The following is a 49,051-nucleotide window of genomic DNA, read 5'->3' on the forward strand; positions in this document are numbered from 1 at the left end:
ATTCGGGGGATTTTCCCTGCCCTTCAACAACCCTCTCTTTGCAAAAGAAACAACGGTTGAAGGTCAGGGAAAATCCCCCGAGACTGACGACACTTAATGCCTGGAGGTCACCCCCTTTTATAAAGGGGAAGGAACCCAAATCAATACATATCCTCGCAACCAATCGGCGCACCATCCGGAATGGGTAATGCACCGGGCATAGACAATGCTTCGGGCATTTTTCCGGTATCCTTCAACTGGTCCAACAGGAAAAGATAATGACCACTACGCGTGATACCTGCTTCCACCCTTTTACTTAGCCACCCGCGCACATCCTGCATAGCCAGCATAGCGGTAGCCCTAACCTTGGCCGATGCGTTCTGGTTTTGCGACAGCTTCACCAGGTGCACCAATACCTGGTAGCTCACCGCCTCCTGAATCAAGCCATGATAACCGGTTGCCTCGGGTGCAAAAAGAGAAGCACCGAGAATACCCATAATAACCCGGTACAGCGATGGCTGCTGCGGGTTTAGGGCATGCTGCTGCTCCAGGCGTGCGGCCCTTTCGGGATGCAGCAGGAAGCCCAGGGTAAAAGAAGCCGAAGTTTCAGCAGGCGCTACCGGATCAAAGGTGAGCCCGGTATAACCGCGGAAGGTTTCCCGCTCGTTTTTGTCATAACCAAAAGGCCTGGGCGGTATTAGGGAAAGCAGGTTTTGAGGCAAAGCCAGGAATTCAGGCTTCAGGGTGGCAATACAGGCATCAAGGGCACGCAGCTGCTCTTTGGCAGGAACTACTGCCAAGGGTGTTTGCCCATCACCCCGCAATGCATAGCTATACCGAACGCCGCCCACCACTTTGGCAGCCGCTTCCACCTGGTAGCGGTGGAGCAGGTACATGGGCACCAGCACTTCCTCGAGGGTAGCCATAGGCGCACCAACAGGAATTTTGCGATCCGAGAAACCGGCAAGCACTTTATTGCGCACCTGCATGATCCGTGTTAGTTCATCCACAGCATTGGCACCATTATCCCAGAGGTGGGTAGCCGGGTGTGCACTGCCCGCAGGCCTTGCATCCTGGTCGGTAAGGAAACTGAGCCCTTGTTTGCGAAACTGCTGTACCAGGGTTTCCAGCTCCTTGCGCTCATCGGCACCCTTTGTAAAGGGTTTATAGGCCATGGTAATGGCCGCTTTGTCCCAGGTGCCAATACCCTCCGCATAAGCATCCGAAAGGTCGATATTACCCTTGCTATCCAGTTTTACATAAGGATGCGGGTAGTCCATCACCGATGCACGCTTTTCACTACTGGCAACATAGTTGTGCGGCAAACCAAGGGTATGCCCCACCTCGTGTGCGGCCAGCTGGCGCATACGGGCCATACACATTTGCATGATCTGAGGCGACAGTGGCTTGCCATCTTCAAAATCGGCCAGGAGACCCTGTGCAATCAGGAAGTCCTGGCGCACCCGCAACGATCCCAGGGTCACCTTTCCCTTGATGATCTCGCCGGTACGCGGGTCGGTGATGCCGCCGCCATAGCTCCAGCCTCGCGTAGAGCGGTGCACCCATTGCACCAGGTTGTAGCGGATGTCCATCGGGTCGGCATCAGGTGGCAGCAGCTTTACCTGGAAAGCATCTTTGAAACCGGCTGCTGTAAAAGCATCATTCCACCAGGCAGTGCCTTCCATCAGCGCAGTGCGTATGGGCTCCGGCGTACCGGGGTCGATGTAATAAACAATGGGTTTTACCGCCTCGCTCACCGCTGCCGAAGTATCTTTTTTCTCCAGCCGGTGCCGGCGCATGTAGCGCTTTTCAATAGGTTGATCTACCGGTGTAGCATAGTCGAAATAAGAGATGCTGCCCACACCCGTGCGGGGATCAAATACACGGGGCGTATAGTTGTTGTCGGGCAGTTGCACAAAGGAGAAGTGCTGGCGCAAAGTGACAAAACCCGGCGTAGGCACCACCTGCCGCAGGTAGGCACCGGCATTTTCGCCCACCAGGGTGGTGGTCACTTCCACTTCGGTATTCTGCGGGAAATTCCTTGTTTGGGGCAGGTAAAAAGCACTGCGGCTTGCATCCAACCGGTAGCTGCCCTGGCGGGTACGGGCAATATCCTGTGCGGCACCCACCGCATCCTGCTGTAGAAAGAATGGCGTTGCATCAATCAGCACCTTGCCGTCTTCTTCACCCATCACTTCAAAGCCCCACAACACGGACCGGGCAAAGGACTGGGCGACAGCCTTGCGTTCGTTCTCGTCCTTACTTAAAGCCCGGTAATCGAGGTTATTCTCCACCAACAACACCTTGTTGCCGGAGCGCTCAAATTGCACCACATGCGATGGACCCAGTTTACCACGATCCAATCCAATATCATTGGAACCCACACCGGCGGCAAGGGAAGCATAGTACAGAAACTCGGTCTCCAGTTTATCCACCACCATCAGCATGCGGCCTTTCCTGGCATCCCAGTACAACGGGAAATAACCCGGCATCAGTTGCATACCATTTACAGAAGCATTGATGCCCGTTTGCACCGACTCGGCAGCAACGGGTTTTGCCTGCGCAAAAGAACCCGCTGCACACAAGCATGCAGCAGAAAACAAAAAGAGTCTTTTGATTACCATATTTATAAGCGCATTAAAGAAGGGGAATATTCCGCCAGTCCGAAACCCTGGTTACCTGAACAAAGGATGGAAAGCAGCGTTGCAGCACAGCTGAAAAGTAAGCCATTTTACACAAGCGACCTCTTCAGCATTGTCAGAACAGCAAGATGCACAAAACTTAAATCTTTGGTCAAAAAAAATTTAAGATTAAAATACATATACTAAATCATCACATGAATGCTTGCCAGGTAAAGGCGCTCATAAGTATCAGTTTTTACTTGTCTTTCAAGGTAAACACTTTTGATAAGGAGAATAATTATTTAAACACTAGGATCTAAATACGAATATTTACTATTATATAAAAATGAATAATACATGAAAACAAAACAGTCAAATCAATTAAAACATTGATTTCCAGCTATTACTTAATTGCCTACTTTTCCCACCAAAATAAATACTCGTAAAAACATTTAACATTATTTTCATTAACATATCTTAACCCTGAAATCTGCGAACAAACCAAATCAGGCTATTTTGAACCTTTTTACCCGTCGTCATTTCCTCACCCAAATCGGCAGTTTTGCAGGCGCCACCTACCCCGCAATGATGGCCCTTGGCTTACTTAAAAGCGCCCCTGTCCATACTATGGACTGGCAGGGCAGCGGCCAGGGCAAAAAGATCATTATCCTGGGCGCGGGGCTCACCGGGATGGCTGCCGCTTACGAACTGGCCAAACTGGGTTACCAGTGTACCATCCTCGAGGCCCGCGACCGGTCTGGGGGCAGGCTATTTACTGCCAGGAATGGTGCTACAACCGAAGAAACCGATAATGGAAAATCCACTGCCGTCTTTTCAGAAGGGCTGTATTTCAACGCCGGCCCTTCGCGCATACCGCACCACCACCAGCTCACCCTGCATTATTGCAAGGAACTGGGCATCCCACTGGAAGTATACAACAACATCAACGAAGCCAGTTATTACTTCAGTGAAGGCAAGGGAAAACTGGCCAACCAGAAAATAAGAAAGCGCGAGATACACAATGATATGCGCGGCTATATGAGCGAACTGCTCTTCAAGGCCATCGACAGCAAACAACTGGATACCACACTGAGCAAGGAAGACGCGGAAAAATTTTTAGAATACATCCGTGCGGAAGGCGGGCTCAATATCGACAACCTGTATAAAGGCACGGCACGCCGCGGTTATAGCGAGCTGCCTGGCTCCGGCACTAAGACCGGTAATTATGCAGCCCCGCATCCCCTTGCCGATATGATCGGCTCGGGTTTGGCCAACCCCGAATTTTTCAATGTTGCCGAATACGCCATCGAGTTGCAAATGACCATGCTGCAGGCAGTTGGCGGCAACGACCGCATTGCAACAGAACTGGGAAAAAAGGTGGGCCGCAATATCCGGTACAGGACGGAAGTGACCAGCATCAAAAACGGCAGCGAAGGCGTAACCATTACGTACACCGACAATGCCGGCCAGCACCAGTTGCAGGGCGACTACTGTATATGCACCATCCCGCTGACCGTTCTTAGCGATATAGACCACAACTTCTCCTCACCGGTGAGCAGGGCCATCGACAAAACGGCCTATATACAGTGCGGTAAAATAGGCATGCAGTTTCGCAGGCGTTTTTGGGAAGAAGACGAGATGATCTATGGCGGCATCACACATACCAACAACCTGTTGTACCAGATCTTTTATCCCTCCAATGATTACCTGGGCAAGAAGGGCATGCTGATCGGTTATTACAACTTCAACGACCGGGCAAAACAGGTAGGCGATATGTCGTATGCCGAAAGAGAAAAGCTGGCTTATGAAAAAGGCATGCTGGTGCACCCGCAGTATGAAAAAGAATACGAACAGAAAGCCTTTTCGGTAAGCTGGCACAAAACAAAATTTTCGATGGGTGGCTGGGCCATCTACTCGGACGAAGAACGCAAATCCTTATACAGCCACCTGTTGCAGCCCGAGAAGCAGGTGTACTTCGCAGGCGAGCACCTGAGTTATCTCAATGGCTGGATGGCCGGTGCTTTCGAGTCGGCACGCAGCGTAGTAACCGCACTCCATGCCCGTGTAAGCGATCAAAGAATAGCTTATCCCAAGGTAAGCTGACCTCCAGATGAATGCCGGTTGCAAGCAAGCACTTGCGAGCAACCTGTTGTTAACCTTTGAAACACCCTGTTTACACCCGTACCCTTTCCTAACGCGTTGCCTTGCCACCCAAGAATTTGAATAGTACAAACCAATAACGATGGCAACACTACACCGAAGAACCCTGCTTAAAAAAGCCGCCCTTTTTACCGGGGGCTACACCCTGCTACCCGGCCTGGTACAAACCGCCGCGGCAGCTTCCGTTCCTTTTGTACAGGATCCCATAAACCTGCTTTCGGACAAGGCGGCAATTGAAACCACACCCCCCGGCATCATTGCCCGGCTGCTGGCCAACGAAAACCCTTTCGGCCCTTCCGACAAAGCCAAGAAAGCCCTGCACGAAGCCATCTCCCTCAGCTACCAGTACCCCATTGAAGCCATCCGCAGCCTGGAGCAAAAGATCCAAACATTTGAGGGTTTGCAAAAAGACCAGGTACTGCTTTCCGCCGGCTCCTCTCCCCTGCTGCTGGCGGCAGCGCTTGCCTATGGCAAGGGCACCATTGTATCGGCAAGTCCTACTTACGAAGACCTGCTGCAAAAAGCCGAAGAGCTGGGCACCAAGGTGGTGCGGGTACCGCTTACTGCCGACTACCAGTACGACCTGGATGCCATGGAAAAAGCCATCGACCAAGACACTTCGCTGGTGTATATCTGCAACCCCAACAATCCTACGGCTACCGTAACCGATGCAGCCCGCCTGAAAGCTTTTTGCGAAAGGGTATCCAAAAAGACCACCGTATTTGTTGACGAAGCTTATATCGACTACCTCGACAATCCCAAGGCCGTATCACTGATGGAAGGACTGCGGCAGGGACAAAACATTATTATTGCCCGCACCTTTTCCAAGCTCTATGGCTTTGCTGGCCTCCGGGTGGGATATGTAGCAGGCCTGCCCGCAACCATTGCCCGCCTGGAGAAATATGCTGCCGGCCCCATGAGCATATCAGCCACTTCGCTGGGTGCCGCACTGGCCGCCTACCAGGACCAGGAGTTCCTGCAGGATGCCCGCACCAAAACCGTTGCCTCCCGCAGTTTTCTTTACGAAACCCTGAAAGCCGAAGGCTATAGCTGGCTGCCTTCTGCTGCCAACTTCGTGATGTTCCCCATCAGCATGGAAGGGCGCAAGTTTGCCACCGAAATGATGAAGCGGGGCGTAGGCATCCGCACCTGGAAATTCAATAGCAAGGACTGGTGCCGCGTAAGCATCGGCACCATGGAAGAAATGCAGGCCTTTGCCAAAGCATTCAAGGAGCTGGCCTAAACCATCACACCCTCACTGCAAAACACTTCACATGCGTAAACACACACTGGCAGCGGCCTTCCTGCTATTATCCCTATACCACGCCAATGCACAGGCACCCCGCGGCATCAGCATCGACGAGTACCAGAAAGCAAAAGCTTTCAAAGTTGCCGACCTGGACAACGATACTTATGTAAAGTTTGACAACACCTATGTGCTGGACCGCTACGAAGGCAAAAAGCCTTACTTCATTACAGGCGATGATGGCAATAAAAAAAGGGTGGACCTCTACGCCCTAAGCGCCAAAAAAGACGGCAGCAACCTGGGCACCGTGATCTTTTACACCAACGAAAAAGGCAAACAGTATGCAGCATGCCTGCCCAACAATTTTGCCGATGGCAAAGTATGGGAGCAGTACTTTACCGACATACATGCCATTGACAAGGAAGAGCCCAACTTCGTTCTCAAACTTTCGTATGTCCTTTCCCGTGAATTCAGTTTCCAGGCGTATAAATCCACGCTGAAAGGCGGCGAGGCCGACCGCGCCGAAGCGGCTACCTATGGCAATGATATCTGCTTCCCAGGCGACGAGGAAGTGCTGATGGCCAATGGCAGCAAAAAGCAACTGGCTTCCATTGTTGCCGGCGACCAGGTGATAACCGTTGATCCTGCTACTGGCACACAAAAAGCGGTTACCGTAAAACAGCTCATCACCCATGAAGCCAGGAATTATGCCGTAACACAGCTCACCCTGGTGCGTACCCAACAGGCAAGCAAGGAGCAGGGGCACGAAGTTCACATGAGCATCCGCAAAGTGGAAGCCACACCCAACCACCCCATTACCACACCCGAAGGCAACAGCAGCTTTGGCGCCCTGCGCGAAGGGCAGCAGGTATGGTGCCTCAACAAAGAAACCAACAAGTACGAGCCCTACCAGGTATGGCAGAAAAATGAAACCGTTCAGGGTACGCAACAGGTGTATAATATGGACGCCGAAGGCGGCAGCACTTTTGTAATTGACGGCGTAATGGTACTGCAAAAGCAACCCCAGAAATAAATAGGAAAACATAAGTTGTGCGTTTGGGCTGCAACCAAAACCACAACCAACTGGCTATAAGATGTAGCGTTTAATCTCCCCCGTATCCCTATCGAAAACAATGTCGGCCGGCAACCGGCAATATCGTTCCAACTTGCTCGGAGCCGGCAGGCATTTTTTTCCCAAACACTTTTTAAACCCTTCCCATTACTGCTGCATTTCCGCGGCTGGTTACCCTTTTGCCCTTACCCAAAACCAGCAAGCCTGCCTTTACCGGCAGTAGTCCCTTTATGCCCATATCCTTTGTAAAACCGCCTCCTCAACATTGCAAGCCATAGCTACGAGCCCATATTTTTTTGCAAACCAAATACACAGATATGACACGAAAACCATGGCTGCTATCCACTGCATTGCTGTTACTGATGGCACCCGCCTTTGCACAGCAAAACACGCAGGCTGTGCACACCGCAAGCATCCGCACCGCTGTACCCAAAGCACTCATTAAGGGCAAGGTGCAAACCAGTGCTGGTGCACCGCTGGCAGGTGTCAGTATCATGCTGAAACAAAGCAAGGCCGGAACCATTACAGACAAGGACGGCAGCTTCAGCATCGAAGCCGAACCCGGCGAAACCATCCTCGTGAACGCCATCGGGTATGAAGGCAAGGCCCTGGCGGCACAGGCCGGCACCGAACTGCTGATAAAGCTGGTGAATGCTTACTCCGAAATGTCGGAAATCGTGATGGTGGGCTCCCGTGGCAATGCCCGCGTGAAAACCGAATCGCCGGTGCCCGTGGATGTGATCCAGCTCAATTCTATCAGCCAGAACACCGGCCGTCCAGACCTCACCTCGCAACTCAATATCAGCGTACCTTCTTTTAACTACAACAAGCAAAGCGGCGCCGACGGCGCCGATGCCATTGATTTTGCCAGCCTGCGCGGCCTTGGTTTCGATCATACCCTGGTGCTGGTAAACGGTAAAAGGCGGCACCTCTCCGCCTTTGTAAACCAGGGCGGCACGCGGGGTCGTGGCAACTCGGGTACCGACCTCAATGCCATCCCGGAAGCAGCCATCGAACGGGTAGAAATCCTGCGGGATGGCGCCTCCGCGCAATATGGCTCCGATGCCATTGCGGGTGTGATCAATATTATTTTGAAAAAAGATATAAAGCACCTCAACGTAGTAACCGGCGGCAGTGCTTTTTATGACCCCAAATACAATAGCCTGAACGCAGCCGACCCCTCGCAGTTTTATACGGGCAAATGGCTGGATGGACAAACGGGCCAGTTGGGTGTGAGCTATGGATTACCGCTTGGTAAGAAAAACGGGTTCATCAACTTTTCGGGCAACTTCTATGCACATGGCAAAACCTTCCGTGCCCTGCCCGACACCAACCTCACCACCAATGCCAAGGCCCTGCCGGTAAACAGCTGGCGCCGCGCTTTTGGCGATGGCTCCGTTGAATCGGGTGGCGGTATGGTAAATGCCGAACTGCCACTGACCGGCAGCACCACGTTTTACTTTTTTGGCGGCTACAATTACAAGCGCTCCAATGTATATGCCTGGACGCGCAACTTCTCCTCGGCGGCAGCCCGCTTTCCCACCGATGACCAGGGCAACCTGGTATTTGTTCCCGGCATCATGCGCACTACATCCGACGGTGAAACTTTCTTCAACCCACAGGAAAACGTTGATATCAACGATGCCTCCTTTGCCATGGGCTTCAGGGGTGCTTTTAAAAAAGGATTGCTCCAGGGCTACAACTGGGACCTGAGTAATGTAACCGGCCGCAACGACTTTCATTTCTTTGGCCACAAAACCTTCAATGCTTCCCTGCCGCAGCCTTTGCAAACTACCAAGAACGATTTTGACGATGGCGGCTTCAACTTTTTGCAAAACACCGCCAACCTCGACCTGAACCGCTTTTACAATACCGTTGCCCAGGGACTCACCGTATCCATGGGTGCCGAGTTCCGGTACGAGCAGTATAAGCTTTATGCAGGCGAGCCCGACTCCTATCGTTTTGGCGGCGCCTATTATGTATCGGGTGGCGATACCATCAACAAGCGTTCGGGCTCGCAGGGCTACCCCGGCTACCAGCCCGGCGATGAAGCCAATGCCCACCGCACTACGGTTGGTGGTTATATCAACCTGGCTCTCGACCTCACTTCCAAATGGCTGCTGGATGGTGCGGCCCGCTTTGAGAATTATTCCGATTTTGGATTTGTAAACACCTATAAACTGGCATCGCGCTACAAGGTGGCTGATGGCTTTAATATCCGCGGCTCGGTGAGTACGGGCTTCAGGGCGCCATCGCTCCAGCAGATCAATTTCAGCAACACCAACACCACCATCGTAAACCTGCCCGGACTGGGCCCTACCCTGCGCTACACCAAGCTTAGCCCCAACAACTCGGTGATCACACAGGCAGCGGGTATTCCCAAGCTGAAACAGGAAGAGTCGGTGAATACCAGTTTGGGCTTTACCCTCAAGCCGGCACGTAACTTCACCCTTACCCTCGACGGCTACCTGGTGAAAGTGAAAAACAGGGTGGTGATCACCGGCAACTTTGATGAGTCCATACCGGCACTGGCACCTTTCCTGACAGCGTACAACGTGAGTGCGGTGAACTTCTTTTCCAACGCCGTGAGCACCACCAATAAGGGTGTGGATGTGGTAGCCGATTACACCAAAAAATGGGGCGGCAAAAGCCTGAAGTTCCTGTTGGCAGGCAACCTGCAAAGCATCAAGATCAACAAGATCAATATCCCTTCGGCACTCAACGACACCTATGCCCACCAGCAAAACTTTTACAGCACCCGTGAGCAGGCTTTCCTGATGGCGTCGGCGCCAAAGAGCAAGGTTTCCTTTTCGCTGGAGTACAACCCGGGCAAGTTTACCCTGGGCAGCCGGGTAACTTATTTCGGCAAACTCACCACCAAGGGCTTTGGCTATGCCAGCCTTCCCGGTGCGGCACCCGGTGGCCCCGGCGGCGCAGGCATTTCCGACCAGGGACAGGGCTGGGATCCCTACGTGATGACGGATGATGGCAAGTCGGTAGTACCCGAAGATTTCATTTTTAACGGCAAGGCCACTACCGATATCTATGGCACTTACCACATCAGCAAAAACCTGAAATGGTTTGTGGGTGTAGACAACCTGTTCAACGTACATCCCAACATTTCGGTAACACCCGGTGCCAGCCGCAGCTCCTGGGGCGACAGCGAATCGGGTGGCCCTTTTGATGCCGTGCAAATGGGCTTTAATGGCTTGCGGCTCTTTACCAAACTGGCACTGAGCTTATAACCTGTATTTCATAAATAACAAAAGCCGGAACGAGGTTCCGGCTTTTGTTATTTATGCTTACTGCTGGCATGATTGCTTGTCGATTTATACCAATTTCAATTTGGTAATGCTATAAAATAGAAACGTGTCATGCCGAATTACCTAATTGAAAATAGTATTATATAGCAGCCATCCAATTTCTGAAACTGAAAAAATCTTAGGCAAGGAAGGTTTCCAGGTCTTCCATCATCTCCTTGCTGCCTACAAACAGCGGCGAACGTTCATGAATATCCAGCGGCACGATGTTCAGGATATCCTGTTTACCATCATTGGCCTTGCCGCCTGCCATTTTGTAGATATAGGCAAATGGGTTGCACTCGTACATCAGGCGCAGCTTGCCGGATGCTTTTTCCGTCGTACCGGGATACAAAAAGATACCGCCCTTAATCAAGTTACGGTGCAGGTCGGCAACCATGCTTCCTGCATAGCGCAGGCTATAGGTACCTTCTTTCTTCCGGTTGCCTTCTTTCAGGCTATCGAGGTAGGCACGTACGCCTTCAGGGAAACAGGCGTAGTTGCTTTCGTTTACCGAGTAGGTATTGCCTTCCGAGGGGCAGGCGATCTCGGGATGGCTGAGGCAAAACTCGCCAATGGAGGGATCAAGCGTAAAACCATTTACGCCCAAGCGGGTAGCATATACCAGCATGGTGGAAGAGCCATAGATGACATAACCTGCAGCTACCTGTTTGTGGCCTTCCTGCAGGAAGTCGGCAATGGTGCAAGGCGTACCCAGCGGCGTAACCCTTTTGAAAATACTGAAGATGGTACCGATGGTGATATTGGTGTCGATATTGCTGCTGCCATCCAGCGGATCGAAGAGCACCACGTATTTGCTGTTGTTGCTCAACTCGTCGTCAAATACAATGATCTCGTTCTCTTCTTCGCTGCATACACCGGCGCAGCTCATGCCACTGCGCAGGACATTGCGTAATTGGTTGTTGGCCAGCATATCCAGTTTCTTTACTTCTTCACCCTGGATATTGGTAGTGCCGAAGTTGCCGATGATATCCTGCAACCCGGCTTTGTTTACTTCCACGTTGATGCGCTTGGAAGCCAAACCAATATCACGAAGCAGGCGGCTCAGTTCGCCGGTGCCACCGGGAAACAAACGGAGTTGCTGGATGGTAAATTCATCGAGCGTCATAAAGCTTTTGTTGGTCATTGAGTCTGTTTTAAATGTTACTTGACAAACTGTATTGACCATGGTCCATTGTCCATGGACCATGGTCAATACCTTGCTGCCGCACCATCAGGTGCAGCCTTTAAAGGAGCAAGCTTTGAATGGGAATCTCTATAAGACCGCCACGTGCCCGACAGAACAGCCGACAGCATGGCAGGAAGCATTTACTACAACGATCGAAGAACGCAGCTAATTAATCCAGCAGTACCACGGTCATGCTGCGCGATCCGTGTGCACCCAATACCAGCGATTGCTCGATATCGGCAGTTTTAGAAGGACCAGCTATAAAAAGGCCAAAGCCATAATCCATTTTACCAATGGCTGCATAAGCATCGTGCATGGTAGCTACTAGGGCAGCTTTGGGCACCAGCACTGCAAGGTTTTGCGTAATGAAAGGCAACACCCTTTGCACCAAGGCTTCATCGGTTACCCATATGGCGCCGTTTTCGGCAACGGCTAGTGATGCGGTGATGATGGCTAAGTCCACATCACGCAACAGGTGCGGATCCAGCATCGAAGTATCCACCACGTCTTGGTGGTCGGGTAAAACAATTACCTGTTCTCTTTCGGTATACCCTTCCTGTAAACGCTGCAGCGCTTCTGCCCTGTCGGCAGCATGCCATACCCTGCCACCGATGCCGGTGAGCACGGCGGTGAACTGCGCCACTACATCCCTTTTCTCGGGCTGAATACCTACCTGTGGTAAAGGCAATGCATCGGGCTGTGCGGCGGCTACGACTGCCAGTATTTTATCGCGGCTACTCATCCTTCTTTCCTGTTTTTGGCGTACCACTCCCGGAAGCTTTCTTTGGGTGCTTCAGGCATTTCTCTTTGCTTGAACCAAGGGTTCATGCCATTGTTCACTACAAAAGGCGTATTGCGCATCACCCAGCGTCCCAGTTTGCCGCCAACACTGAACATCGTTGCATTGTTTACGGCCATGGCAAGACCCTTCATACCCAGTTCCTTGCTCTTGGGTACATAACCTTCCTTACCCAGTACCTGCCGCCACTTGTACAACTGGTCGTGGATGTCAATTTTTACGGGACATACATTGCTGCACGAGCCGCAAAGCGTGGAAGCAAAGGGCAGATCGGCGTACTGCCGCATATCGAGGTTGGGTGCCAGGATAGAACCTATCGGACCCGCAATGGCTGTATGATAACTATGCCCGCCACTGCGGCGGTACACGGGACAGGTATTAAAACAGGCAGCGCAACGGATACACTTGAGCGAGTTGCGGAAATCTTTACGGGCCAACTGGCGGCTGCGGCCATTATCTACCAGCACCACGTGCAGCTCGGCGCCTTTGCGGGGTTTTTTAAAATGACTGTTGTACGTAGTTACCGGCTGCCCTGTAGCACTGCGAGCCAACAGGCGCAGGAACACACCCAGGTGCTCGCGTTTGGGGATGATCTTTTCGATGCCCATACAGGCGATGTGCACATCGGCGAGGTGAGCACCCATATCGGCATTGCCTTCATTGGTACACACCACGAATTCACCCGTTTCGGCAATGGCGAAGTTGACACCGGTCAATGCCACGCGGCGGGTCAAAAACTTTTCGCGCAGGTGCTGCCTTGCAGCCTCCGTAAGGAACTGCGGATCGGCATTGCCTGCAGGCGTACCCAGGTGTTTGTGAAACAGGGCGCCGATCTCTTCTTTCTTCTTATGGATACAGGGCAGCACAATGTGGCTGGGCGCTTCTTCAGCCAACTGCACAATGCGTTCACCTAAATCGGTATCAATTACTTCGATGCCTTTCTTAGCTAGGAACTCGTTGAGGTGACATTCCTCGGTGAGCATGCTCTTGCTTTTCACCATGCGGTTGACACCCGCTTTTTGCAGCAGGCCTAACACGATGCTGTTGTGCTCTTCGGCATCGGCAGCCCAGTGCACGATGATGCCGTTTTCTTTGGCCCTCGTTTCAAACTCCACCAAGTATTGCGACAGGCGGCTCAGCACATGGTCCTTGATATCGGAAGCCGTCTGGCGCAATTGCTCCCATTCGGCAATACCATGTGCAGCCTTGTCGCGCTTCTGGCGCACAAACCAGAGCGTTTCATCGTGCCAGCCTACGCGGGCCTTGTCCTTATTGAACACATCGGCAAGCGCCGCGTGGTCTTTTCCGTTTACTACAGCCATGGTAGTTGATTTATGCAGCAGGCGTTAGCTGTTGGCTTTTAGCTTTTAGCCGTTAGCTGCTAGCCAAACCAAATGCTTAACACTGCTGCTATCCAGAATTTATTTGTCAGCAATTTTCTTTGCTGTTACAATCACCTATTCACCAATACCAAATACCCAATCACCACTCACTAATCACCAATCACTACTCACCAATCACCATTCCCTATTCACCATTCAATATCTCCGCAATATGCTTTACCTGCACCGCACTACCCTGCCTGCGCAGGATGCCTTCGAGGTGCATCAGGCAACTCATATCTGCGCCGGTGATCACCTGTGCGCCGTTGCGCTGGTGATCGGCTACGCGGTCCTGTCCCATACGGGCACTAACGGCTTCTTCGCTCACGCAAAAAGAGCCGCCGAAACCACAACACTCATCCACCCGGTCCAGTTGCACCATCTCGATATCCTGCACCATGCGGAGCAGGCTTTCAGGTTTGGAAAAAGGCGCAGCCACCAGCTCACTCATTTGCGACAGCTTGAGCCCACGCTGCCCGTGACAGCTTTGGTGCATACCCACGCGGTAGGGAAAACGTGCCTTTAAGTTTTTCACCTGCAACACATCGGTGAGAAACTCGGTGAGTTCGTACACCCTGTTGCGGATGTCGGAAGCAAGGGCTTCCTGGCCTTCCACTTTCAGGTGGTGTTTTACGTGCAGCGCACAGGAGCCGGAAGGACAAACGATATAGTCAAAGCCTTCGAAGGCTTCCAGGAAATTTTTATTGCAACCACCCGTCAGGTGTTCAAAACCCGAGTTGGCCATGGGCTGTCCGCAGCAGGTTTGCTTTTTGGGAAAACGGACGGTGAGGCCCTGCTTTTCCAGCAGTTGCAGTGAGGCAATGGCCACCTGCGGGTAAAACTGGTCCACATAACAGGGAACAAACAATCCTACGGTCATGATAATGCATTAGAAGGAGTCAAATGATAGTACTCCAGTTCGATAATATTGGAAGGGATGGGTTTGGGGTTCCAGTGTTTGTGCAACACCAATGCGGCACCCATGGCTGTTGCCTGCGCCATGGAAGCGGCATATACTTCCATACCAGGGAAGGCCGCTGCCAGCAGGTTCATGTAGATATTGTTCTTGCTGAAACCGCCATCCACAAAAATGCGTTTTACAGTGCTGCCCTGCAGCACCAGGCTGGTGGATGCATATTGCAAATGCACAAGATCTGCAATCAGTTGATGGTAGGCCTCTTCTTCATTTGCATACAACGACAGGTCGCGCTGTGCAAAAGGAGATTCTTTCAGCACCTTGCCTGTTGCATCGGCAGCTTGTTGCAGGCTTTCCTTTCCTTCTATTGCTGCATACACTTCGGGATCAAAAGGCATGGAACGGAAGAAGGAAGGACTTACGTTGAAGTGTTCGGCAATGCGCTTGGTTTGCAGTTCGTGTTCGTAACCGGCAAATACACGGGCCGCTTTTACCGGGTCGCCTTTGTACGTGAGATAACACAAACAATCCTGGTGCAACTCCTCCACTGTCAAAGGCGATGCATTGAAAGGGTTGAGTGATATACACCAGGTGCCGGTGGAGATCAGCACAAAGGGCTCCTGGAAATGGAGCAGGTAAGGAATGAGCGCGGCACTGCTGTCGTGCAGGCCAATGCCCACTTTCAGGTTATTACCCGGGAAGAATGCCCGCACTACGGTATCGCAGGCTTCAACTGGCGCCAGCTTTTCGGCTATGCCTTCCTGCTGTACCCAGGGGTGATAGTTGTTGGCTTCAAAATCCCAAAGGTTGGTGTGACAACCAATGGAAGTGATATCACTGCAGGCGTGCCCCGACAGGATATAACTCATATACTGCGGCAGGTGCAGCGCCCATTTTGTTTGGGCAAACAGTTCGGGCTTTTGTTGTTTTATGCGGTACACCTGCATCCCCGAGTTGAGGTTACCCAACACCGGCGATGCCGTGCGGCGCGACACTTCATCTTCGCCACCATAATCCGCATAAAATTTTTCCTGCAATTCAGCAGGGAATGCTTTTAGGTAGTTGTATAAAGGTGCTACCGGCTGCCCGCCTTCGTTGATGTACACGAAAGAAGCGCCATAGGTAGAAAAGTTGATGGCCTTAACCTCAAACTCTTTTTTGTTGAACACCTCGCGCAGCGAATCAAAAACCGACAGGCGCAGGCTCTCGAGGTTTTCACAGGCGTCGCCGTCCTCGTCTACCGTTTCGGTAAACTTGGCCGAACGCTCAAACACAATCTGGTACTGCTCGTCGAAGAGGAACAGCTTCTTGTTGGTTTTACCAACATCAAAAACCGCGATGACAGGGGTTGCGGGCATGCGAAAAGGTTTGGAGTTTGGAGTTTGGAGTTTAGGGTTTGATTCCAACACCAAACCCCTAACCCCAAACTCCTAACAATACTATAGGCCGGTTGCAACCGTCTTGCTGCCTCTCGCAGCTACCAGTTGCTGGCGGATCTTTTGAGCACGGAACAGTTGCAGGGGCTGCAGGGCGGCACCGGTACGGAGGCGTGCTTCGGCTACCAGCGGGCGCACATCGGTGCGGAAGGCGTTCTGCAGGATTTCCTGCGCAGCTACCACGTCGTTGGCATCCTGTGCGGCTACCAACGCCTTGCGGTCAACCAGCAGGGCCTGTGCATAAGCGCACATGATGGCTTCCACCGATTGCAGCAGGTCTTCCAGCGGGTCCTTCACGTTGTGCGATGCATCGATCATCCACCCCAGATCGGAAGCGTGGTTCATGCCACGGGCATCCATACCTTCCACCAGTTCGTTGAAGATGAGGAACAACTGGTAAGGCTTTATGGAACCCACCGTCAGGTCGTCATCGCCGTACTTGGAATCGTTGAAGTGGAAACCACCCAGTTTGCCTTCCATCAGCAGCAGCGAAACGATCTGCTCGATATTGGCATTGGGCAGGTGATGGCCGAGGTCAACAAGGGTATAAGCACGGTCGCCCAGCTTGCTGGCATAAAGGAAGCTCTGTCCCCAGTCGCCAACAGTAGTAGAATAAAAATTGGGTTCAAAAGCCTTGTACTCCACGAACATTTTCCAGTTCTCGGGGAGTGCGGCATATACTTCCTGCAGGCTCTCCAAAGTGTTCTGGAAGGCTTTCCGGAAGTTGAGCTGGCCAGGGAAGCAGGAACCATCCGACAGCCATACCGTCAGCGATTCGGAACCCAGTTCCACGCCATGCTTGATTACTTCGATGTTGTGGTCAACCGCCTGTTTGCGCACGGCTTTGTTTACGTGCTGCATAGAGCCAAACTTATACGAATGCTCCTGGCCAGGCTGGTCCTGGAAGGTATTGGAGTTCACGGCATCAAACTTCAGTCCGTGCTGTGCCGCCAGTGCCTTGATGCTATTGTAGTTGGAAGGAATGTCCCAGGGAATATGCAGGGAAATGGCGCCGCTGCTGTTATTGAGCTGTTGCAGCAGGCCTACATCTTCCATCTTTTCTTCAAGGCTGCGGGGCTCGCCACCGCCGGCAAAACGGCCAAAGCGGGTGCCGCCGGTACCCAGCGCCCATGAGGGGATGGCTACCTGGAAATCGACCAGCTTTTGCAACAGCGCTTCCACATCAGATACCGATGCGGCTACAAACTCAAAATGGCGCTTGTGCGCCGCCAGGTGCTGCTCGTTGGCTTCCTGCACCTTGTATTGCTCCAATATCATACGGCAATCATTTTAGGGTAAATAAAAAACTTCTTCCAATGGAATGCTCACCGGCGAGTTGTCGGGATTACTTTCCATAATGTCGCTCATATACTGCCACCAACGCTGCATCACGGCCTGTTGGGGCAGTGCATCAAGGTTAGTGGGCTCCGCAATATGCAACACACCAAACAAACTGCCTGTTTCTTTGTCCAGGAAAATGGAATACAGGTGAATACCAGCGTCTTTCAACAGGGTTTCCAGTTCGGGCCACAATTCGTCGTGACGCTTTTTGTATTCCGCTTCTTTTCCGGGGAACAGCTTCATCTTGAACCCTACCCTTTTCAGGCCGGCCAGTGAAGCATCGGTAACAACCGTATTTGTTTGCAGGGATTCCATATTCGGTTAATGCTAACTGTATTAAAAAGAAAAAAGGAGGCTGGCTTTAGAAAATAAGGTATGTGAGTGTCGCAAAAAACTGAATACCATCCAGCCTCCCTTTTTTAGTCATGAGTTTATAGTTGAAAGTTCAAAGTCAGCGTCTGCGACTCTGAACTTTCAACTATAAACTTTGAACTGCTATCTATGAAAAGCCATCGCCACGCCACCATCAACGTTCAGCACGTTGCCGGTGCCTTTGTTGAGCAGGCCGCTAACAAAGGCGTAGCATGCATTGGCAATGTCTTCGGGCAGGATCACTTCGTTGAGCAGGGTGCGCTTGGCGTAGTATGCAGGCAGTTCTGCAACGGTGATACCGTATGCTTTAGCGCGGCCTTCGGCCCAACCACCGGCCCAAATATTAGAGTCGGCAATAACCGCATCGGGGTTCACCACGTTTACGCGGATTTTATCACCACCCAGTTCGGCAGCCAGCAGGCGGCTCATATGGGCCTGTGCTGCTTTTGCAGAACCGTAACCGGCGTTGTTGGGACCAGCCACTACCGAGTTCTTGGATACAATGTTGATGATATCGCCACCGATAGCCTGCTTGCGCATGATGGCCGTACCTGCTTTTGACACCAGGAACTGTCCTTTTACGAGGATATCGTACAGGCGGTCCCATTCTTCGATGCTGTGCTCGGCGATTGACTTGGAAATAGAGATACCGGCATTGTTTACCACAATGTCCACACCACCAAAGGCGAGGGCTGTGGCTTCAAATGCCGATTCGATAGTGCTGTTGTCGGTAACGTTGAGCAGCGTGGAAGCCACTACATCTTTACCATATGCTTTCTGGAATTCGGCCAGTGCACCGTCGAGGCGCTCCTGGTTAATATCATTCAGAATCACGCAGGCGCCTTCCTCTACAAATTTCTTGGCAATAGCCTTACCAATACCACCAGCACTACCGGTGATAAGGGCAATGCGGCCGCTCAAAGACTTGGGCTTGGGCATCCGCTGGAGCTTTGCTTCTTCCAGCAGCCAGTATTCGATATTGAACGCTTCCTGGCGGGGCAGCGATGTGTACTCGGAGATGGCCTCAGCGCCCTTCATCACGTTGATGGCGTTGATATAAAACTCACCGGCAACACGTGCGGTTTGTTTGTCCTTGGCAAAGGTGAACATACCTACGCCGGGGTACAGCAGCACCACGGGGTTGGCATCGCGGATGGCGGGGCTGTTGGGGTGCTTGCAGGTGTTGTAATAGTCGGTGTACATCTGGCGGTACTCCTCGAACTGGGGCGCCAACTTAGCTTTTAGCGCAGCCACATCATCCAGCGATTCTTCAGGCGTGAGGTTTAGTACCAGCGGGCTGATCTTGGTACGCAGGAAGTGGTCGGGGCAGGAAGTACCTAAGGGTGCCAAGCGGTCCAGGTCGTTGCTGTTGGTAAACTCCAGCACCCGCTCGTCGTCGGTGAAATGACCGATCATGCGGGTTTGTGAAGAGCAGAAACCACGCAGCACGGGTGCCAAGGCTGCTGCCTTTTTCAGGCGCTCTTCCTTGGGCAGCGACTGGATGCGTACGCCACCGAATACGGGTGCTTTCTTGCCGATATTGTCCTGGATGTACTGGGCGCAACGCTCAATTACTTCGAGGGTATTGATATAGCTTTCGTAAGCGGTATCGCCCCAGGTAAAGAGGCCATGCGAGCCGAGCATGATGCCACGGATGCCGGGGTTTTCGTTGAGGCACTGCTTCAGTTGCAGGCCCAGGTCGAAGCCGGGCTTCTGCCATTCCACCCAACCGATGGTACCACCAAAGAGTTCCTGGGTGATTTGTTTACCATCTTTTGCAGCAGCAATGGCGATGGCCGCATCGGGATGCAGGTGGTCGATATGTTTGAAAGGCAAAAAGCCATGGAGGGGCGTATCGATGGAGGGCGCTTTAGAGGCGAGGTCGTAAATGCAATGGTTGAACAATTCCACCATCTCATCTTCTTGCTCGATGCCGCGGTAGATGTTTTTGAGGCTGCGCAAACGGTCAACATACAGGGCCGCCAGTCCGCTGCGCTTCAGGGTACCGATATCGCCACCCGAACCTTTTACCCACATTACTTCAACCTCGTTGCCGGTAAGCGGGTCGGTAGCCATGGCCTTACAGGAGGTGTTGCCACCGCCGTAGTTGGTGAGGCGCAGGTCGGCGCCCAGCAGGTTGGAACGGTAAATGAGCAGGGCCACTTCGTCACCGGCCATTTCGGCCGCCTTGGCTTCATCCCAGAGGTAGCTTACATGCTTGAACTGGGTAGTTGTTGTAGTCGACATATCGGTTGTTTATGTAGTTATCTGTTGCTTGGTTGTGTACAAAGTGATTGTTATTTCAGCGAGTTGCCATAACCCACCAGCAGTACCGAAAGGATGATGGTGATGATGCCGGCGATGATGGTGCCTTTTGTTTTTTTGCTCACGCCGCTCCATTCTTTCAGCGCAAGGCCCCAGGCGTTGGCCACCAGGATGATAAAGGCCATGTGCAGGATCCACGAAGAAGGACCATTGCCCATCTTGCTTTCACCCATACCGTAGAAAAAGAACTGGAGGAACCAGGTGGTTCCGGCCAGTGCCGAAAAGAGGTAGTTCTTTGCCAGCGGTGCTTTCTTGTTGGTATAGTCGCCAAAGGTTTTATTGCGGGCATTGAGGAACATACAGTAAATGAAATTCGTCGTGAGTCCACCCCAGAGCACGACTACGTAGGTCACGTTGTTCTGGTAGAGGAACTCTCCCTGGCCGGGGTTGGCGTCTTTCCACAGGGCATTGGCCACATCGGCCATGGGCTTGCCTGCTTCGAGTCCAAAATTGAAACAAGCGCTTAGCAAACCGGAGATGATGGCTACGGTGATACCGAGGCCAAACTTGTATTCTGTTTTAGCCGCCGTGCCGCCATGCCCATCGGAAACGGGCGTAGCGCTGCATAGTTCGGCTTCCTTGAGCGTACCTGCGCGGCCACAAATCCAGATACCCAGCACGCAAACGGCCAGACCTGCCAGCACTACCTGCCCCCAGGAGGTGCTTACCAGCTGCGAAAAAGTATCCTTGCCCTCCTTGGGGAACATATCGTAATAAATGGAAGGGATCAGAGAACCCAGCACCATGCAAAGCCCCAGGATAATGCTGCTACCCAGCGATACGCCGAGGTAGCGCACACCCAACCCATAGGTAAGGCCGCCAATACCCCAGAGCACGCCAAAGAGGTAGGTATAAAACAGCGTAGTGCTGTCGGTATCGGCAATGATGCAGTCGAAGCAGGGAATGGTGAGGTAAGCTGCCAGCGGTGGCACAATGAGCCAGGAAAAAAGGCCGCCAACAATCCAGTAGCTCTCCCAACTCCAGTCGCGTACCTTCTTATAAGGAATGTAGAAACTACCGGAGGCGAAACCGCCTATAAAATGAAATAATACTCCTAGAAGGGCTTGCATGAATTCAGTTATTTCAAAATGACAAACAATGTAGGATAAAAGTAAGACGGGCCCAAAAGGCAACCGTTATGGACTGTAGGGTTCTGGGTTTGTGGAAACAGCCGCTGGCGAGGACTCATACTAGTTATTGATAAAGTATCGCAAAGGGCACAAAGGGTGCGCGAATTACGCAAAGGCACACCTTTGCGCTCCTTGGCGAAAAATTTGCCCCCTTCGCGACACCCAAATCCATACCTAAACTGACAGTTTGGAATGAACAAAATCCAGCACCGCATCTGCAAATATTTTCGGCACCTCCACGCAGGGAATATGCCCCACCCCTTCCAACACCCTTAAGCTTGCGGCGGGGATTACTGCTGCCAATGTTTCCATATCGGCAAGGGGAATGGCCCCATCAGCATTGCCGGCAATACAGAGCGTGGGCAAAGAAATGCTTTGCAACTGCCCACTGAAATCCGTATCCCGCAAAGTGGCGCAGGCCTGCACATAACCCGGTAATGCGCAGCCTTCCAGCATTCGTTTCATCCCGGCAACGGTAGCGGTATTGTTTTGTAAAAAAGAAGGCGCCAGCCAACGGCCCAATATCATATCAGCCAGCGGCGCAATACCACCCGCTTTAATCGTGGCAATACGGTCTATCCAGTAAGGCAGTTCACCAATGCGGGCAGCGGTATTGCTCAATACCAGCTTTTCGATGCGTTTGGGATGACGCAGTGCCAGCCACTGTCCCATCAGCCCGCCAATAGACAAACCGACAAACACACAACGATCAATGCCATGCGCATCCATCAATGCCAGTACGAGTTGGCCATACCATTCAACCCCGCCGCCACTCCCCGATTCAGACAAGCCATGTCCCGGTTTATCAAAACGCAGCACTGAGCCATGCGGCAATAAACGGGTCACCACTTCATCCCAAATGCGAAAGTCGGTACCCAGCGAGTTGGCAAAAACAAAATTGCGTACGCCTGCACCGGGCAGGTATTGGTAATGGATGCTTTGGTTTTGAAAAGAGCAAAATTGCATGGCAGGCAGATCGGCTATTTAGGTAATAAAATTTATGGAAGTGAAATTTAAGCCGTCTGCAGTTATTACAATAAACTTCATTGAACAACAACACCAGGGTGTAAGCAAAAACCGTTGAAACGGTTGTGTACAAGGAGGATTTATGCCATTTGCCCCACGGTTGAAACCGTGGGCTAAACCTGTCAACTGTAATACCTGCTTTATTTAGTTTATGTCATTTATCAAACAACTTGAAACTGGCATTAGTTTATAATTGAGAACTGCTATACCTATCCCAAACGCAAAGCAGCCACAAAGACTTCTCTATGCGGCTGCTTTGCGTTTACTTAGCGCTCTTTGCGATACAAAACCTACTGCTTGATGCAGGCTGATTGGGCTGGCTCCGTAAACATTTGCAACCAGGAACCTGCAACTTGTAACTGCTTTTCTTAAGCACTCGCCTTCAAACCACTCAAGAAACGATAAGCATTCGTAAGTGCCTGTTTCGCATCAGGCGCCAGGTCGCGCTCTACGAAAAAGTGCTGCACACCGGATTGCTGCGCCTGTGCCAGGATGGACTTTAAGGGCAACACACCACTGCCTGCATCAGCGAGGTAAGGAAACAGCGCAAGCCACTGGCTCATGTCGCCGCCATCACCTGAGAAGCGCATGTCTTTACTCATATCTTTTACGTGGAGCGACACATAACGGCCTGCATATTTTTTGAGATACTGCACCGGGTCAATGCCTCCCGCAACGGTCCAGAACAGGTCCATCTGGAAGAACACGGTTTGGGGATCAGTGCTTTCAATTACCATTTCCACGGGAATTTTGCCCCCGATTGCTTTCAGGCCATTACCATGGTTGTGGTAGGCAAAACGTAACCCGTGTTTTGCAGCGGCTGCACCAATGGCATTGTATTCATCAGCCTGGCGCTTGTAGCCATCGAGGTCCGCAGGTGTTTGTGCCGAAGGCAATACCAGGTATTTGGCGCCAAGGGCATTGGCCGCGTCAGCCAGTTCGCCCATCTTTTCTTTGAGCGTAGGCAAACTGGTGTGCATGGAGGGTGCTGTCAGTCCATTGTCAGCAAGAATTTTCTTTACATCAGTAATGCTATTGCCAAAGAAACCACTTCCGCTGAAGCCTAGCGACTTGGCGGCGCCTTTCCAGCCTTCTATATCAGTTGCCGTGCTGAAGGGATAAGGGCCAAACAGTTCTACTTCCTTATAGCCGATCCCGGCGATCATTTTCAACGTGCCTGCAAAATCATCATTAAGCATTTTGGGTACGGTAAAAAGACCAACACCTAAACGGTTCATGGCTGCGGAACCCGGAAACAAAGATTGAGCAGTGAGTCCTTTTGCCAACAGGCTGCCTGCAGCAAGAGCTGCGGTATTGCGGAGAAAATGTCTGCGTGTGTTCATATGTCAAGCTTGAATGCCTAAGATAAGGTATTTATTTTAGCTTGTCATTTTCACACAATGAGATCCAATCCTTCCTTGATCCGTTAAATTAAATAGAGCTTATCTAACCCGGGTGGTTATAGCTATATGGTATGGGAACACGGATCAAACGGATGGAACAGATTGGGACGGATATCCGTTTTGATCCGTCCAATCCCTTTCATCCGTGTTCCTATCATATTTGCAAACGAGTAACCGCAGCAACACTAAAAACGAATTGAGTTTGCGATTTAAAAAATGCTTGCAAATAAAAAAGCGGCATTACTGCCGCTTTGAATCATTTTGCTTTGGCGTCGGCTTTTACCCGTTCGCCCTTGGCATCAAACATGCCCATCAGGCTGCCCTCCACCTTATCGGCATCTTTTTTCTCCAGGCGCAGGTTTACATCATATCCCTCGATGTGGAAATAGAGCACAATGCTTTTATCATCGGGCTCTTCGATCTTTTCAATCTTTGAGAGTTCGGTCTGCCCGGTGGAGTCACTGATGGTGCCATTCACACCATTGTCCTTACGTGTCAGGTCAAAAAGCAATGTTGCATCGCCGTTGGGCGTACCGGCAATCATTACGTTCCATTTACCAATAAAGTAATCGTTCTTAACAGCGGTCTGGGCCTTTGCGCTAAAAGATAGCAGCATAAAAAAAAGGCCTGCGAAAATGGTGGTGATACGCTTCATACAATCGTAGTGTTTTGCTGAAGATAAGCATTCCACTCACTTACCCACATCTGCTATACTATCTTTTTCAAGCCAGCTAAAATTTATAGGCATACCCGGTACGAAAGACCTGCGTTTCGTAATAGTCGGTGCTTACAAAATGAAAATTGGAACCCTTGATTTCTTTCCGGAGGCGATAAGTATTGAACAGGTCTGTGGCATTGGCGAAGAGCTCGCCGTTACCCTGCTGCACGGACTTTTTTAAACCCATATCCAACGAAAAGCGGGCATACACTTTTCCTTGTGGAATGATATCGGGAGCCAGGTAAACAGCTGTAAGCTGCAGGTCTGTTTTTCCGCGCAAATGAAATACCCCATTGAACTTCACACTACCCGATGTAGCTTCTTCGGCAGGTGCGTCATACAAGGTTGGCACCGGGTACTTATTGGCTATGCTAAATGCAGCAATGCGGTTGCGGTACAGGTTTGCATTGATATTGTAAGTAAAGCTTTGCCCTGCATTGTGCTGCCACAACATTTCGATACCGCCATTATAACTCCGGCCTGCATTCTGAAATACGGAATAGATGATGGTACTGCCCGGCAGATTGGTACCGATGCGGGTGATGGTACCGTTGGTAGTACGGAAGTAAACCGCGGTGTACAGGTATCCTTTAGGCAACTCTTTACGCAGTCCTGCTTCCACGGAATTGGTAAACTGAGGTTGCAGGGCAGGATTGCCCACCTTCAGTATTTCAGGATCATCATACTTGGGAAAGATGCGGATATCGCCTTCATCAGGGCGGTCTACGCGGCGGTTATAATATAACGACAACTTGGTTTGATCACCCAGTTTATACCCCATGCGCACACTTGGAAATGGCTGTACATAATTGTAGCCATCGCTTTTGTAGGTGTTGTGGTCCGGGTTAACCCTGTAGCTAAGGTGCACATACTCCCAACGCAGGCCCGCTTCCAGTTCAAAACGCTTTTGCTCATAAACATAATTGCCAAAAAGCGCCGGTATCGTTTCCTGGTACCTGGCCCAGCCTGCCGCATTGGTATCCAGCGGTGAGTTGATACCCGGGAAGAACCGCATATTGGTGGGAATGTTGCGCTGCCTGAATTTGAATCCCCCCTCAAAGCGGCCCTGCTTCAGGGGCCGGAAATAATCGATGGAAAGATCACTTACATGTTCATCGGCAAGCAGCATAAAGGTGTCCCTGCCCGTATAGGCAGGCCTGATATCGGTAAGGAAATACTGCTCATCCTCGCGGTGAAAAGTGTAGTTGAACATCACCTGCAACAGGTGGCCCGGCTGTTGGAAGCGGTGCTGGTAGTTGGCCGAAACGGTGGCCGCCGTGTTTACTTCGTCTTCATAAAACTGCCAAAGCCTGCTGCGGTTGGTCAACTTGTCATTGAAGTAAGGAATATCGCCATGATCGCGCACATATTCGCTGCTGTACAAACCCGATACGCTAACAGCATCGGCATCGCTTAGTTGCCAGTCAACACCTGCCTTTATGGTACCAACAGTGGTGATGCGGTTGCGTTTCACCTGGTTGCGGATGGTATCGCCATTGCTGTAATAACGGGTGGTAAAATCGTTTTTATTGAGTGTTTTATTATACAGGTAATCGCCCTGCATAAAGGCATTGAACCTGTTCTTCCGGTAATTAAGCGACAACGACGGGTTGAACTTGGGCGTTGCCTGGTACTGTGGCCTTATGGAGGGCAGGTTTTCCTTTTTTTGCAACAAAGCACCCAGTCCTGTAGTCATCCCCAACTTGCCATTAAAACCTTGCTGCCCGCTTTTTTTGTAAATGATATTGATGATACCCGCAGCACCATTGGCATCGTATTTCGCCGAAGGGTTGTTGATGATCTCAACGCGTTCAATTGCCGATGCCGGAATATTATCCAGTGCAGCCTGGTTGCCAAAGCCCGTAAGTGCCGTTTGCCTGCCATCCAACAAAACCACCACCCTGTCGCTGCCCCGCAACTGCACCTTACCTCCTTCCGAGACGGTTATGCCCGGCAGGTTGCGCATGGCCTGCAACACCGATCCGCCGGCCTGGCTGATATTGTTCTGGATGGAAAAAACCTGTCTGTCCATGCGGCTGTTCGGGCCTTCCTGCCGGGCAGCCACCCGCAACTCCGACAATGTAGCAGCCATGGGAGCCAGGTTGATTATTCCCAGTTCGAGGTAGGCGCTCAACCTGCCCACCAGCAGTTTTTGCCAGCCCGGTGTATAACCTGCATGCGACAGTTGCAGCAGGTATTCGCCCGCTACCACACCGGGCAACTGAAAGCGGCCATCTTCGCCGCTGATGGTGCCTGCAACCAAACTACTGTCGCTCTTACGCAGTGTGATGGAAACAAAAGCCAGGGGCTGCCTGCCCGCATTGTCGCGCACCATACCTGAAAGGGAAACCGTTCCTGTTTGAGCAAACAATACGGGAGCAAAAAATAAGGCGACAAGAAGAATCCAAAGCGATCGCATGAATTGATTTTATGATGATGCAGGGGTGCAAATTAGCAAATGAACCAGGGTGGTTTTATGATTGGTAACTGTAAGCGCTACGGGTGCCTGCCGCGCCCAAATGCTGTCAACAGAGTATTCTGCGCCATTTGCCAGGGGAAATGGTACCGTATGTTTTACGCTCTTAACGAAGCTGGATCGCGGGTTCCTGCACCCAACACTTACCCCCTACACTGGCTAAAAACACTTCAGCGCAAAGAGCAAAAAACCCGCGTTGGCAGGGAGCCTTGCGGGTTTAGGGTGTTGTCAGAATGATTTGATGATGGCAAGAGTACGGCCTATACAAAAAAGGGGCGGGTGCCGGCAATTGCAAAAGCTTACTTCGCCTGCGCGGTAACGGCGGGTGCGGCAGATTTTGCAGGATGTGCCTTTCCGTTATGACAGGTATAGCAGGTCACTTCCAGTTTAGCGGTAAGATCCTTGCTGTTTTTAACATCAAAGAATTTCTTATTGAGCTTTGCAGTCATGTTCATCATGCTGCGGGCAATGCCTTTGTGCTCGTTGGCATCGGAGGCAAAGTCCATCGACTTCTGTTCCTGGTTGAATACATGGCAGAAATTACATTTAACACCCATGGAGGAGGTGAAATGTTTCATCACGCTGTCCATTTGTTGCTTGGTGGTGTTCTTGGGCATCACCTTGAGGTTTTTGTAGCGGGGTGTTTCATCATTGAGGGCAAAAGAGCTGGCCACAACAACAAGGAGGAGCAGTAGAATGGTAGTTGTTTGTTTCATATCCGGAGCTTTGGCGATGAATATACGGGAAAGTTTTTCAACTCGTCAGTAAGATACATAGAAGGTAACCTTTTTTAACCTCCAGGCTACAGGTCCAGGTGCTTTACCTGCACCTTTGTACTGCCTGCCTCACGGATAATAAGGGTAGCCCGCGGGCCTACCAGAAAGTCGGCTGCCGCAACTAATGGCCGCATCAGGTCCAGCATGGCCGCTGCGTCATGACCCAGGAAAGTCCATTGCTGAAAACCGCCTTTTTCATTGTACCGGGCATCGTCCAAAATACCAAGGTTTTGGGTGCGCAGTGCTGCGTCCAACTGTTGTTGCAGCTGCAGGGCAGCGGCCTCCTCCACGGCATCCTGTTCATCGAGGAAAAAACTGAGTTGCAAGGAATCTTTATATATCACAACCCGAAAAGTAGGAAAAAAGGGCTGCAGCACCAGTTGCGGGCTTTGTGGCCTGGGTTTGGGCGTGATGTTGAAAAAAAATTTCCCTTTAAAAGTGTAAGATTTACACCTATAAATTGGTTGGGCATCTGCGCCAAATGCTTCGCAAACCCTCCACCAGCAAGGGTTTTAACAATTAGTTACCGCGTTAGGCGCAATAGAATTAGAAAGAAATTGGTTTCTTGCTGCCTGCAGACCATCGTAAAATTGTATCAGCAAGCAAGTTAATAGCGCCGTTTGCTAACCTGCATCAACACCAAGGCAAGCTGTAAAGCCCAGCACAAAAAAATATTTCGAACTCTTTCATATGGCAAGCAATCGTTAGTCGCCCGCTGTTTCCACAGTGGGCTTTTTTATGCCCGGAACCTTGGGGTGAAGAAGAACGGCTAACGGGAAACCCCAGGTTGCATGGTGAAGGATCCATCAAAATAGGATTGCTGCAAACAGGGGTGCAGGACCAAGGCTCCAGGTACAGAACCAAAAGAAACAATTGCCTAGCATCCACCCTTGCTTTTCACCCACTATCTTACCGGAAAGAAAAGAAGCCATGAGCCAACCCAAAACCATACTCATTACCGGCGCCACCGGGAACCTGGGCACCGTTGTCAGCCAGTATTTTTTAGCAAAAGGCTACACCGTTATCGGTACGGCCCGGAGCAAAGACAGTACCGCCGACAACCCGTCCTTTCACCTGTACACTGTAAACCTGGCCGACGAAGTGGAAGTAGCCGGCTTTGTAGCACGTGCAGCAGCAGACCATGGCCGCATAGATGCAGCCCTGCTGCTTGCCGGCGGTTTTGCCATGGGCGATATTGCCGCTACCAGCAGCGCCGCCATCAGGGAGCAGGTAGCACTCAATTTTGAAACAGCCTACCACGTGGTGCGGCCGTTGCTAAGCCATATGCAGCAAAATGGAAGAGGAAGGATCGTGTTTACAGGCAGCCGGCCGGCACTGGAGCCCAAGGCAGGACATAGCATGCTGGCTTATGCCCTCAGCAAGGCCCTATTGTTTCAGCTTGCCGACATGATCAATGCAGCAAACAGGGGCTCCGGCATCAATGCGGCCGTTATTGTACCCGGCACCATCGACACGCCAGCCAACCGGCAAGGTATGCCCGATGCGGATTTCAGCACCTGGGTAAAACCCGAAAGCATTGCAGCAGCCCTTTACTTCCTGGTTTCGGAAAGTGGCAGCGCGGTGAGCGATGCGGTACTCAAGCTGTATAACGGCGCCTGAGCAGGGGTCAAAAACAAAGAACCACAGCAATGGATAAACGCTACACCGGGAAGGTTCCTGGCGGAGCGGCCGATTCCATTACTGTGGTTCGGGATATTGTACAAGCAGCAAAAGCAGGTACCCCTTATTTCAGGTGGCCGTTAAGCACTTTGGCCAGCTCAAACATGCTGATCTGTGCCTTTCCGAAGATGGGCTTGAGGGCCTCGTCGGAATTGATCATGCGCCTGTTGGCCTTATCCTGCAGGTTGTTTTTCTTGATATGCTCCCATACTTTCTTTACTACTTCGGTGCGGGGCAGGGGCCTGGCGCCAATTACCTTCGACAGCTGCTCGCTGGGTGTCAGCGGAGCCATGAAAGCGGCATTGGCAGTACCTCCGCTACGCTTGGCACCCGCTTTCTTTGCGGCAGCTTTGGGAGCGGCGGCTTTTTTAGCAGGAGCTTTCTTAGCGGGTGCAGCCTTCTTGGCGGCAGCCTTCGGAGCGGCCTTAGCAGCAGCCTTGGGAGCAGCCTTGGCGGCAGCTTTAGGTGCGGCCTTTGCAGCGGTTTTAGGAGCGGCCTTAGCGGCGGCTTTTGCGGGAGCTTTTGCTTGCTTGGTAGTTGCTTTCTTTGCAGCTTTTGCCATAACTGAGTAATTAAAGTTTAGCGTATTATCCTACTAATTTAGGTTATCGTTGCTCATAATAAAATTTCATGCCTTAGTTGTGACTAACCCGTGGATAAGTGCAGGCAAATACCAAGGCTTTCAATTGGTAAAAAGCTGTAAACAGAACCGCCACACCTCTTGGTTTGCCTGCTTAAAACATAGCGCCAGCAGCCCGGAATAAGGATAAGAAGCGCCATGGGCCTCATTTAGACAGCAAAAGCAAAATCCCTTCCTCACGGAAGACAACAACCGAAAAAAGCACATATGGATACCGTAAGATGGGCCATTTTAGGAGCCGGAAAAATCGCACACAAATTTGCACAAGACATTCAGCAGGTGCCCAATGCCCGCCTGGTGGCGGTGGCTGCCCGTGACAAGGAGCGGGCCCGGGTCTTTGCCAGCCAGTACCAGGCTCCTATTGCCTGCACCTACCAGGAGCTCTATGCACACCCCGAAGTAGATGCTGTTTATATCGCCACTACTCACAATTTTCACCTGGAGCAAAGCCTTGCCTGTATTGAAGCCGGCAAGGCAGTTCTGTGCGAAAAACCCATCACCATCAACCACCATCAGCTCGGGCAACTAACAGCGGCTGCCCGGCAGCGGGGTGTATTGCTCATGGAAGCGCTGTGGACCTGGCTGCTGCCTGCCATGCAGCAGGCAAAGGCATGGGTTAAGGAGGGCCGCATCGGGGCCATACAAACCATCCATGCCGACTTCTGCTACCTCATGCCTTACGAACCGGAGGGCAGGTTGTACAATCCCCAGCTGGCAGGTGGTGCGCTATTAGACCTGGGTATCTACCCCGTTGCTTTTACTACCTATTTCATGGGCGGCAGCCCCGATACCATCCGCGCCACAGCCATCATGACCGATACCGGTGTGGATGCCAGCACCAGCATGATCTTTCAATATGGCGCCGTGCCTGCATTCCTCTACTGTTCCCTTGCAGGCAGGTCGAAGGTGCAGGCGGTGATCATGGGTGAAAACGGGCATATAGTAGTACCCGACTTTTTCAAGGCTTCAAAAGCCTTTCTGTATAATGCGGAAGGGAAAGAAACGGATCGCTTCGATGATGGCCGCAGTACGCTGGGGTACAACTACGAAATTGAAGAAGCCAGCCGCTGTTTTTTGGAGGGCCGTACCGAAAGCAGCCAGGTACCTCTGGACAGCAGCCTTGCCATCCAGGAAATATTGACTACGGTAAGAACGCAGATAGGTTTGAAATATCCTTTCGAGTGAGCAGTGGCAGCCAACTATTGCATATTGAGTTTCGCAGGTAAGTGGTGAAGCCCGGGCATAGGTTGGAGCATTAATCAACCCCTGTTTCATAGGTACAGAAAGGTTCGTTGGTAATGCAAAGTGGGTGAAGCCGGTTACCAGTAAGCCGGTAACGCGTTAAATATGGGTATAGAAGCTGTAAAAACCAAGCCCTGCACTACTTATTTGTATAGTTGTAAAAAAAATCGACAGTAACCTTACTGTCGACTTTTTATTATGGTTGTTCATTTATCGTTTTTGCAGTTGTGCAGCCGCAGCCTCATCTACCAGCCAGTGCACGGTATCTGCATCCTTGCGAATAAGTTGGGAAGGGTACTGATTCGTATCAGGTGCGCCTTCCAGTACCTCGTACAGGGCCTTGGCCTTATTGGCGCCAAAGGTGAGGAAAGCGATCTTCCGGGCTGCATTGATCAGGGTAGCCGTCAGCGTGATGCGGTACATATCCTGTGGCGCCAGCCAATAGGCATCCACCAGCTTTTCCTGTTCGGTTAAAACGGCCGTACCGGGAAACAGGGATGCAGTATGCCCGTCATCACCCATACCCAGGAGAATGAGGTCGAACTGGGGCTTGAAGCCACCAAAAAGCTCCAGCAGGATTTGCTCGTATTCCTTTGCATAAGCCTCAGGCGACACTTCTGCTTTCCACATCGGGAAGATCTGCTCCGCCGGCACAGGCACTTTGTCCAGCAGGGCCTCTTTCGACATCTTGTAATTGCTCTTTTCATCATCCAGCGGCACCCACCGCTCGTCGCCCCAGAAAACATAGGTCCGGGCCCAGGGCACTTCGTTCAGGTAAGGCGGTTCGGCCAGCATATGGTACAACTGTACCGGTGAAGAACCACCTGTAAGCGCTACCACAAAGCGGCCGTCACGGGCCACGGCCTCTTTGGCGGTTTGTACAAAAAGGTCGGCGGCAAAAGTGCTCAGGGCTGTTTTATCGGTAAATACTTGGAGCATCTGCTGTTCTTTTTCCTGTCTAAAATAAATGAATAAACCACGAAGACGACGGACAACAGACCACGGACGAAAAGGTAAGTTGCAAATTAGTCCGTTATCTGCCGTCCGTCGTCCGTGGTCTGTCGTCCGTTGTCTATCACCTGTCGTCTGTCGTCGGTTGCCCATGATGTACCCGCTAGGTGCGGGGTGTCTCAAAACGTACCGAACCGGTATTAGTGTGGTAGGGTCACCGTCCAGGTATGCCCGTCGCGGGCAATAAGGGCCTCTGCATTCTCGGGTCCCCAGGTGCCTGCGGCATAGTTGGGAAACTCCAGCGATGGCCTTGACTCCCATGTTTCAAGGATGGGCGTGATCACATCCCAGGCTACTTCCACCTGGTCGCTGCGCATAAAAAGGGTAGCATCACCCTGCATGGCATCGAGCAACAGGGTTTCGTAAGCCTCCGGTGTTTGTGCCGGCGTGGTTTCATCGTTAAAATCAAATACCATTTCAGCGGGCTTCAGGCGCATGCCCATGCCCTGCTTCTTGGCCATAAAGCGCAGGCGGATATCCATCTGCGGCTGGATATTGATCACGAGGCGGTTGGGGAACATGTTCTCGGCCATCGCGTCGGGGAAGGTGAGGTGAGGCACCTGCCTGAACTGGATGGTAATGGAAGAACCTTTCTCCTGCATGCGCTTGCCGGTACGCAGGTAAAAAGGCACGCCCTGCCAGCGCCAGTTGTCGAGGTAAAACTTGATGGCGGCAAAGGTTTCGGTATTGGACTTTTGATCCACACCACCTTCCTCCTTGTAACCGGGTACTTTCTTGCCCTTGATCCAGCCCGGGCCATACTGTCCACGCACGGCAGCCTTGCCCACATCCTCGCGGCTGAAGCGGCGGATGGCGTGCAGCACATCTACCTTACGGTTGCGGATCTCCTCGGCTTCAAAAGTAACCGGCGATTCCATGGCCACCATGCACAACAGCTGCAGCAGGTGGTTCTGGATCATATCGCGCAGGGCGCCGGAACCTTCATAGTAGCCGCCGCGGTCTTCCACGCCTACTTCTTCGGCAACGGTGATCTGCACATAGTCGATATAGTTACGGTTCCACAGGGGCTCCCAAAGGGCATTGCCAAAGCGGAAGGCCATGATATTCTGAACCGTTTCTTTACCCAGGTAGTGGTCGATGCGGTAGATCTGCGACTCCTTGAAAGTAGCCGTCAGCAGGCAGTTCAGTTGCTTGGCCGATTTAAAGTCGTGGCCAAAAGGTTTCTCCACCACAATTCGGTCGCGCTCCACATCGGCAGCCAGCCCCGACTTGTGGAGGCCTACGGTTACCGGCTCGATAAAACGCGGCGCCACCGAGAGGTAAAACAGGCGGTTGGCACGCACACCCCACTCCGCTTCCAGGCTTTCGATCTTCGCCTTCAGGAGTTCGTAAGCTTCGGGGTCGTTGATGTTGGACTGCAAAAAGGTGATGCTGGGTGCAAATGCGGCCCACTTGTCGGCTTCGGGCTGGCGGCGTGAAAACTCACCCAAAGCATCTTCGAAGTGTTTGCGGTACTTATCGTCGTTGGTATCGCTGCGGCCCATGCCAATGATGGCAAACTGCTCGTGGAGCCAGCCATCGAGGAAGAGGTTGTAAAAAGCGGGTACCAGCTTCCTTTTGGCAAGGTCGCCGGTGCCACCAAAGATGATGGCGATCGTGGGTTCGGTTTTATGAATAGGACTCACGGTGGTAGAATATTGAGATGAATGATTGGGTACACCTAACAGGTCTTAAAGACCTGTTAGGTGTTGTTTTAAACCTATAAGGTTTTTAAAACCTGATAGGTTTTGCGAGGTGAAAACCTTCAAGATTTTTTAAACCCTTATAGGTTTAAAAGACTAGCTCCACTGCGTGTGAAAAATTCCCTCGCGGTCAACCCTTTCGTACGTGTGTGCGCCAAAATAGTCGCGCTGCGCCTGTATCAGGTTGGTGGGCAGGGTCTCGGTGCGGTAGGCATCGAAATAAGCCAGCGAAGCCATAAAGGCGGGCATGGCAATGCCCTTGTCAATGGCCAGCTTCAGCACGGAGCGGATATCCTGCTGGCGCACCAGCAGGTCGGCGCCAATGGCGGGATCGAGCAGGATGTTGCGCAGGGCGGGATTCTTTTCAAAAGCCGCGCGGATATCGGTCAAACAGGCTGCACGGATGATACAGCCGCCACGCCAGATGCGGGCCACCGTTGCCAGGTTCAGCTCGTAGTTATAGGTTTCGGAAGCCACGGTCAGTTGCGCCAGGCCTTGCGCATAGGCGCTCATCATGGCAAAATAGAAGGCGTTGCGGGCCTGTTGCACCAGGGCTGCACGGTCGGCTTCCGCCACCTGCGTCAGGGCACCGTTGGGCAGCAGTTTTGCTGCTTCCACCCTTTCTTCCTTGTATTTGGAAATATCGCGCATCAGCACCGACATGTCGATGGTAGGCACAGGCACCTGCAGGTCCATGGCGTTTTGCGAAGTCCACTTGCCGGTACCCTTTGAGCGGGCACGGTCGGAGATTACCTGCACCATGGGCAGGCCGGTATGTTCATCGGTATGCTTGAGGATCTCACTGGTAATTTCAACGAGGAAGGACTGCAGTTCGGTATTGTTCCAGGTTTGGAAAATGGCCTGCAGTTCGGTATCGGTAAAGCCGGCGCCACGTTTCAGCAGGTCGTAGATCTCGGCAATCAGCTGCATCACGCCGTACTCGATGCCGTTGTGTACCATCTTCACGTAGTTGCCCGCCGAGCCATTGCCCAGGAACTCTACACAGGGTTCGCCGGCAACCTTGGCGGCCACGGCTTCAAAAATGGGACGCAGGCGCTCGTAGGCAGCACGGTTGCCACCGGGCATCATGCTGGGGCCAAAGCGGGCACCTTGTTCGCCACCCGAAATACCCATACCAAAGAAGTGGATACCACTGGCTTCCAGTTCGGCTACGCGGTGGTCGGTATCGGGGAAATAGGAGTTGCCACCGTCAATAACAATATCTCCGGCATCCAGCAGGGGCAGCAGCGAAGCAATGGCGGCGTCTACGGGTTTGCCGGCAGGCACCAGCAGCATGATGGCGCGGGGGCTACGCAGCGACTGTACAAAAACCTGCAGATCGGTAACACCCTGCACGGTGGTGCCGGGAGTGGCTTCCACGGAAACGGCGGCTGCTTTTAGGGGATCGAGGTCTAGGCCAATAACGGAAAAACCATGATCGGCGATGTTGAGCATGAGGTTACGTCCCATCACGCCCAATCCGACCATTCCGAAATCAAATTGTTGTTGGTTCATTCGTTCGTTCTTTACGGTGACTGGGCGGCAAAGGTACAGCCCGGTGTCAATGCGGTGTTTAAGATGTTTTCCTTAGCTGCCCGAAAAAGAAGGATGGAAAGGGCTGGCAGCAACCGGATGTAGGGGTAAATATAAACCCATATATCGCTTCCCGTTTAATAAGCGGACCTGTTTTTTACGCAAACGTTACCAAAAACCACTGTTTTTTAAACAAGACACAAGCGCAACAACCCTATTTTAAACATCATTTAAAACATGAATCCTTTTTACCATACCCGGTTAAAGTAATGTTTGGCAGCGAAAGCCTGCCATTTCTTTTTTCTATCAGTTCATTGAAATTCTTGTTCACTTTACCGGGACATTTCCTCCGAAATTTGCCCTGCCTAAAACAATAAACCATGGAATCACTACAAGGAAAAGTAGCGCTGGTAACCGGCGCAGGTAAAGGTATCGGGAAGGCCATCGCAACAGCCCTGGCTAAGGAAGGCGCACATGTGGGCCTGGTGGCCCGCACCGAAAAAGACGTACAGCAACTGGCGGAAGCACTGAAAGCCCTGGGTGTGCAGGCAGCATATGCCACCGCCGATATAAGCGATCGTACAGCCGTGGAAGCCGCCGTACAAGCCATTGAAAACAGCCTCGGCCCCATCGATATTTTGATCAACAATGCCGGCACCGGCACCTTCGGCAAGTTCCTGGAACTGGAACCCGAAGTATGGGAACAGCAGATCAGGGTCAACCTGTTTGGTGTTTACTATGCTACCCGTGCAGTACTCCCGTCCATGATTGAGCGCAAAACCGGCGATATCGTAAACATCTCCTCCACTGCAGGCAAGTCGGGCAGTGCGGTAACCAGCGCCTACAGCGCTTCCAAGTTTGGAGTTTTTGGATTAAGCGAAAGCCTGATGCAGGAAGTACGCAAACACAATATCCGCGTTACGGCCCTTGCACCCAGCACCATCGTTACAGACCTGGCCCAAAGCGCCAACCTCATCACCGGCGATCCCGAACGCGTGATGCACCCCGAAGATTTTGCCGAACTGGTGATCGCACAGTTGAAGTTAAACAGAAGGGTGCTGGTGAAAGAAGCAAGTATTTTTTCCACGAATCCGTAAGGGAGCTGCAAGCTGTTAGCTTCAAGCTATTAGCTGCAAGCTGCAAGTGGAGCCAAACACCAAGTGATCATTTGCATGGATAAAAAAAGAAATAGCTGCCATGTGCAGCTATTTCTTTTTGGAATTGATACTATGCGTGAAAAGATTAGCGGCCCGCAGGCTGCAAAGCCTGAAGCAAGCCTTTGTAATAAGCTTCACTTACAGGCAATAGCTGCCCGCCGATCTGCACCCCTGTGCGGTCGGCTTTTTGGATATGCGTGGTGGATACCAGGAAAGACCGGTGGATGCGAACAAACCGTGCCGCAGGCACCCAGTTGACGGCTTCGGCAAAGGTGCTGCGCGATAAAACTTTTCGATCCTTGAGCACAAAGCTTACATAGTTGCCGGTGGCTTCCAGGTACAGTATTTCATCAAAAAACACCTTTACCTGCTCCGAGCCCGTTTTGACAAACAGGTGGTCGGCCGCTTCAGTGGCGTTCCGGAAATTGTACAACTCGTAGGCCTTGTTGCAGGCCTTTACAAAACGGGCCAGCGAAAAAGGCTTGAGGAGGTAATCGATGGCATCCATCTCGAAGCTGGTAACGGCATGTTCGCTATAGGCAGTGGTAAACACCAGCAGGGGCTTGCGCGAAAGGCTGTTGTAAAAATCAATACCCGATATATCCGGCATTTTGATATCCAGGAAGATCAGGTCCACCGGTTCTTTCTGCAGGTAGTCCATAGCAGCAAAGGCATCAGTGAATGCTGCCTTCAGTTCCAGAAAGGGCACTTTGGCGGCATGTGCCCGCACCACTTCCAGGGCAATGGGTTCGTCGTCAACAACAATGGCTTTCATCACAAGATTTTAAACAAACAGGATACTATTACCGGCGCACAAATTAAGAAAGCTTGACCAGCCCGAACGGACAGCTACAAATATTTGGACCCGCTCCTGTCCGCCCGGCGGTCGCTTATTTCTTCCCGCCAGCCAATTCTATCACGAGGTGCACAAAGAAGTCGCGTGCATTTTCCCGTATCAGCAGTTCATGTTTCCCTGGATACAACAGCTGCAGGCGCTGCCTTACGTTGGCCAGCCCGATACCGCCATGGTACTGCTCCGGGTCGTGCAGGGGCCGCGGGTGCTTGCTATTGTACACATCAAAATACAGGCTGTTTTCTTTTACTTCCAGCGACACTTTGATATAGGAAGGTTCGCGCAGGCTGATGCCATGCTTGAATGCATTTTCAATAAAAGGAATGAGCAGCATGGGTGCCACCTGGAGGTGCGGCATGATGCCGGGTTGTATATCCACCTGTATGTTGATATCGGGGCTCGACTGGGTACGGAGCTTTTGCAGGCTGATGTAGTTATTGAGGTAGTCAACATCCCGAACCAGCGCTATTTTTTCCTGCATATTTTCGTGCAGCATAAAGCGCATCATATCGCCCAGCATCTGCGAAGCCTCGGCAGTGCGCTCCGCTCCTTCCTGCAGTGCGGTACCGTAAATGGTATTAAGCGCATTGAATAAGAAATGCGGGTTGATCTGGGAGCGCAGGAGGTCGAGGTTGGCAGCCGATGTTCCCAACTCTTTTTTAAGGGCATATAATTCTTCCTTGCCTTTGATTTGCCTTTTAAACATCGTCCAGGCAGCCGGCGCCACCACCAAAAATTGTATCAGGGCGTTCACCAAGGCAACACCAAAGCCATCATCTTCATCATCGAGGATATTGACCACAACAAATGCCACCAAGGCAAAAGCAAATATGCACAGCGGCAGCACCCGCACCATATAGCTCAGGAAGGGCCTTTTGCGGGCGTAGGCTGCAGGTATGAGGGTGCCAAAGGAATAATTGTAAAGCAAAACCGCATTGGGCAAGCCGAAAAACCATAAGAAAAACAGTTCAGGTGCATGTATAGTCAGGAGAAAAAAACCAACAATTGCCCATAACACAACCAACAGCAGTTTTTCGCGGCTAATAGTATTACCTGCCCACCAGTTACGCAAAAAAGGGAGCAGCACCCATGCACAGAAATACCGCACCATCAGGTAAGCAATAAAGAACAAGGCCATTTGAAAAGTCAACAGAAAGGATTCCTGGACCAGTTGTACAAAAGCTGCAGCCTTATTGGGCGGCGCAATCACCAGGTATTGTTTCAGGTAAAATTGCGAGAGCAGGATGACAGCAAAAGCACCCAGTACCAGGCTAGCAGCCAGCCAGTACTGCCGGCTTTTTTCCTCATTGCGAATGATGCGGGGCACCACCCTGAAGTTGAGCAGGGAAAAAGCAAAGAAAAGATAACAGGCACGTACCAGGAAGGGCAGCACATAATTCTGGTAATAGTTGAACCCTACATTAGCCACTTCAAAATCCTGCCGGTTGGGTGCGTACCAGTTGCCATCGGCCCCGGAAATGGCAGGGGCAAGAAAAGTCATCAGGGAAATAATAAAAACGGCGGTGATGGTCCACAACTCAATAGCTGCGCCATTTATTCTTTTCAGACCGGCTTCTTTCATATTGAATACTTAGTGCTGCAATGTTAGGAAGGGCAGGAACCTTTTACCTTAACAATGTGTCCAAATATCCGTTTAGCGTGACCAATCACCCCTTTACAAATACATCAGCCTTTCCGGGCTTCCAGGATTTTTATACAATTACTTAGCGACCGGAAATTGTGATAGGTTGCTTTCCAGATATGCGCCTTGTTACCGGTGCGGCGCTCGGGTTCTTTGTCCAGGCCTTCTTCGTACCAGTCGCCGTACTGGTGGTCGATCAGGTAGGTTTGGGCATATTGCCACAGCTGGACGAACTTTCCAGCATAGTCCAGTGGATCATCCGGATAAAGCCGGGAACATATGAGTAAGGTATTGAGCCCTTCGGCCTGGGCCCACCAGTTCTTGCTATCCTTGATGATGGTAATGGCGGTATCGCCGGGAAAATAATAGCCCTGGTCGTAAAACCCGCCCAAAGCTTTATCCCAGCCGATGCGCAGGGAATGATCCACCATCTCTTTACCCTTGCGCAGCACATCGGCATGGCGGTAGTTGCCAACGGCTTCGGAAGCTTCCATCATCAGGTAGGCTGTTTCCACATCATGGCCAAAGGAAACATGGTCCACGTTGCGGTGCTGCAGGATGCCTTCACGGCCTTTATCCCGGAAAGTAACAGGCTTCCATTCGGGGGTAAGAAACAATTGCAGGTAGCCTTTTGGCTGTATGATTTTATCCAGCAGCAGGTCGAGCATTTCCTGCACCCTTGTTTTCACCAGCGGATCGGGCCACACATGGTAGAGTTCGGTAAAAGCTTCCAACAGGTGGATGGAAGAATTCTGATCCTTATAGCCCAGTGTGGAAGTGGAAGGTGTTTGTGCATTGCGAACGGCAGGTTTGCCATCCTGGCGGAGATTTTGAAAATACCCTTTCGCCTTTGCATCGTGGGTGTGTTGCTCCAGCCAGTAGAAGGCACGTTTTGCCAACCCCAATGCACCCGTATCTTTCGATACAGCATAGTAAGCTGCCAGGCCGTAAATACCGAAGGCATGGCCATAAGCTTCTTTCATATCGCTCTTCACCTTGCCATCCCTGCTTACCAGGTTGTGAAAGCCGCCGTTTTCCTGATCCCACATCCTGTCGCGCAAAAACAGGTAGCCATGTTTTGCCATGGGCAGGTAACGCTCATCTTTGTAAAACGCTGTCGCCTTTGCCGTTGACCAGATATGGCGGGCCTGCGTAACAATCATCTTATCCTGTGCACCCACGGGTTGCCAGTTGTAGGAAAAGGTGCTGAGATAACCACCATACTGCGTATCAATATTGCGGGGGTAAGAATGATCCAGCAGTCCTTCTTTTGCGGCATACCGCATCTGCGGCAGGATGCTGTCGGGGATGGCACCGGGCTGCGCAACAGCACTATAAAACTGGGTAGTAAAACAAATGGATAAAGCAAGTTGTACCAACCGGCTAAAAAGCGGAAAAGGCATGGCAATCGTTGTTGAATGGTGAGCGCAATCAGACGTCTTTCCCCAGGTGTCTATCATGGCGCAAGCAAATAACGGAACCCAGGAAAAAGAACAGGCAGAAACTATCCTTTGGCTAAGCATGCCATCACCCCTGCGGCCTTCCTATTGCACTTTCACGGCCTGGCGTGCCAGCAGCTTCCATTGCTTTTTATCTTTTACCCAAACCAGCAGTACATGCAGCTTTACATCGCCGGGCTTGCCCCCATCTACAGTTTGACCGGTGAGCAGGTGGCGCACCAGTGCGGTATTGTTGGCAATGGTGATCTGCTGGTTGTCGAGGTTCATGCTTTTAAAGTCGGACCTGCCGCTGGCCAGCGCACTGATATAAGCGGCCTTGTCTTCGATCTTGCCACTGGAGTGGCCATAACTCAGGCCGGGCATGGTGATGCGGTCGAGCACTGCGCTATCGGCATCAATCATGGCCTGCCGCAGGGTTTCTACCGCCCTGGCTACATCGGCTTCGTCTTTTGTTTGGGCAAACAATACATTGGTGGCAAACAGCAAGGCAAAAAACAACAGGTTCTGCTTCATCAGTAAAACGGGGTTAGGTAAGTGTTGATGTATCCACGAATATAGGTTCAGCTTTTCACTTCACTTACCTGTGGTATCGTGGGTTGCGCAAGGGCACTATTCTGTACCTCGGGTTTTGGTTCATCCTTTGGGGGGCGGTTGTGCCACCAGCTTGCCAGCGAGGAGCCGGTAATATTCATCAGCGGGCCAAAAATGGCAGGCGCCAGGCCCACAGTTGCGATCTTGCCCATTTCCTTGGCAAGGCCGGAAGCAAGACCACCGTTCTGCATGCCCACTTCAATGGCAATGGTGCGGCAATCGCGTTCGCTCATGCGAAACAGCCTGCCCGACCAGTAGCCCAGCAGGTATCCAAAAAGATTGTGCACCAGCACCACACCAATCAGCGCGGGTCCTATCTGCAACAGGCTATCCCTGCCCGCCGCCGTGATGATGACAATGATAAAGGCAATGCCAAACATCGATACCAGGGGCATCACCCTGTTAAGCCATCCTGCCTTACCGCGCAGCAACCTGTTAACGGCAAGACCGGCGCCAATAGGAATGATCACCATCTTGATAATATCCCACATCATCTTTGTTACGTCAATTTCCACCAGGGCACCAGCCAGCATTTTCATCAGCACAGGGGTAACAAAAGGCGCCAGCAAGGTAGTGACTGAAGTAATGGTAATAGACAGTGCGAGGTTGGCCTTTGCCAGGTACGACATTACATTGGAAGCCATCCCACTGGGCGAACAGCCGATCAGCACGATGCCTGCTGCAATCTCTGGGGGGAAATTGGTAAGGCTTGCCAGCGTGAAGCCAAGAAAAGGCATAATAACAAATTGGCTCGCTACGCCTATCACCACGCCCTTCGGCATCTTTACCACACCCACAAAATCCTGCATGCTCATGCTGGTACCCATACCAAACATGATCAACTGTATCAGAGGGGTGATCAGCCCGGAGAGCTTGTAGCCTCCCCATTGCTGGAAATACTGCGGGTAATAAAGAGCCAGCGCTACGGCTGCAAAAATGATGATGGTAAATGAAAAGCCTTTGAGCGCATTGCTATACCTGAAAGCAAGCGCCAACCCCAGAAAGGCAGCCATCAACAGCCAGCCAGCCCATTGGTGCTGTTGCAGCAGGGTTACCGTTATAAAGGCAGCCAGGGCAACAAGTGCAATACCATAAAAAATCTTTGCATTTGAAGAAGCGGTCATATGGAAAGAATAAATCGTTAGCGAGCAAGGATGCACTAAGGCAAAAAGATATGCCATGTTCCTTTGCCATAGTGCATGTAAAGCTTGTAGCCTAAAAAATGCCTTAACTGAAAATACGGTCGTGCGAACGCTTGGTATCCCACTCGGTTGTAGGCGCGAAGTACGACTTGTCAGAAGGATGCAGGTGTGCCTTTACCACATCGTCATTCAATTCAATACCAAGGCCCGGTGCCGTCAGCGGCAGGTTGGCAAAACCCTTGGTGATCAGTTTGCGGCCATCGGTAGTTTTTACCATATCCTCCCACCAGGGCAGGTCCACAGAGTGGTGCTCCAGTGCCAGGAAGTTTTGCGTGGCAGCGGCACAGTGCACGTTAGCCATAAACGATACCGGCGTGCCTGCCTGGTGCATGGCCATGGCAATACCATATTCTTCGGCATAGTCGCCAATGCGCTTGGTTTCGAGCAGGCCACCGGAAGAGGCCAGGTCGGGATGTACAATATCCACGGCACGTGCATCAATGAGCGGCTTGAAATTCTTTAACAGGTAAATATCCTCGCCGGTAAGCGTTGGGGTTTCCAGTGCTGCGGTCATGGTTTTCCACTGGTCGGTATACTCCCACGACACGATATCTTCCAGCCAGGCAAGCCGGTATTTTTCCAGTGCCTTGCCCAGGCGGATGCCGTTGTTGTAATCGAAGTGACCATAGTGGTCGGTTGACAATGGGATCTCATATCCAATCATGCTTCGCACATTGGCTACAATTTCCTGGAGGTGTTCCAGGCCTTTATCCGTGATCTGGATCTGGGTAAAAGGATGCAGGGTATTGCTGTAAGCCATGTAGTTGTTGCCATCACCCCATTGCGCCAGGTCGCCCTTGGCATTTTGCCAGAATTTGGCGTTTACCAAAGTATCAGGCTTGCCCTTCAATTCCCCAACCGACACGTCCATCTTCAGCCAGGTATACCCCTGGTCGTTGATGCGGTAGTTGATCAGTTTCTTTTGCTCTTCGGGCGAACTGGCCTCAGGTGTATCGGCATAAAGGCGCACATTGTTGCGATAGCGGCCACCCAGCAACTGCCATGCGGGTACATTGTAGGCCTTACCTACAATATCCCAAAGGGCCATTTCTATGGCACATACACCACCAGCCTGGCGCGACTGTCCGCCAAACTGTTTGATCTTTTTAAAGATCATTTCCACGTTACAGGGGTTTTCGCCCAGCAGCCTGCTTTTCAGCATCAGGGCATAACGCTCGTCGGCACCGTCGCGCACTTCACCCAAACCATAAATACCCTGGTTGGTATCGATGCGGATGATGGCCGTGCGGCCCAGTACGGTGGTGACGCAGTACCGGATATCGGTAATCTTCAACTCGGAAGGAGCCGAGTAGCGACGCACCTTTTGTGTGCTTTGTGCAATCACTTCTTCAACAGGTGCAAACAGGAGCGAACCACCCAGGGTGATGCCACCCAGCGCGGTTTTTTTCAGGAAGTTGCGGCGGGGGTTTTCCCGCTGTTCAACGGTTTCATTCTGGGTTGGCTCCGGATCCTTTAATCCAAGCCGGGCAAGCATTCGTTGTGATGGATTCATGATCTAAGGGATGGGTTGGTTTATTGACAATTGAAAATGCGATATGCCTGTTCCGGGTACCCGCTTTCGGCAAAGCCCCGTTTTTATGAAAGCAGCTTCAGCCAAATAGTTTTGGGAAGCAAACAGTGATGCAGCAGCTTCATCAGAACTTTTATGCTAAACTGTTTGCCACAGCTGTTGCTAACCAGTGGTATTTAAAGCCTTACTTCTTTGCCTGTGGCAGCTGCTTTGTAAATGGCCTCAACAATGCGGATATCGCGCAGGCCTTCTTCACCGGGTGCCAGCATGGGTTTGCCCTGCATGATGCTCAGCGCATCATCATCCATTTGCTTCGCCTGCTGCCAGGGAACATCATACGGGAAATTGATCACGCCCAGCGGGCTACTTCCTTTATTGCCTGCATAACCCTGGAAAGGCGACATCTTAATGCTGCCTTTTTCACAGGTGATATCGAGGTCGTTGAGGTTTTCTCCATAGCTGGTTTTAATGTCGGCAAATACGCCTCCCGGAAATGCCAGCCTTGCCACCACGGTTTCATCCAGGCCGTTGCGGTATATTTCCGGGCGGGTAGTGGATGTTTTGGCAGATACGATAGCAATGGGCTCCATACCTGCACCCAGGCGGGCGCCCTGGATGGCATATACCCCCATATCGCCCAGCACACCGCCGCCCATTTCGCGTTGCTGCTTCCAGTGGTCGGTGCGGTTTTCGCGGTAGCCGGCAGCGCTGTATACCTGCTTTACCTTGCCCAACAGTTGCTTGCCTACAATGCGCCGGTACTCCTGCGTGTTGGGCTCATGCTGGAGGCGGTAACCGATTGCCAGCTTTACTTTATTGCGGTTGCAGGCATCAATCATGGCCTGGCAATCCTGCACGGAAGGCGCCATGGGCTTTTCGCACCACACCTGCTTGCCGGCGTTGGCGGCCCGCACTACGTACTCGCGGTGCATGGAAGGCGGCAGCACCACGTACACAACATCTATATCGGGGTTGTTGGCAATGCTGTCGAAATTGGCATAGCTGTAAATATTCTTGTCTGGAATCTTGTATTGGGTTTTCCAGCGCTCGGCCTTTTCCGGCGTGCCGGTAACAATGCCTGCGAGGTAGCAATGTTGTGTTTGCTGCAGGGCAGGCGCCAGCAAATCGGTACTGTAATAGCCAAGTCCCACGAGGGCCACACCCAGCTTTTTCTTTTGCGGGCGGGTGGCAGCCAGCAATACATTGGGTGAAAACGCCAGTGCACCACCTGCAAGGGTCAGGTTTCGAAGCAGGGTTCTGCGGGTATAGTTCATCGTTGCAGGTATTGTGTTGCTAAAAGGTCTTTGCCGCTACCAGTTAAAGAGGCGAAAATTATTTTACCAGGTTCTTTTGCTCATCATCTTATCCAGCTCCTCGCGGGTCATGGCACCCAGTTCCGGATGGCCTTTCAGCCATTGCAAAAAAGCCAGTTTTATTTCATCGGTCCATTGGCTGTCGATTTGCCCGGTGGTGTATTTGCCGGTACGCACCATTTCAAATCCAAACTGGTCTTTGCGGATCACGAACTCGGCGGTGCTCACCACCTGTTCGGCCATATGCGCCGGCACAAACAAAACACCTTCGCGCTGGGCAATCACCAGGTCGCCTGGCAACACTATGGCCTGCCCGATTCGTATGGGAGTGTTCAAACCCATCAGCACCACTTCCTCCAAAAAGCTGGGATGAAAATCGCGTACAAAAGCATTGAAGCCCCTGATATTTTTCAGCTCCTGCAGGTCGCGGGATGCGCCATTAAACACCACACCATTGCCTGTTTTTGCATAAATGGCATTGGCCAGCGTGGACCCCATGAGGGTGCCGCCGCCAATTTTGCCAAAAGCATCGGCTACATACACATCACCCTGCTGCAATACCTCGATGGGCCAGGAATTGGTATTGCCTTTGCGCCCCTGCTGCTGCCCGCGTTGCTTGATCTCTTTTTCTACATCGGGGCGGCTGGGCAGGAACATGGCCGTAAGTGCCCGGCCCACTACCGGCGTAGTATCGTTTACCATGCGCCAGCCACCTTCAAACTGGTTGGTGTAGCCTTCATTTTTGAGTACCGTCCAGGCATCATCGATATAGATCTTCCTGGCCCGTTGCAATAAAGCTTCCGGCAGTTTGGGCCGCCCGTCGCTAAAACGTTCGCCCTTCCACTCTGCGGTCAGGAAGATGAGTTCCTCTTTACTGATGGTCTGCGCTTTCAATTGAAAGCTGGTAACTACAATACAGGAAAAGAGCAGGTATTTGAAAAAAGACATGTTTGGAAAATACTTGACCAACTTGATTTGAATTTCTGAAAGCTGTTTGAAGCTTGTGTGTTCTTTATTTTTTGATGACACCTGTGGCAAGTACTAATGCCCTTCCTTGCCCAGGTATTCTTCAATCTCCTGTTTGCTTACTGCAAGTTTCCTGGGGTATTTGGCCACCCAGGTACGGAACTCGTTCTTGATCTTATCATTCCAGTCGCCATGGATTTCACCGGATGGGTACTTGCTTTGTTGCAACAGGTAACGTTCAAACTCATCGCGCAGGCCCACCAGCTCCGAATCTTTCACCAGTCCCTCCACCAGGTGGGCAGGAATAAAGGCAACACCAAATTCATTGGCAAAAACCACATCGCCGGGAAACACGGTTACTTCACCAATACGGATCGGCGTATTGATGGCTGTTGGTGTCATGTCCTTGATATAGGAGGGATGATGGCCTTTTACCCATGCGTTAAATCCGGGTGTTTCCCTGAGTTCCTGCATGTCCCGCACCGACCCGTAGAACACTACGCCCCTGCCTGTTTTGCCATACACGGCATTGCCCAGGCTGGAGCCGATCAGGGTACCGTCTTTTACCTTGCCAAATCCATCGGCCACGTACACATCCCCTTTTTGCAGGATGTCGATGGGCCAGATATTGATGCCGCCTTTTTGCGAGCGGCCTTCTTCTTTACCCATTACCCGCACCAGGCTGTCCAGGTCGGGACGGGTAGGCATAAACTGGGCGGTCACTACCCTTCCGGTCATCTTTTCGCCGGGTTTGAGGATGACCCAGTTTCCCTCTACCTGGTTGCGGTAACCACGGCGATCCATATAACCCCATACCTGTTCGAGGGTACAGTTTTGCAGTCGTTCAAGAATAATGTCGGGCACATTTGGCCTGCCATCGGGCAGGCGCTCGCCGTTCCAGCGCGAGGTGAGCATTTTTACATATTCGGGGGAAGCGCCCACCCTTTGTGCCGCAACGGGCAGCAGGCTGGAGCTGAGGGCAATGGCAGCAATTAGTTTTCGGAGCAGCATGAAGGTGCGGTGATTTGGGTTTTATAAAACAAGAAAAAACTTATAAGCGTATATGCGAGCGGTTTTGAACAACCGTACAAAAGCCATTGCTGCCGAACCGGAACAACCCGGCGCAAAAAACCTTGAAGCAGGCAAAGTATGGCCACACTGTGCTTTGTCCGCTTTGTAGTATGTGCAGGCCTTATTGTTGTAAATGAAAAAAGCCCACTGAAAGCATGGGAGCAAATGGCTGGCGAAAACCCGATTTCAGGCGGATTTGCAGCAGGGACAAAACGAAGTAAAAGGTTCCGTTTAGCAAAATGGCTCATGGGCAATGGCAATCGTATTAAATGTAACAAAAACATTTGCAAACGAGCAAGACATATGCAACAGATTTCCAAAGCATTACCAATACTTCCTTTGCAGGAATAGCCATTCCGGGAAATAAAAAAGCGCCCCGTCCAAGGCGCTTTTCTCTGGGCAAGCATCCGAAAATTACAGGTTACTATCCTTGTTACCGCTGTTTCGGATGATCTCGTTCGTTGTACCCGACTCGGTACCAATTCCCGACTGGTCGCCGGTATTGCCGGTATAAGACCGGTTTTCGAGTCCAGCGCCGGAAGTGCTGCCCTTAGTGCTGCCACTGGTGCTGCTGTACCGGTCGCTATCGGTGCTGCGCGATGTGTCGCCGGCAGTGGTGCGGCTGGTATCGGTGTAGGAGCGATTACTGTCGCCATAACTGCGGCCGCTGTCGTCGCTGCTGCGGGCACCTGCATTGGACCAACTGCCGCTGCCTTGCTCCTGAACCACACGGATGCGGTTTTCTACGTTGTGCACCCCCATGATGCTTTCCACCAGGTCTTCGGCACGGCGCTTTTCGGAGCGGTTGCGAACAGTGCCGGTAAGCACTACTTCGTTGCCTTCCACTTTTACGTCAATGTCCGATGCATCTACATGGCCGTCATAAGCCAGCCGTTCGCATACATCTTCACGAATGCGGTCTTCGGAGCGCTGGTACCCACGGGGTCCTTTGCCAAAATGTTCGCCCTGGCTGCGGTAATCGCTGCTGCGGTTGCCACCTACACTGCGGCGGTTGCCGTATTCGTTGCGATCGTTGTCATCGTCATTGAACCAGCTGCGCACTTCATTTTTGGCGCGGCCCCACCAGTTGTTGTCATCATTATCCTGGCGGTTGCTTTGGTTGTAGCGGTCGCTGCCACCCATGTGCTGTCCCGATCCCTGGTAACCCGAACGGCCATAATTACCCTGGTTCATACCGCTGGAATAGCCATAGTTGCCCTGCTGGCCATAACCCTGGCGGTTGCCATAATCTTCATACGAACGACCCATGTCGCTGCCGGAAGAGCCCTGGCTGTCCCAGGCACCAAAGCCACCACCGGTGTTGCCTACCTGACCGTAGCCACCGGGATTGTAATCGTTGCCCGAACGCTGGTTGCCCTGGAACATACCGCCCTGGTAGCCTCCCTGGCGCCCATAGTTGTGTCCGCGGGCCCTGTTGGTTTCTTCTTCCCGCTGCTTCAGGTTGCCATGATACACCTCACCATACCCAGGATGCGGGGTATTGCCCTGCTGCATGTTGTAGTTGGTGTCCATGTCGCCACCTTCACGCCATTGTTCCTGCTGACGGCCCTGCTGACCCCAGCCAGATTGCTGACCGTACTGGTCGCGGTTTTGCCTGTTGTTGTCCATAACAATTGTATTTAAGGGTGAATAATCGGACTAGCATTGATGAAAAAATTGTGCCCGGAAGAGGGGAAAGCAGGAAATGGCAGGAAAGGCAGGAAAGAGCGATTTACCTGAAGGCGGAATGGTGTAATCGCCATAAAAAAAGCCGCCCGGTATTGCTACCG

General features: G+C 51.8%; 38 protein-coding genes. 8 read left to right on the forward strand and 30 right to left on the reverse strand.

Features of this window, described 5'->3' with window-relative positions:
* Positions 1-140: 140 nt before the first annotated feature.
* Positions 141-2,603, reverse strand: a complete 2,463-nt coding sequence (locus tag BUE76_RS19625) for a zinc-dependent metalloprotease (protein ID WP_083596574.1) — start codon at positions 2,601-2,603, stop codon at positions 141-143.
* Positions 2,604-3,116: 513 nt separating this feature from the next.
* On the opposite strand from BUE76_RS19625, the gene BUE76_RS19630 reads away from it, so the two are divergent.
* The 4 genes from BUE76_RS19630 to BUE76_RS19645 all read left to right on the forward strand — a co-directional run bounded on the left by BUE76_RS19630 (position 3,117) and on the right by BUE76_RS19645 (position 10,323).
* Positions 3,117-4,703, forward strand: coding sequence for a flavin monoamine oxidase family protein (locus tag BUE76_RS19630; protein ID WP_245798378.1), 1,587 nt, complete (start codon positions 3,117-3,119; stop codon positions 4,701-4,703).
* A 139-nt stretch (positions 4,704-4,842) separates the two neighbouring features.
* Entirely contained in the window at positions 4,843-6,003 is a 1,161-nt protein-coding gene (locus BUE76_RS19635; RefSeq protein ID WP_073044660.1) for a pyridoxal phosphate-dependent aminotransferase, read from the forward strand.
* 31 nt (positions 6,004-6,034) lie between these two features.
* On the forward strand, positions 6,035-7,039 hold the full coding sequence (locus BUE76_RS19640) for a Hint domain-containing protein (RefSeq protein ID WP_073044658.1): 1,005 nt from the start codon (positions 6,035-6,037) through the stop codon (positions 7,037-7,039).
* Between the two features lie 356 nt (positions 7,040-7,395).
* Positions 7,396-10,323, forward strand: coding sequence for a TonB-dependent receptor (locus BUE76_RS19645; RefSeq protein ID WP_083596573.1), 2,928 nt, complete (start codon positions 7,396-7,398; stop codon positions 10,321-10,323).
* A gap of 196 nt (positions 10,324-10,519) precedes the next feature.
* On the opposite strand, the gene fbp is transcribed toward BUE76_RS19645, so the two are convergent.
* From fbp to BUE76_RS19720, 15 genes are all read right to left on the reverse strand, one after another.
* Positions 10,520-11,524 (reverse strand): class 1 fructose-bisphosphatase, encoded by a 1,005-nt coding sequence (gene fbp, locus BUE76_RS19650; protein ID WP_073044655.1) that lies wholly within the window; start codon positions 11,522-11,524, stop codon positions 10,520-10,522.
* A 211-nt stretch (positions 11,525-11,735) separates the two neighbouring features.
* Positions 11,736-12,308 (reverse strand): LutC/YkgG family protein, encoded by a 573-nt coding sequence (locus tag BUE76_RS19655; RefSeq protein ID WP_073044653.1) that lies wholly within the window; start codon positions 12,306-12,308, stop codon positions 11,736-11,738.
* Positions 12,305-13,687, reverse strand: coding sequence for a lactate utilization protein B (locus BUE76_RS19660; protein WP_073044651.1), 1,383 nt, complete (start codon positions 13,685-13,687; stop codon positions 12,305-12,307). Before BUE76_RS19660 ends, BUE76_RS19655 begins: the two co-directional genes overlap by 4 nt.
* 205 nt (positions 13,688-13,892) lie before the next feature.
* Positions 13,893-14,627 carry a (Fe-S)-binding protein gene (locus BUE76_RS19665; RefSeq protein ID WP_073044649.1) on the reverse strand — a complete coding sequence of 245 codons (735 nt, stop codon included), beginning with the start codon at positions 14,625-14,627 and terminating at the stop codon, positions 13,893-13,895.
* A complete protein-coding gene (locus tag BUE76_RS19670; protein ID WP_073044647.1) occupies positions 14,624-16,021 on the reverse strand; it encodes an FGGY-family carbohydrate kinase in 1,398 nt (465 codons plus the stop codon). The genes BUE76_RS19665 and BUE76_RS19670 overlap by 4 nt, the downstream gene beginning before the upstream one ends.
* An 81-nt stretch (positions 16,022-16,102) precedes the next feature.
* Positions 16,103-17,377, reverse strand: coding sequence for a sugar isomerase (locus tag BUE76_RS19675; protein ID WP_073044645.1), 1,275 nt, complete (start codon positions 17,375-17,377; stop codon positions 16,103-16,105).
* A gap of 12 nt (positions 17,378-17,389) precedes the next feature.
* Positions 17,390-17,755, reverse strand: a complete 366-nt coding sequence (rhaM, locus tag BUE76_RS19680) for an L-rhamnose mutarotase (RefSeq protein WP_245798377.1) — start codon at positions 17,753-17,755, stop codon at positions 17,390-17,392.
* 180 nt (positions 17,756-17,935) lie between these two features.
* The gene (locus BUE76_RS19685; RefSeq protein ID WP_073044643.1) at positions 17,936-20,059 is read right to left on the reverse strand and encodes a bifunctional aldolase/short-chain dehydrogenase; all 2,124 of its coding nucleotides are present in this window, start codon (positions 20,057-20,059) and stop codon (positions 17,936-17,938) included.
* Between the two features lie 50 nt (positions 20,060-20,109).
* The gene (gene rhaT / locus BUE76_RS19690) at positions 20,110-21,207 is read right to left on the reverse strand and encodes an L-rhamnose/proton symporter RhaT (protein ID WP_073044641.1); all 1,098 of its coding nucleotides are present in this window, start codon (positions 21,205-21,207) and stop codon (positions 20,110-20,112) included.
* Positions 21,208-21,441: 234 nt separating this feature from the next.
* Positions 21,442-22,233 (reverse strand): 3-oxoadipate enol-lactonase, encoded by a 792-nt coding sequence (pcaD, locus tag BUE76_RS19695; RefSeq protein ID WP_073044640.1) that lies wholly within the window; start codon positions 22,231-22,233, stop codon positions 21,442-21,444.
* A 428-nt stretch (positions 22,234-22,661) separates the two neighbouring features.
* Positions 22,662-23,636 (reverse strand): sugar phosphate isomerase/epimerase family protein, encoded by a 975-nt coding sequence (locus tag BUE76_RS19700; RefSeq protein ID WP_073044638.1) that lies wholly within the window; start codon positions 23,634-23,636, stop codon positions 22,662-22,664.
* A gap of 316 nt (positions 23,637-23,952) precedes the next feature.
* Complete coding sequence (locus tag BUE76_RS19705; protein WP_073044636.1) at positions 23,953-24,351, reverse strand: hypothetical protein; 399 nt, start codon at positions 24,349-24,351, stop codon at positions 23,953-23,955.
* A 76-nt stretch (positions 24,352-24,427) separates the two neighbouring features.
* Complete coding sequence (locus tag BUE76_RS19710) at positions 24,428-26,833, reverse strand: TonB-dependent receptor (protein WP_073044634.1); 2,406 nt, start codon at positions 26,831-26,833, stop codon at positions 24,428-24,430.
* A gap of 356 nt (positions 26,834-27,189) precedes the next feature.
* Complete coding sequence (locus tag BUE76_RS19715) at positions 27,190-27,606, reverse strand: c-type cytochrome (protein ID WP_073044632.1); 417 nt, start codon at positions 27,604-27,606, stop codon at positions 27,190-27,192.
* An 86-nt stretch (positions 27,607-27,692) separates the two neighbouring features.
* On the reverse strand, positions 27,693-27,992 hold the full coding sequence (locus BUE76_RS19720; protein WP_143157344.1) for a hypothetical protein: 300 nt from the start codon (positions 27,990-27,992) through the stop codon (positions 27,693-27,695).
* A gap of 604 nt (positions 27,993-28,596) precedes the next feature.
* On the opposite strand from BUE76_RS19720, the gene BUE76_RS19725 reads away from it, so the two are divergent.
* Complete coding sequence (locus tag BUE76_RS19725; RefSeq protein ID WP_073044627.1) at positions 28,597-29,286, forward strand: SDR family NAD(P)-dependent oxidoreductase; 690 nt, start codon at positions 28,597-28,599, stop codon at positions 29,284-29,286.
* 124 nt (positions 29,287-29,410) lie between these two features.
* Here the strand turns inward: BUE76_RS19725 and BUE76_RS19730 are convergent, their stop codons facing one another.
* Complete coding sequence (locus BUE76_RS19730) at positions 29,411-29,908, reverse strand: SWIB/MDM2 domain-containing protein (protein ID WP_073044625.1); 498 nt, start codon at positions 29,906-29,908, stop codon at positions 29,411-29,413.
* Positions 29,909-30,193: 285 nt separating this feature from the next.
* Here BUE76_RS19730 and BUE76_RS19735 point away from each other — a divergent pair, with 285 nt between their 5' ends.
* The gene (locus tag BUE76_RS19735; RefSeq protein ID WP_073044623.1) at positions 30,194-31,171 is read left to right on the forward strand and encodes a Gfo/Idh/MocA family protein; all 978 of its coding nucleotides are present in this window, start codon (positions 30,194-30,196) and stop codon (positions 31,169-31,171) included.
* A 267-nt stretch (positions 31,172-31,438) separates the two neighbouring features.
* Here BUE76_RS19735 and pgl read toward each other — a convergent pair whose 3' ends face one another.
* The 3 genes from pgl to gndA form a co-directional block, all read right to left on the reverse strand.
* Entirely contained in the window at positions 31,439-32,167 is a 729-nt protein-coding gene (gene pgl / locus BUE76_RS19740) for a 6-phosphogluconolactonase (RefSeq protein ID WP_073044621.1), read from the reverse strand.
* A 212-nt stretch (positions 32,168-32,379) separates the two neighbouring features.
* The gene (zwf, locus tag BUE76_RS19745; RefSeq protein WP_073044619.1) at positions 32,380-33,885 is read right to left on the reverse strand and encodes a glucose-6-phosphate dehydrogenase; all 1,506 of its coding nucleotides are present in this window, start codon (positions 33,883-33,885) and stop codon (positions 32,380-32,382) included.
* Positions 33,886-34,038: 153 nt separating this feature from the next.
* A complete protein-coding gene (gndA, locus tag BUE76_RS19750; protein WP_073044618.1) occupies positions 34,039-35,457 on the reverse strand; it encodes an NADP-dependent phosphogluconate dehydrogenase in 1,419 nt (472 codons plus the stop codon).
* A 398-nt stretch (positions 35,458-35,855) separates the two neighbouring features.
* Between gndA and BUE76_RS19755 the strand changes: the two genes are divergently transcribed.
* Positions 35,856-36,572, forward strand: coding sequence for a 3-ketoacyl-ACP reductase (locus BUE76_RS19755; RefSeq protein WP_073044616.1), 717 nt, complete (start codon positions 35,856-35,858; stop codon positions 36,570-36,572).
* 145 nt (positions 36,573-36,717) lie between these two features.
* Here BUE76_RS19755 and BUE76_RS19760 read toward each other — a convergent pair whose 3' ends face one another.
* The 9 genes from BUE76_RS19760 to BUE76_RS19800 all read right to left on the reverse strand — a co-directional run bounded on the left by BUE76_RS19760 (position 36,718) and on the right by BUE76_RS19800 (position 47,201).
* Positions 36,718-37,407, reverse strand: a complete 690-nt coding sequence (locus tag BUE76_RS19760; RefSeq protein ID WP_073044614.1) for a LytR/AlgR family response regulator transcription factor — start codon at positions 37,405-37,407, stop codon at positions 36,718-36,720.
* Between the two features lie 115 nt (positions 37,408-37,522).
* Positions 37,523-39,067: a sensor histidine kinase gene (locus tag BUE76_RS19765; RefSeq protein WP_073044613.1), complete on the reverse strand. Its 1,545-nt coding sequence runs from the start codon at positions 39,065-39,067 to the stop codon at positions 37,523-37,525.
* 104 nt (positions 39,068-39,171) lie between these two features.
* Positions 39,172-40,530 (reverse strand): AGE family epimerase/isomerase, encoded by a 1,359-nt coding sequence (locus tag BUE76_RS19770; RefSeq protein ID WP_083596572.1) that lies wholly within the window; start codon positions 40,528-40,530, stop codon positions 39,172-39,174.
* Positions 40,531-40,671: 141 nt separating this feature from the next.
* Positions 40,672-41,100: a nuclear transport factor 2 family protein gene (locus BUE76_RS19775; protein WP_073044611.1), complete on the reverse strand. Its 429-nt coding sequence runs from the start codon at positions 41,098-41,100 to the stop codon at positions 40,672-40,674.
* A gap of 47 nt (positions 41,101-41,147) precedes the next feature.
* Positions 41,148-42,302, reverse strand: a complete 1,155-nt coding sequence (locus tag BUE76_RS19780; protein WP_073044609.1) for a bile acid:sodium symporter family protein — start codon at positions 42,300-42,302, stop codon at positions 41,148-41,150.
* Between the two features lie 103 nt (positions 42,303-42,405).
* Complete coding sequence (locus BUE76_RS19785; RefSeq protein ID WP_083596571.1) at positions 42,406-43,893, reverse strand: mandelate racemase/muconate lactonizing enzyme family protein; 1,488 nt, start codon at positions 43,891-43,893, stop codon at positions 42,406-42,408.
* A 194-nt stretch (positions 43,894-44,087) separates the two neighbouring features.
* A complete protein-coding gene (locus BUE76_RS19790) occupies positions 44,088-45,185 on the reverse strand; it encodes a Gfo/Idh/MocA family protein (RefSeq protein ID WP_073044605.1) in 1,098 nt (365 codons plus the stop codon).
* Positions 45,186-45,248: 63 nt separating this feature from the next.
* Positions 45,249-46,172 (reverse strand): RraA family protein, encoded by a 924-nt coding sequence (locus BUE76_RS19795; RefSeq protein WP_073044603.1) that lies wholly within the window; start codon positions 46,170-46,172, stop codon positions 45,249-45,251.
* Between the two features lie 93 nt (positions 46,173-46,265).
* Positions 46,266-47,201 (reverse strand): RraA family protein, encoded by a 936-nt coding sequence (locus BUE76_RS19800; RefSeq protein ID WP_073044601.1) that lies wholly within the window; start codon positions 47,199-47,201, stop codon positions 46,266-46,268.
* A 138-nt stretch (positions 47,202-47,339) separates the two neighbouring features.
* On the opposite strand from BUE76_RS19800, the gene BUE76_RS24270 reads away from it, so the two are divergent.
* Positions 47,340-47,612, forward strand: coding sequence for a hypothetical protein (locus BUE76_RS24270; RefSeq protein ID WP_143157343.1), 273 nt, complete (start codon positions 47,340-47,342; stop codon positions 47,610-47,612).
* A 63-nt stretch (positions 47,613-47,675) separates the two neighbouring features.
* Here the strand turns inward: BUE76_RS24270 and BUE76_RS19805 are convergent, their stop codons facing one another.
* The gene (locus tag BUE76_RS19805) at positions 47,676-48,890 is read right to left on the reverse strand and encodes a BON domain-containing protein (RefSeq protein ID WP_073044599.1); all 1,215 of its coding nucleotides are present in this window, start codon (positions 48,888-48,890) and stop codon (positions 47,676-47,678) included.
* Between the last annotated feature and the right edge of the window lie 161 nt (positions 48,891-49,051).

The organism is Cnuella takakiae (assembly GCF_001953305.1).
Classification (GTDB): domain Bacteria; phylum Bacteroidota; class Bacteroidia; order Chitinophagales; family Chitinophagaceae; genus Flavisolibacter; species Flavisolibacter takakiae.

Bases quoted from the DNA above. Each gene is read 5' to 3' on its own strand.
- BUE76_RS19625 (WP_083596574.1), bottom strand. From the start codon at position 2,603: ATGGTAATCAAAAGACTCTTTTTGTTTTCTGCTGCATGCTTGTGTGCA.
- BUE76_RS19635 (WP_073044660.1), top strand. From the start codon at position 4,843: ATGGCAACACTACACCGAAGAACCCTGCTTAAAAAAGCCGCCCTTTTT.
- BUE76_RS19640 (WP_073044658.1), top strand. From the start codon at position 6,035: ATGCGTAAACACACACTGGCAGCGGCCTTCCTGCTATTATCCCTATAC.
- BUE76_RS19645 (WP_083596573.1), top strand. From the start codon at position 7,396: ATGACACGAAAACCATGGCTGCTATCCACTGCATTGCTGTTACTGATG.
- fbp (WP_073044655.1), bottom strand. From the start codon at position 11,524: ATGACCAACAAAAGCTTTATGACGCTCGATGAATTTACCATCCAGCAA.
- BUE76_RS19655 (WP_073044653.1), bottom strand. From the start codon at position 12,308: ATGAGTAGCCGCGATAAAATACTGGCAGTCGTAGCCGCCGCACAGCCC.
- BUE76_RS19660 (WP_073044651.1), bottom strand. From the start codon at position 13,687: ATGGCTGTAGTAAACGGAAAAGACCACGCGGCGCTTGCCGATGTGTTC.
- BUE76_RS19665 (WP_073044649.1), bottom strand. From the start codon at position 14,627: ATGACCGTAGGATTGTTTGTTCCCTGTTATGTGGACCAGTTTTACCCG.
- BUE76_RS19670 (WP_073044647.1), bottom strand. From the start codon at position 16,021: ATGCCCGCAACCCCTGTCATCGCGGTTTTTGATGTTGGTAAAACCAAC.
- BUE76_RS19675 (WP_073044645.1), bottom strand. From the start codon at position 17,377: ATGATATTGGAGCAATACAAGGTGCAGGAAGCCAACGAGCAGCACCTG.
- rhaM (WP_245798377.1), bottom strand. From the start codon at position 17,755: ATGGAATCCCTGCAAACAAATACGGTTGTTACCGATGCTTCACTGGCC.
- BUE76_RS19685 (WP_073044643.1), bottom strand. From the start codon at position 20,059: ATGTCGACTACAACAACTACCCAGTTCAAGCATGTAAGCTACCTCTGG.
- rhaT (WP_073044641.1), bottom strand. From the start codon at position 21,207: ATGCAAGCCCTTCTAGGAGTATTATTTCATTTTATAGGCGGTTTCGCC.
- pcaD (WP_073044640.1), bottom strand. From the start codon at position 22,233: ATGCAATTTTGCTCTTTTCAAAACCAAAGCATCCATTACCAATACCTG.
- BUE76_RS19700 (WP_073044638.1), bottom strand. From the start codon at position 23,636: ATGAACACACGCAGACATTTTCTCCGCAATACCGCAGCTCTTGCTGCA.
- BUE76_RS19705 (WP_073044636.1), bottom strand. From the start codon at position 24,351: ATGAAGCGTATCACCACCATTTTCGCAGGCCTTTTTTTTATGCTGCTA.
- BUE76_RS19710 (WP_073044634.1), bottom strand. From the start codon at position 26,833: ATGCGATCGCTTTGGATTCTTCTTGTCGCCTTATTTTTTGCTCCCGTA.
- BUE76_RS19715 (WP_073044632.1), bottom strand. From the start codon at position 27,606: ATGAAACAAACAACTACCATTCTACTGCTCCTCCTTGTTGTTGTGGCC.
- BUE76_RS19725 (WP_073044627.1), top strand. From the start codon at position 28,597: ATGAGCCAACCCAAAACCATACTCATTACCGGCGCCACCGGGAACCTG.
- BUE76_RS19730 (WP_073044625.1), bottom strand. From the start codon at position 29,908: ATGGCAAAAGCTGCAAAGAAAGCAACTACCAAGCAAGCAAAAGCTCCC.
- BUE76_RS19735 (WP_073044623.1), top strand. From the start codon at position 30,194: ATGGATACCGTAAGATGGGCCATTTTAGGAGCCGGAAAAATCGCACAC.
- pgl (WP_073044621.1), bottom strand. From the start codon at position 32,167: ATGCTCCAAGTATTTACCGATAAAACAGCCCTGAGCACTTTTGCCGCC.
- gndA (WP_073044618.1), bottom strand. From the start codon at position 35,457: ATGAACCAACAACAATTTGATTTCGGAATGGTCGGATTGGGCGTGATG.
- BUE76_RS19755 (WP_073044616.1), top strand. From the start codon at position 35,856: ATGGAATCACTACAAGGAAAAGTAGCGCTGGTAACCGGCGCAGGTAAA.
- BUE76_RS19760 (WP_073044614.1), bottom strand. From the start codon at position 37,407: ATGAAAGCCATTGTTGTTGACGACGAACCCATTGCCCTGGAAGTGGTG.
- BUE76_RS19765 (WP_073044613.1), bottom strand. From the start codon at position 39,067: ATGAAAGAAGCCGGTCTGAAAAGAATAAATGGCGCAGCTATTGAGTTG.
- BUE76_RS19770 (WP_083596572.1), bottom strand. From the start codon at position 40,530: ATGCCTTTTCCGCTTTTTAGCCGGTTGGTACAACTTGCTTTATCCATT.
- BUE76_RS19775 (WP_073044611.1), bottom strand. From the start codon at position 41,100: ATGAAGCAGAACCTGTTGTTTTTTGCCTTGCTGTTTGCCACCAATGTA.
- BUE76_RS19780 (WP_073044609.1), bottom strand. From the start codon at position 42,302: ATGACCGCTTCTTCAAATGCAAAGATTTTTTATGGTATTGCACTTGTT.
- BUE76_RS19785 (WP_083596571.1), bottom strand. From the start codon at position 43,893: ATGAATCCATCACAACGAATGCTTGCCCGGCTTGGATTAAAGGATCCG.
- BUE76_RS19790 (WP_073044605.1), bottom strand. From the start codon at position 45,185: ATGAACTATACCCGCAGAACCCTGCTTCGAAACCTGACCCTTGCAGGT.
- BUE76_RS19795 (WP_073044603.1), bottom strand. From the start codon at position 46,172: ATGTCTTTTTTCAAATACCTGCTCTTTTCCTGTATTGTAGTTACCAGC.
- BUE76_RS19800 (WP_073044601.1), bottom strand. From the start codon at position 47,201: ATGCTGCTCCGAAAACTAATTGCTGCCATTGCCCTCAGCTCCAGCCTG.
- BUE76_RS24270 (WP_143157343.1), top strand. From the start codon at position 47,340: ATGGCCACACTGTGCTTTGTCCGCTTTGTAGTATGTGCAGGCCTTATT.
- BUE76_RS19805 (WP_073044599.1), bottom strand. From the start codon at position 48,890: ATGGACAACAACAGGCAAAACCGCGACCAGTACGGTCAGCAATCTGGC.